Below are 57,671 nucleotides of genomic sequence, written 5' to 3' on the forward strand. Positions count from 1 at the left end.
TTAGGGTGAGGGTTGGTCTTACCCACGCATCCACGTTCTGATCCCATCCAGGAACATCTGGGTGGAAATCATCACCAGCACCAGCCCCATCAGGCGCTCAAGGGCGTTAACCCCTTTCTCACCCAACAGGCGCAGGAACAGGGAAGATTGCAGCAGAATGGCGACGGTACCGCCCCAGGCCAGCATCAGCGCGGCGACTAAATGGCTCATTTGGTTTGGGTACTGGTGAGACAGCAGCATCAGCGTGGCGAGCAGTGAAGGGCCGGCAACCAGCGGGATCGCCAGCGGCACGATAAACGGCTCTTCCCCGGCGGGTAAACCGGAAGAACTACCTTCCTGGCCTGGGAAAATCATCTTAATGGCGATAAGGAACAGAATAATGCCGCCTGAAATCGACACGGTTTCAGCCCGCAAATTCAGGAAACCAAGAATTTTTTCCCCGGCAAACAGGAAGATAAGCATCAGCAGCAGAGCAATAAGCAGTTCGCGGATCATAATGGCCCGGCGACGCTTTGGCTCCGTGTGTTTCAGCACCGACATAAAGATTGGCAAGTTGCCCAGCGGGTCCATAATCAGGATCAGGAGCACCGCGGCGGATATGATTTCAGTCATCTGTTTTCCCCAAAATCTGGCAAGTAGTTTCTATTAATAAGCTTTGTTTCTGACACGGCGGATATCATTGATTAATTTCACTTGCGACTTTGGCTGCATTTTGTAAGGTGGAGTGATGTTCTGGCTCACTGCCAGCGCTTACACACGCAATCATCTCTGCAGGATTAAGTCGCTATGAAAAATGTTGGTTTTATTGGCTGGCGCGGTATGGTCGGCTCTGTGCTCATGCAACGCATGGTGGAAGAGCGCGATTTTGACGCCATTCGTCCGGTTTTCTTCTCCACTTCCCAGCTTGGGCAGGCAGCCCCTACGTTTGCCGGCACCACCGGCGGTACACTGCAGGACGCATTTGATCTGGAAGCGCTGAAGGCGCTGGATATCATAGTGACCTGCCAGGGCGGCGATTATACCAACGAAATCTATCCAAAGCTCCGTGAAAGCGGCTGGCAAGGTTACTGGATTGACGCAGCTTCTTCTCTACGCATGAAAGATGACGCGATTATTATCCTCGACCCGGTCAACCAGCACGTCATTCAGGAAGGCCTGAACAAAGGCGTCAAAACCTTCGTTGGCGGCAACTGCACCGTAAGCTTAATGCTGATGTCCCTCGGCGGCCTGTTTGCCCACGACCTCGTTGACTGGGTTTCCGTGGCGACTTACCAGGCTGCGTCCGGCGGCGGCGCGCGTCATATGCGTGAACTGCTGAACCAAATGGGCCAGCTTTATGGCGAAGTCTCTACCGAGCTGGCGAACCCGGCTTCCGCGATTCTGGATATCGAACGTAAGGTCACCGAGCTTGGCCGCAGCGGTAAGCTGCCGGTGGATAACTTCGGCGTGCCGCTGGCCGGCAGTCTGATTCCGTGGATCGACAAGCAGCTCGACAACGGCCAGAGCCGTGAAGAGTGGAAAGGCCAGGCAGAGACCAACAAAATTCTTGCGACTTCAACCGCTATCCCGGTTGACGGCCTGTGCGTGCGCGTAGGCGCGCTGCGCTGCCACAGCCAGGCGTTTACCATCAAGCTGAAGAAAGACGTTTCTATCCCAACCGTGGAAGAGCTGCTGGCCGCGCACAATCCGTGGGCGAAAGTGGTGCCAAACGATCGTGAGATTACCATGCGTGAGCTGACGCCTGCTGCGGTAACCGGCACGCTGTCAACGCCCGTTGGCCGCCTGCGTAAGCTGAACATGGGGCCGGAGTACCTCTCTGCGTTCACCGTCGGTGACCAGCTGCTGTGGGGCGCCGCCGAGCCGCTGCGCAGAATGCTGCGGTCGCTCGCATAATTACACTTATTTAACTGAGGGGCCTTATGGCCTCTCTTTTTTTGCCTGCAATTTAAGGTACAACGAAAGTCATTAATTTATTTCACGAGGAGCCAGGAAAGCGTTGGCTATGCTTAAGTCATCACGCGTCTGCGTTTTGGCGAGTATTGGGCGAACCGGCTGACAGGAGTTAAGCGCCGTTCGTCAGGTCAATGATAAGTGTCGTACCCGCGCGGCGGCGTAGCGCAGGTTGTTGGTGACACATAAAAAAGGAAAATGCCATGTCTGTTCTGCCGGAAAGAGACGTGATCAATGCGCTAATTGCGGGTCATTTTGCCGATCCGTTTTCCCTGCTGGGGATGCACCAAACGGACGCCGGGCTTGAAGTCCGTGCGCTGCTGCCTGACGCCACTGAAGTCTGGGTTATCGAACCAAAAACCGGGCGAAAAGTTGGCCAGCTCGAGTGCCTCGATTCCCGGGGTTTCTTTTGTGGGCTGATTCCTCGCCGTAAAAATGCCTTTCGCTACCAGCTTGCCGTTGTCTGGCACGGTCAGGAAAACCTGATTGACGATCCCTATCGTTTTGGCCCGCTGATTCAGGAGCTGGACAGCTGGCTGCTTTCCGAAGGCACGCATCTACGCCCCTATGAAACGCTGGGTGCGCATGCTGACACGATGGACGGCGTGACCGGAACGCGCTTCTCTATTTGGGCACCGAACGCCCGAAGAGTCTCCGTCGTGGGTCAGTTTAACTACTGGGACGGCCGCCGCCACCCGATGCGGCTGCGCAAAGAAAGCGGCATTTGGGAGCTGTTTATCCCCGGCGCGCACAACGGACAGCTGTATAAATTCGAGCTGCTGGATGCCGATGGGCACCTGCGTATTAAGGCCGACCCGTACGCTTTTGAAGCGCAGATGCGCCCCGAAACGGCTTCTCTTATCTGCGGCCTGCCGGAGAAAACCACGCTCAGCCCCGAGCGGCAGAAAGCCAACGGCTTTGACCAGCCCATCTCAATCTATGAGGTTCATCTCGGCTCCTGGCGTCGCCATACCGACAATAACTTCTGGCTCAGCTACCGCGAGCTGGCGGAGCAGCTGATCCCCTACGTCAAAGAAATGGGATTCACCCATCTCGAACTGCTGCCGGTCAACGAGCATCCGTTTGACGGCAGCTGGGGCTATCAGCCGCAAGGGCTTTACGCCCCGACGCGCCGTTTTGGCACGCGCGACGACTTCCTCTACTTCCTGCAAACGGCCCACGAAGCCGGGCTTAATGTTTTGCTGGACTGGGTGCCGGGCCATTTCCCGACGGATGACGCGGGGCTGGCTAAGTTCGACGGCACCTCGTTGTATGAACATGGCGACCCGCGTGAGGGCTATCACCAGGACTGGAACACGCTGATTTACAACTATGGCCGCCGTGAAGTCTGTAACTATCTGGTGGGCAACGCGCTCTACTGGATTGAACGTTTTGGCATTGACGGCCTGCGCGTGGATGCCGTCGCCTCGATGATTTACCGCGACTACAGCCGGGAAAAAGGCGAGTGGGTTCCGAACGAGTACGGCGGCCGCGAAAATCTGGAAGCGATTGAATTTCTGCGCAATACCAACCGCATCATCGGGGAGCAAACGCCGGGCGCGGTGACGATGGCGGAAGAGTCCACCGATTTTGCCGGCGTCTCTCGCCCGCCGAGCATGGGAGGGCTGGGGTTCTGGTTTAAGTGGAACCTGGGCTGGATGCACGACACGCTCGACTACATGAAGCTGGACCCGGTTTACCGCCAGTATCACCACGACAAAATGACCTTCGGGATGCTGTACAACGGCACCGAAAACTTTGTCCTGCCGCTTTCGCACGATGAAGTCGTGCACGGCAAAAAATCGATTCTCGACCGCATGCCGGGAGATGCCTGGCAGAGGTTCGCTAACCTGCGCGCTTACTACGGCTGGATGTGGGCATTTCCGGGCAAAAAGCTGCTGTTTATGGGCAACGAGTTTGCCCAGGGGCGCGAATGGAACCACGACAGCAGCCTTGACTGGCATCTCCTGCAGGGCGGGGATAACTGGCACCACGGCGTGCAGCGCCTTGTACGCGATCTGAACCATACCTACCGGCGACACGCGGCGCTGCATCAAATGGATTTTGACGACTACGGCTTTGAATGGCTGGTGGTGGAGGACAAGGCGAATTCGGTCTTTATTTTCGTGCGCCGTGACGCCGAGGGCAACGAGGTCATCGTTGCCAGCAACTTTACGCCGATACCTCGCTACCATTACCGCTTCGGCATCAACCAGCCGGGGCGCTGGCGTGAAGAGCTGAATACCGACTCGATGCATTATCACGGCAGTAACGCCGGCAACAGCGGCACGGTGCGCAGCGAGGCGGTGCCAAGCCACGGTCGCGATCATTCGCTCTCTATCACGTTGCCGCCGCTGTCTACCCTCTGGCTGATCCGGGAGGGCGATGCATGACGCAGCTGACGCAAGGTAGCCCGGCTCCCTTTGGGGCGTATTACGACGGCAAGGGCGTTAACTTCACCCTTTATTCGGTGCATGCCGAAAAGGTCGAGCTGTGCCTGTTTGATGAACACGGACACGAAAAGCGCTACGACATGCCCTCGCGCTCGGGAGACATCTGGCATGGCTATCTGCCGGAAGGTAAACCGGGGCTGCTCTACGGCTACCGGGTTCACGGGCCGTGGGAGCCTGAAAATGGCCATCGCTTTAATCCTGCGAAGCTGCTGCTCGATCCCTGCGCTCGCGTGGTGGTGGGCGGGGCCGAAGATCATCCGCATTTTCACTGCGGCTATGATGAACCCAACCTCGAGGACAGTGCCCCGCACATGGCCAAGTGCGTGGTGGTCAGGGAAAAATTTGACTGGGAAGACGATCGGCCGCTTCGAACGCCGTGGGGCAACACGGTTATCTATGAAGCCCACGTTCGCGGGCTGACGCTGCTTCATCCCGGCATCCCGGAAGAGCAGCGCGGGACTTATGCGGCGCTGGGGCACCCGGTGATGACTGATTACTTCAAACGGCTGGGGATCACGGCGCTTGAGCTGCTGCCCGTGGCGCACTTCGTTACCGAGCCCCGCATTTCGCAGTTGGGGCTGAGTAACTACTGGGGCTACAACCCTCGCGCTTTCTATGCCGTTGAAAGTTACTACGCGATAGACCAGAACCCCCACAACGCGGCCAACGAGCTAAGAGGCGCCATCAAAGCGCTGCACAAGGCCGGGATTGAAGTGATCCTCGACATTGTCCTGAACCACAGCGCGGAGCTGGACAAGGACGGCCCAACCCTGTCGCTGAGCGGAATCGACAACCGTAGCTATTATTGGTTAATGGACAACGGCGATTACCAGAACTGGACCGGCTGCGGAAATACCCTGAACCTCAGCACGCCGGGCGTGGTGGCCCAGATGACGGACTGTCTGCGTTACTGGGTAGACAGCTTCCACGTGGACGGTTTCCGTTTTGATCTGGCCTCGGTGATGGGGCGCACGCCGGAATTTCGGCAGGATGCGCCGCTGTTTGAGGCGATCAAAAACGATCCTCACCTGTCGCAGGTGAAGCTTATCGCCGAGCCCTGGGATATCGGTCAGGGGGGTTACCAGGTCGGCAATTTCCCACCGCTGTTCGCCGAATGGAACGATCATTTCAGGGACGGGATGCGTCGCTTCTGGCTCCAGCAGGATCTCTCTTTGGGCGGGTTCGCCTGCCGCTTTGCCGGCTCGAGCGACGTTTATCGCCATGGCGAAAGGTTACCCTCCACCAGCATTAATTTAATTACCGCTCATGATGGTTTTACGCTGCGGGATTGCGTAAGTTTTAACCAGAAACATAACGAAGCCAACGGCGAAGATAATCGCGACGGCACCAACAGCAACTTTAGTAATAACTATGGTTTTGAAGGGCTTGAAGCCAACCTGATTACCAAGGAACGGCGTCGGGACAGCGTGCATGCGCTGCTGACCACGCTGCTGCTCTCGCAGGGAACGCCGATGCTGCTGGCCGGGGATGAGCACGGGCATAGCCAGCACGGCAACAATAACGCCTACTGCCAGGACAACGTGCTGACCTGGCTTGACTGGGAGCAGGGAAACGACGGGTTAACCACCTTTACGGCGGCGCTCCTTCACCTGCGGCAGGCTATCCCGGCGCTGACCGCCAACCGCTGGTGGGAAGAGGGCGACGACAACGTTCGCTGGCTGAATAAAGAGGCGCAGCCCCTGAGCGCCGATGAGTGGCAAAACGGGGTCCACCGCCTGCAAATCCAGCTGTCCGATCGCTGGCTTATCGCTATTAACGCGACCGAAGAAGTTGCGGACATCGTTCTACCTGAGGGGGAATGGCACGCCGTTCCTCCGTTTGCCGGAGAGGACAACCCGGTCGTGATGGTTGTATGGCATGGTCCCGCGCACGGAGTCTGCGTGTTCCACAAGTCATGAAAAAGGAGTTCGTTATGGTCAGGTTTGAGAAAAACGATCCGCTGATGCTGGCCCGCCAGCTGCCCATCAAATCCGTTGCGTTAATTCTGGCGGGTGGCCGCGGGACTCGACTGAAGGATCTCACGTCGACGCGCGCCAAGCCTGCGGTCCACTTTGGCGGCAAGTTCCGCATTATTGATTTTGCGCTATCCAACTGCATCAACTCCGGCATTCGCCGCATTGGGGTGATTACTCAGTATCAATCACACACCCTGGTGCAGCATATCCAGCGCGGCTGGTCTTTCTTTAGCGAAGAGATGAACGAGTTTGTTGATTTGCTGCCCGCCCAGCAGCGCGTACACGGTGAAAACTGGTATCGCGGAACGGCCGATGCCGTGACCCAGAACCTCGATATTATCCGCCGCTATAACGCCGAGTACGTGGTGATCCTCGCCGGGGACCACATCTACAAGCAGGACTACTCGCGCATGCTTATCGACCACGTTGAGAAAGGCGCGCGCTGTACCGTCGCCTGTATGCCGGTGCCGGTGCATGAAGCTTCGGCGTTTGGCGTTATGGCGGTGGACGTTGACGAAAAAATTATCGCTTTCGTGGAGAAGCCGGAAAACCCGCCAACCATGCCAAACGACAGCAGCAGGTCTCTGGCAAGCATGGGGATCTACATCTTTGACGCCGATTACTTGTTCAGGCTGCTGGAAGAAGACGATCGGGATGAAAACTCCAGCCATGACTTTGGCAAAGATATCATTCCGAAAATCACCCTGGCGGGCGAAGCTTACGCCCACCCGTTCCCGCTCTCCTGCGTGCAGTCCGATCCTAACGCCGAGCCCTACTGGCGCGACGTCGGAACGCTGGAAGCCTACTGGAAAGCGAACCTCGATCTGGCTTCGGTGATGCCCGAGCTGGATATGTATGACCAGGCCTGGCCGATCCGTACCCATATGGAGCCGCTGCCGCCCGCCAAGTTCGTCCAGGATCGCTCCGGCAGCCACGGCATGACGCTGAACTCGCTGGTGTCCGGCGGCTGCATCATCTCTGGCTCGGTGGTCGTGCAGTCGGTGCTGTTTCCGCGCGTGCGCATCAACTCTTTTTGCAATATCGACTCGTCCGTTCTGCTGCCCGACGTCATCGTCGGACGCTCCTGTCGACTGCGTCGCTGCATCATCGACCGCGCTTGCATGATCCCGGAAGGGATGGTGGTAGGCGAAAATGCAGAAGAGGACGCTCGCCGTTTTTACCGCTCTGAAGAGGGCATTGTACTGGTCACGCGCGAGATGCTGGCGAAGCTGCAGGGCTAGCGCGAAGAAGATTGGCCTGCGCACGGCCATGCCGTGCGCGGTTATTTTATCGTTTGGCGCTGCCTGATGATCCAGACCGGCGCCGCGACTTTCCAAATGGGAGCGATAATGCAGGTCTTACATGTCTGTTCCGAGATGTTTCCTCTACTGAAGACAGGCGGCCTTGCGGATGTGCTGGGCGCTTTGCCGGCGGCGCAGATTGCCGGCGGCGTTGATACGCGCGTCCTGCTGCCCGCTTTTCCCGACGTTCGGCGGGGAATCGAAGATATTCAGGTAGTTGCCCATCGACAGACGTTCGCGGGCGACATGCGCCTGCTCTACGGCCACTATAACGGCGTTGGCGTTTACCTGATTGATGCGCCCCATCTCTATGAGCGCCCCGGAAGCCCGTACCACGACACCAATCAGTTTGCTTATCAGGACAACGTGCTGCGCTTTGCGCTGCTTGGCTGGGTCGGCGCGGAAATGGCCTGTGGGCTGGACCCCTTCTGGCACCCCGATATCGTGCATGCCCATGACTGGCATGCCGGGCTGGCACCGGCCTATCTGGCGGCGCGCGGGCGCCCTGCGAAGTCGGTGTTTACCGTGCATAACCTTGCCTATCAGGGCATGTTCTATGCACATCACTTAAGTGAAATCGATCTGCCGTGGTGGTTCTACGACATGAACGGGCTGGAGTTCCACGGCCAGATTTCGTACCTGAAGGCCGGACTTTTTTACGCCGATCATATTACCGCCGTCAGCCCTACCTATGCGCGTGAGATAACCGATCCGCACTTTGCCTACGGCATGGAAGGGCTTCTGCGCCAGCGCCAGCGTGAAGGGAAGCTGTCTGGCATTTTAAACGGCGTCGACGGCAAGATTTGGAATCCGGAAAGCGACCTGCTGCTGGCCTCGCGCTACACCCGCGACTCGCTGGAAGAGAAAGCTGAAAACAAACGTCAGCTGCAGGTGGCGATGGGGCTGAAGGTGAATGACAAAGTCCCGCTGTTCGCCGTGGTCAGCCGGTTAACCAGCCAAAAAGGGCTGGACCTGGTGCTTGAGGCGCTGCCCGGATTACTGGAGCAGGGCGGCCAGCTGGCGCTGCTGGGGGCTGGGGACTCTGTGCTGCAGGAAGGATTCCTGGCGGCGGCCGCCGAGCATCCCGGCCAGGTCGGCGTCCAGATTGGCTATCACGAGGCATTTTCCCACCGCATCATGGGCGGTGCCGATGTGATTTTAGTCCCGAGCCGCTTTGAGCCCTGCGGCTTAACCCAGCTCTACGGCCTGAAGTATGGCACCTTGCCGCTGGTGCGGCGAACCGGTGGCCTGGCCGACACCGTGTCGGATACTTCGCTGGAGAACCTGGCGGACGGTGTGGCAACCGGTTTTGTGTTTGAAGACAGTAATGCCTGGTCGCTGCTCCGCGCGATCCGGCGTGCTTTCGTGCTGTGGTCCCGTCCGTCACTGTGGCGTTTTGTGCAGCGGCAGGCGATGAATATGGATTTTAGCTGGCAGGTAGCGGCGCAGTCATACCGCGACCTTTATCAACGCTTGTTGTAATTACCCATACACCAGGAATCACTGATATGAATGCACCCTTTTCCTATGCATCACCCACGCTAAGCGTCGAGGCGCTGAAACACTCGATTGCCTATAAGCTGATGTTTACGGTGGGGAAAGACCCTGCCATCGCCAATAAACACGAATGGCTTAACGCCACGCTATTTGCCGTGCGAGACAGGCTGGTTGAACGCTGGCTGCGTTCCAACCGTGCCCAGCTCTCGCAGGAAGTTCGCCAGGTTTACTATCTGTCGATGGAGTTTCTTATCGGGCGCACGCTGTCGAACGCGCTGCTTTCTCTCGGTATTTATGAAGATGTGAAAAACGCCCTCGAAGAGATGGGACTTGATCTGGAAGAGTTGATTGACGAGGAGAACGACCCCGGCCTTGGCAACGGCGGTCTTGGCCGTCTCGCCGCCTGTTTCCTCGATTCGCTGGCGACCCTGGGGCTGCCGGGGCGCGGCTACGGCATTCGCTACGATTACGGCATGTTTAAGCAGAACATTGTTGATGGCCGTCAGAAAGAGTCGCCGGACTACTGGCTCGAATACGGTAACCCATGGGAGTTTAAGCGCCATAACACGCGCTATAAGGTGCGTTTTGGCGGACGAATTCAGCAGGAGGGGAAAAAAGCCCGCTGGGTCGAGACCGAAGAGATTCTTGCGGTGGCCTATGACCAGATTATCCCGGGCTATGACACCGACGCGACTAACACACTAAGGCTGTGGAACGCCCAGGCGAGTAGCGAGATCAATCTCGGTAAGTTTAATCAGGGCGATTACTTCGCGGCGGTGGAGGACAAAAACCATTCCGAGAACGTGTCCCGCGTGCTTTATCCAGATGACTCAACCTATTCGGGGCGCGAGCTGCGTCTGCGTCAGGAATACTTCCTGGTTTCATCAACCATGCAGGACATCCTTAGCCGCCACTATCAGCTGCATAAAACCTACGCCAATCTGGCAGAGAAAACGGCGATTCACCTGAACGACACGCACCCGGTGCTGTCGATTCCGGAGCTGATGCGGCTGCTGATTGACGAGCATAAGTTTGAGTGGGAAGAGGCGTTTGAGGTCACCTGCCAGGTGTTCTCATACACCAACCACACGCTGATGAGCGAGGCGCTGGAAACCTGGCCTGTAGACATGCTCGGCAAGATCCTGCCGCGCCATTTGCAGATAATCTTTGAGATTAACGACTACTTCATGAAGACGCTGCAGGAGCAGTACCCGAACGACACCGGGCTGCTGGGCAGAGCGTCTATCATCGATGAGTCCAACGGCAGGCGCGTGCGCATGGCCTGGCTTGCGGTGGTGGTCAGCCATAAGGTGAACGGCGTTTCCGAGCTGCACTCCAATCTGATGGTGCAGTCGCTGTTTGCCGACTTCGCCAGCATCTTCCCGATGCGCTTTAGCAACAAAACGAACGGCGTGACGCCTCGCCGCTGGCTGGCGCTCGCCAACCCTGCGCTGTCCGAAGTGCTGGACGAGAACATCGGCCAGACGTGGCGTACGGACCTGAGCCAGCTGAACGACCTGAAGCAGCACATTGATTACCCGACGGTGCATCAGGCGGTGCGCAAGGCCAAGCTCAGCAACAAAAAACGGCTGGCGACGTATATCGGGCAGCAGCTCAACGTGGTGGTTAGCCCGGATGCGCTGTTCGACGTGCAGATCAAACGTATTCACGAGTACAAGCGCCAGCTAATGAACGTGCTGCACGTAATAACCCGCTATAACCGCATCAAGGCCAATCCGGAGGCTGAATGGGTGCCGCGCGTGAACATTTTTGCGGGCAAAGCGGCGTCTGCCTACTACATGGCGAAGCACATCATTCATCTTATCAACGACGTCGCGGAGGTCATTAACAACGATCCGCAGGTGAAAGATAAGCTGAAAGTGGTGTTTATCCCCAACTACAGCGTCAGCCTTGCCCAGCTGATTATTCCAGCGGCGGATCTCTCTGAGCAAATCTCGCTGGCGGGTACCGAGGCCTCCGGCACCAGCAACATGAAGTTTGCTCTGAACGGGGCGCTGACTATCGGCACGCTGGACGGTGCGAACGTTGAAATGCTCGATCACGTCGGTAAGGACAATATCTTCATCTTCGGTAATACGGCGGAAGAGGTCGAGGACCTGCGCCGCAAGGGCTATAACCCTCGAGAGTATTACGAGAAGGATGAAGAGCTGCGTCAGGTGCTGACCCAAATCGCAACCGGCGCGTTCAGTGCCGGAGAGCCGGGGCGTTATCGGGATTTAGTGGATTCTCTGATTAACTTTGGTGACCACTATCAGGTGCTGGCGGATTATCGTAGCTATGTGGATTGCCAGGATCGGGTTGATGAGCTTTATCAGCAGCCGGAGGAGTGGACGATTCACGCCATGCACAATATTGCCAATATGGGGTATTTCTCGTCCGACAGGACGATTCAGGAGTACGCCGATGAGATTTGGCATATTAAGCCGGTGAGATTGTAGGTTTCCCCCTCACCCTAACCCTCTCCCCGCGTGGGAGAGGGGATAAACAATGTTTCCCATAGCTTTTTTTCTCCCTCGCCCCTTTGGGGAGAGGGCCGGGGTGAGGGGAAGATTTGAACGTAAAGCTTCCTCACTGAGCGTACAAACCTCAGCACAGCTCCAGCTGCACGTTATTCTCTTTAATCACCTGCATCACCCCCGCAGGAGGCATCACGTCCGTATATACGGTATCCACCAGGCTAATACTGCCCAGATTCACCATCGCATTACGGCCAAACTTCGAGTGATCTACTACTAACAGCACGCTGCGGGAGTTTTCGATAATCGCGCGCTTGGTGCGAACCTCGTGGTAGTCAAACTCCAGCAGTGAGCCGTCGCTGTCGATGCCGCTGATGCCGAGAATGCCGAAGTCGAGGCGGAACTGGGAAATAAAGTCCAGCGTGGCCTCGCCGATGATACCGCCATCGCGGCTGCGCAGTTCGCCCCCGGCCAGAATAATACGGAAGTCTTCTTTCACCATCAGCGTGTTAGCCACGTTGAGGTTGTTGGTCACGATGCGCAGATTGCTGTGGTTAAGCAGCGCATGCGCCACCGCTTCCGGCGTGGTGCCGATGTCGATAAACAGCGTGGCGCCGTTCGGGATCTGGCTGGCCACCTTCTGCGCAATGCGCTCTTTCTCGGCGGTCTGTGTTGCCTTTCGGTCGTGCCACGGAGTGTTGACCGAGCTGGACGGCAGAGCGGCGCCACCGTGATGACGCAGAATCATATTCTGGTCGGCCAGGTCGTTTAAATCACGGCGGATGGTTTGCGGGCTGACGGCAAACTGTTCCACCAACTCTTCGGTACTGACGTATCCCTGCTGCTTAACCAGCTCAATAATCGCGTCATGACGTTGTGTCTGCTTCACTAGCTACTCCAGCATTTTTATGTTCGTTTTCGCGCATTCAGGGTATCTACCAGCGCCATCGCCAGCCCGACCAGCATGCCGGTCAGGTGGGCTGGAATAACGGCTGACTGAGTAAAGACCTCAATAACCAGCCAGATGACAGCAAAGGCCAGCAGGCCACGCTGCATCTGTAGCCCGCTGTCGGGATCCCGCTCTCCGCGCAGCCAGACATAGCCCATCAGCGCAAACACCGTTCCCGACAGGCCGCCAAAAAGCGGGCCGGTAAATTTCGCCTGCATAAAGCCGCTCAGCAGGGTGGAGATAAGCGTCAGCGTCAGCAGCTTGCCGGTGCCGAGGCGTTTTTCCAGCGCACCGCCTAAATACCACCACCATAGTAGGTTAAAGAGGATATGCATCAAGGAGAAATGCAGTAGTCCATGCGTGAAATAGCGCCAGAACTCAAAGCGCTGCTCGGGCACGAGCGGCCAGCCAAGTACGGAAATCACCGGGCCGAAGCCTACGATATTCAGCAGCACAAAAAGCGCGATACACAGGCCGATAACGAGGAGGGTTAGCGGCCCGGCACGCTCTTTGATGGTGGCGAAGAACGGATAGCGTTTATAGCTGAAGCTTACGCCGCTGTGGCCGGTGCTCCAGCTGGCGGCCTGATAGCGCGGGTCGCCAGGATTTGCGACAAACCTTTCCAGCTCTGCGCGCACAATCTGCACCTGGCTTTCATCCGCCAGCCAGACATCGCTTTGAGTATGCTGCTGAATAGTAAGAATAACGCCCTGAGTTGCCATGTAATCGACAAAAGCCTGCGCAACGCGCGGGTTGGCGAAAGAGGTAATCATGATCATGAAAGTTTAACCAACTTCGTCTATTTACCCGTCATACTTCGAGCCGTAGGGGCACCGTCTTCACTCAGCTATTCGGCTCATCCATGAGCCTCACCCTTTCAGGGCCGCTGCTGGCAGCGTTCAAATCTGCTCCCGGCAGATTTGTCACCTCAGTCACTTACTTTATGTAAGCTCCTGAGCGTGAGCTCACTTGCCGCCTTCCTACGACTCAAATTATCCAGGGTAAAGCTTTTATTAGGACAAGCAGTATACCCGCAGGGAGCGAAAACGGCTGAACTTTACGCGCCGTGAGCGACTTCGGCCGGGAAGTGACGGTGCCAGGCGTCAAAGCCACCGTCGATGCTATAGACCTGGTCATAGCCCTGCTGCAGCAGATATTGAGCGGCGCCTTTGCTGCTGTTGCCGTGGTAGCACATCACCATCACCGGCGTGTCGAAGTCGGTTTGCTGCATAAAATTCACCAGCGTGTCGTTGGTGAGGTGGTAAGCCCCCGGCGTGTGTCCCATGGCAAAGCTCTGCGGATCGCGGATGTCCACTAATACCGCCTGCTGCTGCTGGAGTTTCTGGTGTGCTTCTTCCACACCAATACATTCAAATTGATCCATGGTTTTACTCGTCGAGAAAGAAAGGAAACAAGGGGCATGTTAAGGCATAGCGCCCCGCTGGCGCTGATATTAACGCCAATATGTTATCCATATCACGTAGAAATGTTTTTATTTCGTTACCAAAGCGGACGAACACTTGCTATTATGAGCGATATCGAACATTTTTGAGCTTTAACGAAAGTGCGTGAGGGCAACATGGAAACCAAAGATCTGATTGTTATTGGCGGTGGAATCAACGGCGCCGGTATTGCGGCGGATGCCGCTGGCCGCGGGTTATCCGTGTTAATGCTGGAGGGACAGGATCTGGCCTGTGCCACTTCCTCCGCCAGCTCCAAGCTGATTCACGGCGGCCTGCGCTATCTGGAACATTACGAGTTTCGACTGGTTAGTGAAGCCCTGGCCGAGCGTGAAGTGCTGCTGAAAATGGCACCGCATATTGCCTTCCCGATGCGCTTTCGTTTGCCGCACCGCCCGCATCTTCGCCCGGCGTGGATGATCCGTACCGGCCTGTTTATGTACGACCATCTGGGCAAACGCACCAGCCTCCCGGCTTCTGCCAGCCTGCGTTTTGGCGCAGACTCCGTGCTGAAGCCTGAAATCGTGCGCGGTTTCGAATATTCCGACTGCTGGGTGGATGACGCTCGCCTGGTGCTGGCCAATGCCCAGATGGTGACCCGCAAAGGCGGTGAGGTGAAAACCCGTACCCGCGCTATTAAAGCGACTCGTGAAAACGGCATGTGGGTGGTTGAAGCGCAGGACATTGATACCGGCGAAACCTTCACCTGGCGTGCGAAAGGCCTGGTAAACGCTACCGGTCCGTGGGTGAAAACCTTCTTTGACGAAGGCCTGCAGTTGCCGTCGCCTTACGGTATCCGCCTGATCAAAGGCAGCCACATTGTGGTGCCACGCGTGCATACCCAGAAGCAGGCCTACATCCTGCAAAACGAAGACAAACGAATCGTGTTTGTAATCCCGTGGATGGATGAGTTCTCCATCATCGGCACCACGGACGTGGAGTACCACGGCGACCCGAAAGCGGTGCAAATTGACGATAAAGAAGTGAGCTATCTGCTGAACGTTTACAACGCTCACTTCAAAAAGACGCTAACCAAAGACGATATCGTCTGGACCTATTCTGGCGTGCGCCCGCTGTGTGACGACGAGTCGGATTCTCCGCAGGCCGTAACCCGCGATTACACCCTGGATATCCATGACGAAAACGGCCAGGCTCCGCTGCTGTCGGTCTTCGGCGGCAAGCTGACCACCTACCGTAAGCTGGCCGAGCACGCGCTGGATAAGCTTGAGCGTTACTACCCGAATATCGGCCCGGCCTGGACTAAAGAGAGCCGTCTGCCCGGCGGTGATATCGGCGGCGATCGCGATGACTACGCGGCAAAACTACGCCGTCGTTACGGTTTCCTGACCGAAAGCCTTGCCCGCCGCCTGGCGCGTACCTACGGCAGCAACAGCGATCTGGTGCTGGGCGATGCCAAAAGCCTGAGTGATTTGGGCGAAGAGTTTGGCCATGAGTTTTACGAAGCCGAGCTGCGCTACCTGGTCGAGCACGAGTGGGTAAAATGCGCGGAAGACGCGCTCTGGCGCCGTACCAAGCTGGGTATGTGGCTGAATGAAGAGCAGCAGACTCGGGTGTCGCAGTGGCTGGTAAAGCAGGCGGCTAAAGCGGGATTGTCGCTGGCGTCTTAAATAGCTTTGAACCGGTAATATTGTTTTGGGCTTTCCCCTCACCCGAATCCTCTCCCTAAAAGTGAGAGGGCGGGGTGAGGGTTAGAACCCGTCTCCAGAATCTTTCCAGCTAAACCCCATACCCCATCATCTTCAGCAATTTCTGCGCATGCTGTACCGCGTCCTGACGATGCGCCACGCCGAGCTTCTGATACAGATTTCGGATATGCGTTTTAATGGTCGTTGCCGCGACGTCCAGCTCCCCGGCGATCTGCTCGTTGCTGTAGCCTGAGTAAATCAGCCCCAGTACCTGCCACTCTCGCTGCGTCAGCGGGCTGGTGCGGATAAGCTCCGGTACTTCCGGGTGGTTAAGCAAGCGGTTCACAAAGCTTTCGTCAAAGTGAGCAAACTTGTGGCGATGATGCTGGTTTATCTCGCGCAGGATGCGCTGAGCGCGATGCTGGTCCAGCTCCGGCAGCGTGTTGAGCTGAATGAGCTGGCGCAGCTGCTGCGCCATGGCTTCCCCTTCAATCACGAAGTGGCTGATGAACCCCGTGCGGTTTGCCAGCGACAGCGCTTCCAGCAGCACACGCTGAGCGTCACTTTTACGCCCTGACTGCCAGTAAAGCTGGTTTAGCAGCAGCAGGTTGCGGTTGAGGTCGCTCATCAGGCGCAGGCTGCGGGCGTTTTCGTTTAGCTCTTCCAGCACCATTTCTGCCGGCTCGTACTCGCCCAGCAGGATTTGCACACGGGCGATGTTACGCCACTGGCTTTGCAGGAAGTGGTTATTGGCAAATTCAGGCTTTGGCGTCAGGCGCAGCCAGTTGGCCGCCGACTTCTTATCCCCGGTCATTTGCCAGTAAATCACCCGCACCTTATCGGCGTTAGAGACCCAGTCGCTGTGCCAGGGACCGTTCCCAAGCAAATTTTCAAGGCGGTTAAGGTGATTCCGGGCATTATCCAGGTCACCACGTGCCAGAGAACACTGCACCAGCAGCGCTAGGCACTGCAGCTGTTGCTGTGGCTGGAAGCTGGAAAGCACCTCCATTCCGCTGCGTGCTGCCGCTTCGGCTTCATCCAGCCGTGCCCATGCCCAGAGCAGTTGAGCGCGGATGCGCTGCAGGAACTCATGCAGCGGTAGCTGTTCGAGGTGCTGTTCGCGGATCAGCACAAAAGCTTTTTCCTGCGTTTCCCAGGCGGCCTGCAGGAACCCCTGAGCCAGCAGAATCTCGCTTTGCTGAATCAGGCTCCATAAAGCGTAATGCCAGACATCGTGGCGGCGTGCCATCTGCTCTGTTTGCTGCATAACGGAGAGCGATTTAGTGAGATCGCCCTTGCAGTGCAGCACCTCGCCGTGAACCGAGGTGGCGACTATGCGGCTGTAAAAATTGGCCAGCGGCAGCATTTCCAGCGCCACCATTGCCAGACGTTCGGCTTCTGCCGGGTCACCCGCGTTGATGGCGACCTGGGCCCGCAGGGCGTTGAATTCGCCGTGCAGCGTGTCGTCGATAACCAAATTCATTTCCTGCTCGGCTCTCGCCAGCAGGGTGTTTACTTCGCTGTAGCGGTGCTGACTTTGCATCAGCCAGGCCTGCAGCAGCACAAGTTTGGGGTTTTCCAGCAGGCTTTCCCACGGCAGCGCCTTGAGCGACTCTTCCAGCAGCGTCAGTTCGCTATGGTTAAACAGCGCCCATGCGTGGCCCAGCAGAATATCGCGCAGCATATTGGCATCGCCCGCCGCCAGCGCGTGGTGAATCGCCTCGCTGGGGAATCCTTGTTCCATCCAGCTTTTGGCCGCGGCGCGGTGAATATCCGGCAGCTCTGCGGCCAGCTCCCACTGGCAGCGCTGGCGCAGGAAGCTGCCAAACAGCGGGTGGAAACAGAACCATTCGCCGGAGTCGTCCATGCGCTGCAGGAACAGGCCCTGGCGCTCGGTCTCTTCGAGGCGCATCTGACCATTTTCTTCGCCGGTCACCTGGACTATCAGCGCGTCATTCATCGAGCGCAGAATAGAGCTTTTTAACAGGAAGTTGCGGGTGTCGGCATCAACGTTATTCAGCACCTCATCCACCAGATAGTCTGAAAGATGGCTGGCGTTAATCCCCGACAGCCGGCGTGCGGAATGCTGGGCCGGCGTATTGCTCTGGCGAGCGGACAGGGCAATCAGCTGCAGGGCGGTGACCCAGCCGGCAACGTCATCACAAAGGCGGCTGCTGTCCGCTTGCTCGATAGGCGTAGCCAGGCGGTTATCAAAGAATTGTTTGGTTTCCTGATGCGTGAAGGCGAGCTGCTGGCTGCCGATTTCCAGCAGTTGGTCGCGAACGCGGAGGTTGGCGATACCAAGCTGCGGCAGGTTGCGCGACAGGATCACCAGCGTCAGGTTTTCCGGCTGGTGGCGAATGAAAAAGCGCATCGCTTCATGAATCACCGGGTTGGCAATCAGGTGGTAATCATCAATCACCAGATACAGCGGTTTATCCCATCCCGCCAGCTCGATGAAAAGTTGGGAAAAAAGCGAGGACAGGCTGGCATATTGCCGTTTTTGCGCCATGATTTCGCTACTTATACAGTGCCCGCCGGTAGCGTGCTGCACGGCGGCAATCAGGTAGCTGGCAAAGCGCTCCTGCTGGTTATCGCCTTCGTCGAGCGAGTACCAGCCCAGCTCTTTTCGCCCGGCCGCCCACTGTGAGACCAGCGTCGTTTTACCATAACCGGCAGGGCTGGCGATCAGCGCTAAGCGGTAGTTGGCGGCGGTCGAAAGCTTCACCAACAGGCGATCGCGAACCACAGTGTTTTCCAGCCGAACAGGGCGACTTAATTTGGATGGGATTAACATAGTTGATCACTTCACTGTGTATAAATTTCCCCGGCATCATCCGCGCCGCAGGGCGGAATTACCGCGTTGCAGAAGGAATCATGGAGGGAAAAGTTCAAGGATGCGATTTTTTTTACGCTTCGTAATTAATGCTTACGGATAAGGTCGGCCAGAATGTCGCTTATTGCAAGGTTGTTGAACTTTCCGTGCTCGGTAAGTTGCACCCTGTCACAGTTCCATTTTTTTCATGAAGACGATTGCTCACTCCTTGCGCCGGCAAGACTGAAACCTGTTACATCGCCGCACAGAGTGGCAGAGATCACATTTTTCGCTCATCCTCGCAACTCCTCCCCGCCTAATCCGCGCCGGGATGAGGAAGTCACCCAGGCTGCCCGGCACACTAACGGGTAATGATTTTCGAACATTACAGGACCGATTTCCTATGTCACAGCCGATCTTCAGTAAAGAACAGTTCCAGTCCGCTCTGACGCGCCAGTGGCAGCGTTACGGCCTTAATGATGCCAGTGAAATGACCCAGCATCAGTGGTGGCACGCGGTTAGCGGCGCGCTGGCAGAGCTATTAGCGGCTCAGCCGGTAGCAAAACCTGAGAATAAACAGCGTCATGTTAACTACATCTCGATGGAGTTTCTGATTGGCCGCCTGACCGGGAATAACCTGCTTAACCTCGGCTGGTTCTCCGAGGTGAGCGACGTGCTGAAGGGTTACCAGATTAACCTCACGGATTTGCTGGAAGAAGAGACGGATCCGGCTTTAGGAAACGGCGGGTTAGGGCGCCTGGCGGCCTGCTTCCTGGACTCGATGGCTACGGTCGGGCAGTCGGCTATTGGCTATGGCCTGAATTATCAGTACGGCCTGTTCCGCCAGTCCTTTAAGGACGGCAAGCAGATGGAAGCCCCGGATGACTGGCAGCGCGGCAGCTACCCCTGGTTCCGCCACAACGGCGCGCTGGACGTGCAGGTTGGGGTCGGCGGTAAAGTGGTTAAAAGCGGGAAAAATCAGCGCTGGGAACCGGCCTTTATTTTCCAGGGCGAAGCGTGGGATTTACCGGTGCTGGGCTACCGCAACGGCGTGGCGCAGCCGCTGCGCCTGTGGCAGGCAAAACATGCTCATCCGTTCGATCTGACGAAATTTAACGACGGTGAATTCCTTAAGGCCGAACAGCAGGGCATTGACGCCGAGAAGCTGACCAAGGTGCTTTACCCGAACGACAACCACCTGAACGGCAAAAAGCTACGCCTGATGCAGCAATATTTCCAGTGTGCCTGCTCGGTGGCGGACATACTGCGCCGTCATCATCTGGCGGGCCGCAAGCTCGCCGAGCTGCCGGATTACGAAGTTATCCAGCTCAACGATACTCACCCAACTATCGCAATCCCGGAGCTGCTTCGCGTGCTGATTGACGAGCATCAGCTTAGCTGGGATGACGCCTGGGCGATAACCAGCCACACCTTCGCCTACACCAACCACACCCTGATGCCGGAAGCCTTAGAGTGCTGGGACGAGAAGCTGGTTAAGGCGCTCTTGCCGCGTCATATGCAAATCATCAATGAAATCAACAAGCGCTTTAAGGTGCTGGTCGACAAAACGTGGCCGGGTGATGAAGCCGTTTGGGCGAAGCTCGCCGTGGTGCATAACAAACAGGTGCGTATGGCAAACCTGTGCGTGGTGGGGGGCTTTGCGGTTAACGGCGTTGCCGCACTGCACTCTGAGCTGGTGGTCAAAGATCTGTTCCCGGAATACCACCAGCTGTGGCCGAACAAATTCCACAACGTCACGAACGGCATTACGCCACGCCGCTGGATCAAGCAGTGCAACCCGGCGCTTGCCGGGCTGTTCGACAAGACGCTGAAGAAAGAGTGGGCGAACAATCTCGACGTGCTGGAAGGGTTGGAGAAGCACGCCGATAACGCCAAATTCCGCCAGACCTGGCGCGAAATCAAATACCAGAACAAGGTGAAGCTGGCGGCCTTTGTGAAGGCTCGTACCGGGATTGTGATTAGCCCGGATGCGTTGTTCGATGTGCAAATCAAGCGTTTGCATGAGTACAAGCGCCAGCATCTCAACCTGCTGCATATCCTGGCGCAGTACAAAGAGATCCGCGAAAACCCGAAAGCAGACCGCGTGCCGCGCGTTTACCTGTTTGGCGCGAAGGCAGCTCCGGGATATTACCTGGCAAAAAATATTATCTTTGCGATCAACAAGGTGGCCGAGGCGATCAATAACGATCCGCTGGTGGGCGACAAGCTGAAGGTCGTTTTCCTGCCGGACTACTGCGTGTCTGCGGCGGAAATCATGATCCCGGCGGCCGATATCTCCGAGCAGATTTCGACCGCGGGCAAAGAAGCTTCCGGCACGGGCAACATGAAGCTGGCGCTGAACGGTGCGCTGACGGTGGGCACGCTGGACGGCGCCAACGTTGAAATCGCTGAGAAAGTGGGTGAAGAGAATATCTTTATTTTTGGCCACACCGTCGAGCAGGTTAAAGCCCTGAAAGCCAAAGGCTATGACCCGGTGAAATGGCGCAAAAAAGATAAAGTGCTGGATGCGATCCTCAAAGAGCTGGAGCAGGGGAAATACAGCGAGGGCGACAAACACGCCTTTGACCAGATGCTGCACAGCATCGGCAAAGAGGGCGGCGACCCTTATCTGTTGATGGCGGACTTTACCGCCTACGCCGAAGCGCAGAAGCTCGCCGACAAGATTTATCTCGACCAGGAGGCGTGGACGCGCGCGGCCATTCTGAACAGCGCCCGCTGCGGCATGTTCAGCTCCGACCGCTCAATTCGCGATTACCAGCAACGTATCTGGCAGGCAAAACGCTAAGGGAGTGCCATGGAACGCAAACGTCTTGATAGCGCCGCGCTGGCGGCCGGTATCAGCCCGAACTACATCAATGCCCATGGCAAACCGCAGGATATTCCTGCCGAGACAAAGCTGCGCCTGCTCGAGGCCATGAACCGCACCGTTGTGCCGAAGCAGGTACCCACGCCGGTGCCCGTTGTGCAGGTTTTCACCGCGGGACAGCGGATGCAGCTGGCGCTGGAAGGCGAAGGGGAGTTTAGCTGGCAGCTGACTACCGAAGAAGGATATGTCCATCACGGGCATGCCTCCGGCGGTAAGAAATTATCGCTGCCGACGAAGCTGCCGGAGGGATATCACTCTCTGGTGGTGACCCAGCAAAAGCAAAGCTGGGCTAGCCGCATTATCGTCGCGCCGCCGCGCTGCTATGAGCCCGCTGCCTTGCTGCAGGGCAAAAAACTGTGGGGCGCGTGCGTGCAGCTGTATACGCTGCGTTCTGAGGCGAACTGGGGCATCGGCGACTTTGGTGACCTGAAGCAGATGCTGGCGGATGTGGCAAAGCGTGGCGGGGCATTTATCGGCCTCAACCCGATTCATTCGCTTTATCCTGCGAACCCGGAAAGCGCCAGCCCGTACAGCCCCTCGTCTCGCCGCTGGCTGAATATCATCTACATCGACGTTAATGCGTTAGAGGATTTTCAGAGCAGTAAAGCGGCGCAGGCGTGGTGGAAAAAATCCGCCGTCCAGCAACGGCTAAAAGCCGCGAGAGATGCCGAATGGGTGGATTACTCCGCCGTCACGGCCCTTAAAATTGCGGCACTGCGTCTGGCGTGGCAGCAATTCTCGCTGCGTAAAAGCAATGATGAGCAGGTTATCGAGTTTGACCGCTTCATCGCTGAAGGCGGTGAAGGACTTTTCTACCAGGCCGCCTATGATGCGCTACATGCCAGTCAGGTTAGCGAAGATGTTGGCCGCTGGGGCTGGCCGGTGTGGCCTGAGGGCTATCGTGATGCCCACAGCCCGGAGGTCAAAAAGTTCTGCGAGGTGCATCGCGATGAGGTTAACTTCTGGCTTTGGTTGCAGTATCTCGCCTGGCGTCAGTTTAAGGCGTGCTGGGATGCCAGCCAGCATGACGAGATGCCGATTGGCCTCTATCGCGATCTCGCGGTGGGCGTGGCGGAAGGCGGATCTGAAACCTGGTGCGACCGTGAACTTTACTGCCTGAAGGCTTCTGTCGGTGCCCCGCCGGATATTCTTGGCCCGCTGGGGCAAAACTGGGGCCTGCCGCCAATGGACCCCCATGTCATGGTCGCTCGAGCCTATCAGCCTTTTATCGAGCTGCTTCGCGCCAATATGACCCACTGCGGCGCGCTGCGTATCGACCACGTGATGTCGATGCTGCGGCTGTGGTGGATCCCTTACGGCGAAACGGCGGATAAGGGCGCTTACGTCCAGTATCCGGTCGACGATTTGCTGTCTATTCTTGCGCTTGAGAGCCAGCGTCACCGCTGCATGGTGATAGGTGAAGACCTTGGCACGGTGCCGGTTGAAATCGTCGGCAAGCTTCGCGACAGCGGCGTTTACTCTTACAAAGTGCTGTACTTCGAGCACGACGGGGAGAAGCAGTTTAAGGCGCCGGCTTCATGGCCGAGGCAGTCGATGGCGGTCGCCACGACGCACGACCTGCCAACGCTTCGCGGTTACTGGAACAGCGGAGATTTAACGCTGGGTAAAACGCTGGGTCTCTATCCGGATGAAGAGGTGCTGGCGGGGCTGTATGAAGACCGTGAGCGAGCTAAACAGGGCTTGCTGGAGGGGTTGCATAAGTACGGCTGCTTGCCGCAGCGGGCAGGGCATAAAGCAGCATTAATGACGATGACCGACACCCTCAACCGTGGCATGCAGCGTTACATCGCCGACAGCCATAGCGCGTTACTGGGGCTGCAGCCGGAGGACTGGCTTGATATGGCCGAGCCGGTGAATATTCCAGGGACCAGCGATCAGTATAAAAACTGGCGTCGGAAGCTAACCCGCTCGCTGGAGGCGATGTTTGCCGATGAACGAGTGAACAGGCTGCTGAAGGATTTGGATAAGCGGCGTAAGAAAGCGTAATTTGACGACCCTCACCCTAACCCTCTCCCTGGAAAGGAGAGGGAACAGCATGGTGAAACCTACGAGATCTCTTTCCTCCCTCTCCCCTTTGGGGAGAGGGCCGGGGTGAGGGGTTTATCTAATTAGTAATAAGAGTGCTCACCGCGCTGGTGTTCGGTCAGATCACGAACGCCTTTCAGCTCAGGGAACTCAGCCAGAAGCTGTTTCTCGATCCCTTCTTTCAGCGTTACGTCGACCATAGAACAGCCGTTACAGCCGCCGCCAAACTGCAGGATGGCATAGCCTTCGTCGGTAATTTCCATCAGCGTGACGCGGCCACCGTGGCCAGCCAGCTGTGGGTTAACGGTGGCCTGCAGCATGTACTCAACGCGCTCCATCAGCGGTGCATCGTCAGACACTTTACGCATTTTCGCGTTAGGCGCTTTCAGCGTCAGCTGAGAACCGAGCTGATCGGTAACGAAGTCGATTTCGGCGTCTTCGAGGTAAGGGGCGCTCAGCTCATCGACATAGGCGGTTAACTGCTCAAACGGCAGCGCCGTGTCGGTCGCTTCAACCGCATCCGGCGGACAATAAGACACACCACACTCCGCATTCGGGGTGCCAGGATTGATTACGAATACGCGGATTTGCGTCCCTTCTTCCTGATTTGCCAGCAGTTTGGCAAAGTGGGATTGTGCAGCATCGGAAATACGGATCATAACGATTGCTCAATAGTTGACTATTTTAGTCGGTTATAATACGCCCATCGTCGAGGGTCTACAAGGTTCGACACAGGCACCATACCTGGACAGTCGCCGCGCCCTGCTTTTTCAGCAATCGCGCTATCTCCGCAACAGTACTACCCGTCGTCACGACATCATCCACAATAGCCATATGGCGACCCGACACCGGGATTTCAACCCTAAAGATGCCTTTCAAATTCCTCTTTCGCTCTTTGGCCGTTAGCGTGTGCTGCGCCGGTGAAGAACGTATGCGTTTGATGGCAAAAGGGAAATAATTGCAACCCAGCCAGCGAGCCAGTGGGGTAGCAATAAGTGCGCTTTGGTTGTAGCCCCGCCGCCACGCTCTGGCGTGATGTAAAGGCACGCTCAGCACGCTATCGGGCAGTTGAATACGTCCCTTTCGCCTGGATGCTAAAATGCGCAGCAGCAGCAGGCGTGCCAAAGCCGGGGCGAGCGAGGGCGTACCGGTAAATTTCAGGTGATGAATCACTGTGCTTAGCGGCGGCAGATAGTCGGTCACGTAGGTTATTGCGTCCCACTCGGGCATTCGCTGCAGGCAGCGACCGCAGGGCAAACTCCCGCTCAGGGCCGGCAAACCGCACTGTGGGCAGCAGGCCTGTGGCTGAACGAGCGAAGCGGTGCAGCATGAGCAAACTCCCCAGCCTGGGCAGGCAAGCGGTAACTGGCATAGCCAACAGCGGCCAGGGATTGTTAGCATAGCGCTCTCCTTGCTGATGAAAATGAGAACGGTAACCGATGAGCGACCTGTGGTGGCAAACAAAAGGTGAAGGGAATAACGATCTTGTGCTGCTGCACGGATGGGGGCTGAATGCCGGGGTATGGCACAACATAGAAGCCGAACTTGGCTCGCATTTTCGGCTGCACCTGGTCGACCTGCCGGGATACGGCCGGAGCAAAGGTTTTGCTTCACTGACGTTAGAGCAAATGGCTGACATTGTGCTGGCTCAGGCTCCTGAGCGGGCCATCTGGTTAGGCTGGAGTCTTGGCGGGCTGGTGGCTAGCCAGATAGCGCTTGCCAGGCCCGATCGCGTAAAGGCGCTGGTGACGGTAGCCTCCTCGCCGTGTTTTACCGCCGCAGAAGGATGGCCGGGCATTAAACCGGACGTGCTGGCCGGGTTCCAGCGGCAGCTAAGCGAAGACTTTCAGCGCACCGTTGAGCGCTTTTTGGCGCTGCAAACCCTGGGCACGGAAACGGCGCGTCAGGATGCTCGCCTGCTTAAATCTATTGTTCTGGAGCAGCCAATGCCGGATGTGGATGTGCTCAACGGCGGTCTTGAGATCCTGAGAACCGCCGACCTGCGTGCGGGTCTTGCAGAATCAGTTGTACCTCATTTGCGGCTGTATGGCCGGCTCGACGGGCTGGTTCCACGCAAAGTGGTTCCCCTGCTTGATGTCCTGTGGCCGCACTCCAGTTCACTTATTTTCGACAAGGCCGCACACGCGCCCTTTATCTCGCATCCGGCGGAGTTTTGCCAGGCGGTGCTGGAGTGGGAACAGCGTCTTACATAAAAGACGGGCGATAAAAAAGGCGGGGATGGCCCGCCTTCTCTCCTACCTCAGAGCCCAAAGTTCCCGGGCGCACTTTTTCCCCTCAGGGCAGCTTTTACAGCTCCCCGTCAGGCAACTGCTCGGGTCTTCGCTGATGCGCATTGCTTTACCCATGGCTTCCAGGCGATCGAGCATCGCGGCCACCAGCGGCAGGGGCGTAGCAAGCTGCTGGCTTATCTGTTTCGCTTCCAGGCGGCCCTGAAGCGCCAGGGCGTTACGGATATCAATCAGGCTTGCCATAATCGCTCCTTAGTGACAGTCGCCGGCGCTGCTTTGACAGCAGGATGACGGCGTTTTTCTGGTAGCCAGCAGTGAGACATCAACGCGGCTGCGGGCCCGGCGCAGGCCTCCCAGCAGCAGGACGTTGAACAACACGACCGCTAAAATACAGATCAGGCTGAACCTTGGATGTTCGCTGAAGGTGACGCTTTGGTAATACAGCGTAGAGAGCGAGTAGGCGATGTTCAGCCCCCAAAGTACCGAGAATGTCATCCAGCCCCGGCTTGATTCGCGGGCAATCGCGCCCATTACCGAGATGCACGGAATATAGAGCAGGACGAAAATGAGATAGCTGTAGGCGGCGGCTTCGCTACCAAACTTGCTGCTCATGACGCCCATCGGCCCGGAGGACATTTCGCCGTCGCCTTTACTGGCCTCAATCGGGTTCGCCAGCACGCTCAGACTAAAGGTGTTTTTCAGCCCCTGCCAGGTTTCATCGGCGGCGGCACCCAGCTCATCAAGCAGGTTAAAGCTGGCGGCATCAAACTCCTCGTTGTGGATATCTTCGGCGGTATAAAGGGTATTCAGCGTACCGACGACCACTTCTTTTGCCATCGCGCCGGTAAACAGCCCAACGGTGGCCTGCCAGTTGTCGTCGTGGACGCCAATCGGCTTAAGCAGGGGGGTCAACACCCGGCTGACGGAGGCAAGGGCGGAGTCATTTATGTTATCCACCGGCTTGCCGCTAAAGGAGAAGCTGTTCAGTGCGCCGATGAAAATACTCACAATCACGATGACTTTACCGGCGCGAAGCACGAAGCCTTTCAGGCGCTGCCAGGTCTGTAACAGCAGGCTTTTGAGGTGAGGGACGTGGTAAACCGGCAGCTCCATCACGAACGGTGAAGCTTCGCCGCGCATAATTGTGTGCTTCAGCATCAGGCCGGTAAGAATGGCCATTACGATGCCGAGGATGTAGAGCGAGAACACCACCAGCGCGCCTTGCTGACCAAAAAATGCGGCGGCAAATACCGCGAAAATTGCCAGGCGTGCGCCGCAGGACATAAACGGCGCCATCATGATGGTCATCAGCCTTTCGCGCGGAGCGTCAAGGGTACGGGCGCCCATCACCGAAGGTACGTTGCAGCCGAAGCCAACGATCAGCGGCACAAACGATTTACCCGGCAGCCCCAGCGACTGCATCAGGCGGTCCATCACGAAAGCCGCCCGAGCCATGTAGCCGGAGTCTTCGAGGAACGACAAGAACAGGTACATCATGCCGATTTGTGGCACCAGAGGCAGCACGGTGTTGATCCCGCCGCCGATGCCCTGGGCCAGGAATATGGTCAGCCAGTCCGGGAAATGCAGCGTATAGCCAAGCCATTGAATGCCGTGAATAAATATCGCCACCGAGCCGGCGTCAAAAATAGGCTGCAGCGCCCCGCCGATGTTAATCGCCAGCAGGAACATCAGGTACATCACCAGCATAAAGATCGGCAGGCCGAGGTAGCGGTTGAGAATGATTTTATCCATCGCCACCGTCAGGTGGTTCGGCTCGGCGGTCATGCTGTTGCTGACCGCGTCGCAGACTGAAGCGATGCTCTGGTAACGCGCATCGGCAATCAGCAGGGCAGGATCGTCAACGGTTTCTGCGAGGCGCGCGCGGGCAGCGTCAAGTTTGTCTGTGGCATTGCCCGCATAAGCGAGGCTGTAGATATCACCTTCCAGCATCTGCAGCGCCAGCCAGCGGCGTTGTTCAACCGGCATTTCCTGCGGCATGTCCGCGGCCAGGCTTTCCGCCTCTTGCAGTAAAACCTGCGGATAGTGGACCAGTTCGCTTTTTTGGTTGGGCTGTTTGCGGTCAATGGCGAGCTTCAGGCTTTCAATGCCGCGCCCGCGGGTGGACACCAGCGGCACGACCGGGCAGCCAAGACGGGCGGCGAGCGCGTCGATGTCGATGCGAATGGCCTGCTTCTCGGCGATATCCAGCATATTAAGCGCGACCACGCACGGAATGCCCAGTTCGAGCAGCTGCAGCGTCAGGTAGAGGTTGCGCTCAAGGTTTGAAGCATCCACCACGTTAATGAGCAGGTCGGCGTCGCCGCTGAGGATGTAATGACAGGCAATTTGCTCATCGAGCGAAGTCTGCGACGAAATGGTTGTGAGCGAATAGGTGCCGGGCAAATCAACCAGCGTTACCTGGTGCTCAAGCGTGGAAAACTGACCTTCTTTGCGTTCTACGGTGACGCCAGCCCAGTTTCCCACGCGCTGGCGGGCACCCGTCAGCTGATTAAAAAGCGTGGTTTTGCCCGAGTTGGGGTTGCCGATTAAACCTATGGTTAAGTTTTTCATTTTGTTCGTGGACTTCGTTGAGTTTGCAAAAAGCGCGTACGCTCACCCGTCGTTAAACGACAGCTTCGATATTCACCAGCGCGAGATCTTTTTTGCGCAGCACCAGGCTTACGCGGCGAGTTTCGATATGAATAGGATCGCCCAGAGGCGCCACGCGAACTACGTTAAATGAAGATCCCGGCAGCATGCCGAGCGACAATAATTTCTGGCGATAAGCCGGGCTGATTTCATTGGCGAAACCGGTAATTTTCCACGCGCTATTCGGTATGAATTGCATAGGACCTACTTAGAGCTGGGCTCTGCATTGACGCTGACTGAATGAAGGCTTTATCCGCGAGCTATGCGCACGATAAAAGCTGATTACGGCATCGGAAGAAAGAGAAGAAATATCGTTCAACACAATGATAATGAGAATGGTTAACGTCGACAATATTTATTTTTCTTTCAAAATTTTACTGAAATTCTTATTTAAGGGGCATTTAGGGCGCGTGGATTATTTATGGGGTTGCGAGATGTTTTGATTAATTGACTGAAAATTATAGTGATACTTTAATCGTGAAGAAGCGAGAGTGTTATTTTACTATTAACGATGTTACAGGAGTGATAATTACTGGTTTCTTAGTAGGATAAATATTGAAAATTGATTTAAATCAAAATTAAGTTATTTTTCTGCTTCTGGCAGGGCGGTGAAAAATAAATCCTCTCCCCGAAGGGAGAGGAAAGACAATTAACGCTTTTTGCCCATTGCCGCAGCCAGGGCATCCATCATGGCGCTATTTCCACCGCTGGCGTTGTCACGCCCGCGTGGTTTTTGCTGCGCTGCCGGTCTGCCTTTTTGCTCGCGAGGGGCGTTACCGCCGTTACCGCGACGGCTGCCGCTCTCGCCCGGCTGTTCGTCGAGGCGCATGGTTAAGGCGATGCGTTTGCGCTGCAGGTCAACCTCAAGCACTTTGACCTTCACGATATCGCCCGCTTTCACCACTTTGTGCGGATCGTCGATGAACTTGTCGGACAGCGACGAGATGTGAACCAGCCCGTCCTGATGCACGCCAATATCCACAAACGCACCGAAGTTGGTGACGTTGGTCACTGCGCCTTCCAGCACCATGCCCGGCGTCAGGTCGTTCATGGTTTCCACGCCTTCGGCAAACTGTGCGGTTTTAAACTCAGGGCGCGGGTCGCGGCCCGGCTTTTCCAGCTCTTTAATAATGTCCGTCACGGTAGGAACCCCGAAACGCTCATCGGTGAACTGGCTGGCTTTGAGGTCGCGCAGCTCGCTGCTGTTGCCCATTAGATTCTGCAGCGCCTGCTGGGTTGCGGCCAGGATGCGTTCGACTACCGGATAGGCTTCCGGGTGAACGGTAGAGGCATCCAGAGGGTTATCGCCGTGGTTAATACGCAGGAAGCCCGCGCACTGCTCGAAGGCTTTTGGCCCCAGGCGGCTAACTTTCAGCAGCTGCTGGCGGTTCTGGAAGCGGCCGTTTTCGTCGCGCCAGGTGACGATATTCTGCGCCATCATGCGGGTCAGGCCGGCAACGCGGGTTAGCAGCGGCACGGAAGCCGTGTTCAGATCCACGCCAACGGCGTTTACGCAGTCTTCGACTACGGCGTCCAGCTTCCTGGCCAGCTGAGTCTGGCTGACGTCGTGCTGATACTGGCCCACGCCGATAGATTTCGGGTCGATTTTCACCAGCTCGGCCAGCGGATCCTGCAGGCGGCGGGCGATGGAGACGGCCCCGCGGATAGAAACGTCCAGGTCAGGGAACTCCAGCGCTGCCAGTTCGGAAGCAGAGTAGACGGACGCGCCCGCCTCGCTGACGATAACTTTCTGTGCGGTGACTTTCGGGAACTGTTTTTGCACATCCAGGAAGAAGCGCTCGGTTTCGCGGGATGCGGTACCGTTACCGATAGCGACCAGCTCGACGTTGTGCTTCTCGCAAAGTGCAGCCACGGCGACGGCAGCTTTTGCCGCCTGGCCGGTATGCGGATAAATGGTATCGGTGGCAACCAGCTTGCCGGTGGCGTCAACCACCGCGACCTTCACGCCGGTACGCAGGCCTGGATCGAGTCCCATCGTGGCGCGCAGGCCAGCCGGTGCCGCCATCAGCAGGTCATGAAGGTTACGGGCGAAGACGTTAATCGCTTCGTCTTCCGCGCGTTCGCGCACGGTGCCCATCAGCTCGGTTTCAAGATGCATCAGCACCTTGATGCGCCAGGTCCAGCTCACCACGGCCTTGCGCCAGCTATCGGCTGGGGCGTTGTTCAGGCGCAGATTGAGATGGTTGATAATCAGCTGTTCGCAATAGCTCTCGCGCGGTGGCTCATCGAACTGCGGGTCGGCATTCAGCGACAGCTGTAATATGCCTTCATTGCGCCCGCGGAACATCGCCAGCGCGCGGTGGGAAGGAATGGTGGCAATCGCTTCGTGGTGGGCAAAATAGTCGCGAAATTTCGCGCCTTCTTCCTCTTTGCCGCTGACAACGGCCGAGACCAGATGCGCATTTTTCCACAGGTAATCGCGGACTTTGGCCAGCAGCGCGGCGTCTTCAGCGAAACGCTCCATCAGGATGTAGCGTGCGCCGTCCAGCGCGGCTTTGATGTCGGCCACGCCTTTGTCGGCGTCCACGAAGCGGGCAGCTTCCTGCTCCGGGTCGTGTGAAGGTTCGTTCCACAACAAATCAGCCAGCGGCTCAAGGCCTGCTTCGATAGCGATTTGCCCGCGGGTACGGCGCTTGGGTTTATACGGCAGGTAAAGGTCTTCGAGCTCGGTTTTGCTCAGCGTGCCGTTGATGGCACCGGCAAGCTCGTCGCTCAGTTTGCCCTGGTCTGCAATGGATTTGAGAATGGTCTGGCGGCGTTCTTCCAGCTCGCGCAGGTAGCTAAGACGAGTCTCCAGTTGACGCAGTTGCGTGTCATCCAGACCGCCGGTGACTTCCTTACGATAACGTGCGATAAACGGCACGGTATTCCCTTCATCCAGCAGGCGAACGGCAGCTTCTACCTGTTCGTTTCTGGCCTGAAGCTCACCCGCAATAATGCGGCAAAGCGAATCATTCATCATGGCTTTTCATCTGTGTAGTACGGAAAATTCAGCAAACAGTTATACGGATCGGGGCACGAAAATGCCAGCCACCGACCCCCGGATATTGGGTTTCAGACAGTTCTGTGCGAATTATTCAGGTTTAGGATACTCAATTTCATTGACGTACCACTGTGCTTCTCCCGCTGGAGTTTGCACCACGGCTAAATCGCCCACCTCTTTTTTTAGCAGCGCTCGCGCCATCGGCGAGTCGATAGAAATGTAGTCCTTGCGGCCAAAGATCTCGTCGTAGCCGACGATGCGAAAACGCAGCAGGTCGCCGTCGTCGTTTTCTATTTCGACCCACGCGCCAAAGAAGACTTTGCCTTCCTGCTGCGGCGAGTAATCGACAATTTTCAGCCGTTCCAGCGATTTAGTGATGTAGCGAACCCGGCGGTCAATTTCACGCAGGCGTTTTTTGTTGTACTGGTAGTCGGCGTTTTCGCTACGATCGCCAAGGCTGGCGGCCCAGGTCACTTTTTTGGTCACCTCAGGGCGTTCTTCACGCCACAGGTAATCCAGCTCTTTTTTGAGCTTTTCGTAGCCTTCACGGGTGATTAACGGCGTTTTCATCTTTTTGCCCTGCAGCCTGTAAAACCAGAGTGTGATTTAAACCGATGCTCAATGAAGAATGCAACCGGTGCATTTTGGGAAGCAAGTCACCAAATTTTGATTTAAAACGTTGATAACCGACTGTTTAATATGCTTTGTAACAATTTCGACTAGAATGTATACCAGAATTGACTGGTTGTATTAGCGCAGTTTTTTAAGAATACACACTCAACTGTTCGAGCCTTTGGGAGTACAAACGATGCAAGAGAACTATAAAATTCTGGTGGTCGATGACGACATGCGCCTGCGCGCGCTGTTAGAGCGTTATCTCACCGAGCAGGGCTTCCAGGTTCGCAGCGTCGCCAACGCCGAACAAATGGATCGTCTCCTGACCCGTGAATCCTTCCACCTGATGGTGCTGGACCTTATGCTGCCGGGCGAGGATGGTCTCTCTATTTGCCGTCGTCTGCGCAGCCAGAGCAACCCAATGCCGATCATCATGGTGACCGCGAAGGGTGAAGAAGTTGACCGTATTGTCGGTCTGGAAATCGGCGCGGATGACTATATTCCTAAGCCGTTTAACCCGCGTGAGCTGCTGGCCCGTATTCGTGCCGTACTGCGTCGCCAGGCCAACGAACTGCCGGGTGCGCCTTCTCAGGAAGAAGCGGTTATCGCGTTCGGCAAGTTCAAGCTGAACCTCGGCACCCGCGAAATGTTCCGCGAAGACGAGCCAATGCCGTTAACCAGCGGCGAGTTTGCGGTACTGAAAGCGTTGGTAAGCCACCCGCGCGAGCCGCTTTCCCGCGATAAGCTGATGAACCTGGCCCGTGGCCGTGAATACTCCGCGATGGAGCGTTCCATCGACGTACAGATCTCCCGCCTGCGCCGCATGGTGGAAGAGGACCCGGCGCATCCGCGTTATATCCAGACCGTTTGGGGCCTGGGCTACGTCTTTGTCCCGGACGGTTCTAAGGCATGAGGCGAGTTCGCTTCTCACCAAGAAGCTCGTTTGCCCGTACGCTGTTGCTGATCGTCACCTTGCTGTTCGTCAGCCTGGTGACGACCTATCTTGTCGTTCTGAACTTCGCGATTTTGCCGAGCCTGCAGCAGTTTAATAAGGTGCTGGCGTACGAAGTCAGAATGCTGATGACCGACAAACTGCAGCTCGAAGACGGCACCCAACTTGTGGTGCCGCCGGCGTTTCGTCGCGAAATTTACCGCGAGCTGGGTATTTCGCTTTACTCCAACGAGGCGGCGGAAGACGCGGGTCTGCGCTGGGCACAGCACTACGAGTTTCTGAGCCAGCAAATGGCGCAGCAGCTCGGCGGTCCGACCGAAGTGCGCGTTGAGGTGAATAAAAGCTCGCCGGTAGTGTGGCTGAAGACCTGGCTGTCGCCGAACATCTGGGTGCGCGTGCCGCTGACCGAAATTCATCAGGGCGATTTCTCCCCGCTGTTCCGCTACACGCTGGCAATAATGCTGCTGGCGATAGGCGGCGCGTGGCTCTTTATTCGAATACAAAACCGACCGCTGGTCGACCTGGAGCACGCCGCGCTACAGGTCGGTAAAGGAATTATTCCCCCTCCGCTGCGCGAATATGGTGCTTCGGAAGTGAGGTCGGTGACGCGGGCGTTTAACCACATGGCCGCGGGCGTAAAACAGCTGGCCGACGACCGCACGCTGCTGATGGCGGGCGTCAGTCATGACCTGCGTACGCCGCTGACGCGTATTCGTCTGGCAACCGAAATGATGGGGCAGGAAGACGGCTATCTGGCCGAGTCGATCAACAAAGATATCGAAGAGTGTAATGCGATTATCGAGCAGTTTATCGACTATCTGCGCACCGGGCAGGAGATGCCGCTGGAAATGGCAGATCTTAACAGCGTGCTCGGCGAAGTGATTGCTGCCGAAAGCGGCTACGAGCGTGAAATCGACACTGACCTGCAGGACGGCGAGATCCGCCTCAATATTCACCCGCTTTCTATCAAGCGTGCGGTGGCGAATATGGTGGTGAACGCGGCGCGCTACGGTAATGGCTGGATCAAAGTCAGCAGCGGCAGTGAACTAAACCGCGCCTGGTTCCAGGTGGAGGACGATGGCCCGGGCATTGAGCCCGATCAGCTCCAGCATCTGTTCCAGCCGTTTGTGCGTGGCGACAGCGCCCGCAGTACCAGCGGCACCGGGCTGGGCTTAGCTATCGTGCAGCGAATCATCGACAATCATAACGGGATGCTCGATCTCGGGAAAAGCGAGCGCGGCGGGCTGCGTATCCGAGCCTGGTTACCGTTGCCGATAGCCCGGGTTGTGGCCCACAGAGAAAGCTGAGTTGTCGTCAGCCCAATAAAAAACGAACCCCGAGAGGTTCGTTTTTTTTCGCCTTAGTTTTCTGGATTACAGCTTAGGACCGGCTGCTACCAGTGCCGCACCTGCTGGGGTGTCGGTGTACTTCTCGAAGTTTTCCATAAACAGCTTCGCCAGCTGTTCAGCTTTTTCCTGCCACTGCTCCGGAGAGGCGTAGGTGTTACGCGGATCCAGAATCTGGGGATCAACGCCCGCGAGCGAAGTTGGGATCGCGAGGTTAAACATCGGCAGGGTAAAGGTTTCTGCGTCGTCCAGCGAGCCGTCGAGAATAGCGTCGATGATCGCGCGAGTATCTTTAATCGAGATGCGTTTCCCGGTGCCGTTCCAGCCGGTATTCACCAGGTAAGCCTGCGCCCCGGAAGCCTGCATACGCTTCACCAGCACTTCTGCATACTGCGTTGGGTGCAGCGACAGGAACGCCGCGCCAAAGCAGGCGGAGAAGGTTGGCGTTGGCTCGGTCACGCCGCGCTCGGTGCCCGCAAGTTTAGCGGTAAAGCCAGACAGGAAGTGATACTGCGTCTGGTTTGCGGTGAGGCGTGAAACCGGCGGCAGCACGCCGAAAGCGTCGGCGGTCAGGAAGATAACTTTGGTGGCGTGTCCCGCCTTCGACACCGGCTTAACGATGTTGTCGATATGGTAAATCGGGTAGGAAACGCGGGTGTTTTCCGTTTTGGACGCATCATCAAAGTCGATAGTGCCGTCGGCACGGACGGTGACGTTTTCCAGCAGCGCATCGCGGCGGATGGCGTGATAAATATCCGGCTCTGCTTCTTCCGACAGGCGAATGGTTTTGGCATAGCAGCCGCCTTCGAAGTTGAACACGCCGTCATCGTCCCAGCCGTGCTCATCGTCGCCAATCAGGCGGCGTTTTGGGTCGGTGGAAAGCGTTGTTTTACCGGTGCCGGACAGGCCGAAGAACACCGCCACATCACCTTTTTCACCGACGTTTGCCGAGCAGTGCATGGAAGCGATGCCTTTCAGCGGCAGCAGGTAGTTCATGATGGAGAACATGCCTTTTTTCATCTCGCCGCCGTACCAGGTGCCGCCGATAAGCTGCATGCGTTCGGTCAGGTTAAACGCCACAAAGTTTTCGGAGTTCAGGCCCTGTTCTTTCCAGTTCGGGTTGGTACATTTAGCGCCGTTCATCACCACAAAATCAGGCTCAAAGGTTTCCAGCTCTTCGTCCGTGGGGCGAATAAACATGTTCTTAACGAAGTGAGCCTGCCAGGCAACTTCGGTAATAAAGCGTACAGAAAGGCGAGTATCGGCGTTGGCGCCGCAGAAGGCGTCGATGATAAACAGGCGCTTGCCGGAAAGCTGCTGCGTGACCAGGCCTTTCAGATCGTGCCAGGTTTCTTCAGAAAGCGGTTTATTGTCGTTTTTGCCTTTTCCGTTGTCTGACCACCACAGCGTGTCGCGGGTGGTGTCATCGCGAACGATGTATTTATCTTTTGGAGAGCGGCCGGTGAAGATGCCGGTATCAACGGAAACGGCACCTAAGGTGGTGACCACGCCGCGCTCAAAACCTTCCAGTTTTGGGTCGAGCTCTTCGCGGTAGAGGGTATCGTAATCGGGGTTATAGACGACTTCGCTGACGTCATGAATGCCATAAGCCTTGAGATCTTGCGGGGTTATGCCTTTAACTCGCATTTCACTGCTCCTTAGCCAATTTATACTGCCTGATATTGTAGGGTTGTTTAGGGGGGGTTAACCGCGACCACTATCATAAATTTACTCGCCTGCTTAAATTTAACAGGGGAAATGCTTAGGGGATGCCGCAGCGGGGGCAGAGTATGGCAGGAATTCACGGGCTCTCGGGGAAAATATGGCGAATATGTTAACAATTAGGATAAAAACGGAGAACTTTGTGAATGAACGCGCTCTCATACGCAACGCGATGAAACAAGACCGTCATTTGCAGGTCGCAGCCCGCCGTTACACTCAGTCAAAAATCAGCTAATAAGGGATGACTACCATGTTCGTGTCCGAACCGTTACCAAAGGCAACCCGCTGGGGCATTTTGCTGGTGGGGTTTCTTTTAGGCGTGGTGCTGTACCTCACCGAGGGAAATCGAGGCAGCGGCATCTGGCTGCAGGGAGATAGCCAGGCCCTGTACCTTCGTTCTCTTTCCGTGGTGTTCGCAACGACGCTGGCGCTTATCGCTGTACGTTTTAATGGCCTACGGTTCTGGGGGCTGGCGCTTATCCCGCTGCCGGTGGTGGCGCTGATGAGCGGCTGGGTTAACTGGACGACTCAGGGATTGGAGAGCTGGGATCGCCACGATATTGTGCTGGGGTACCAGTGCTCGCTGGCTGCGATGCTCTTTTTAGCCTTGCCGTGGCTGCAGGGACGTCTGCGTTCGAGCGGCGGCTGGGGAGGCTGGCAGGCATTTTACGGCCAGCTCTGGCGTAACGGCATTACGCTGCTGCTGACCGGGCTGCTGGTGCTCTTTTTCTGGGGCGTGCTGGCGCTGTGGGCCGGGTTATTCAAGCTGGTGGATATCACCTTCTTCGACACTCTGTTCTTTAGTTCTTCGGCCTTTGCCTGGATTGCGACCTGTACGGCGGCGGCGCTCGCCGTGACGCTTTGTCGCGACCAGACGCGGGCGATTAACGCGGTAAAACACTTCTTCAGCGTCTTTGCGACCGGCCTTTTGCCGCTGCTGTCGCTGATCTCGCTGATGTTTTTGGCGACGCTGCCGGTGGTTGGCCTCGGGTCTATTTCACAGCATGTGTCCTGCAATGCGTTGCTCAACACCCTCACGCTGATGGTGATGATCGCCGCCGCGGTGGCCTGGCATCCGGAAAGAGAGACTCGGCCTTATCCAGCCTTGCTGGACGGGGCGATTAAGCTGACGTTGCTGCTGTCTCCTGTTTACGCCCTGCTGGCGAGCTATGCGCTGTGGCTACGTGTTTCGTCGTACGGTTGGACGCCATCGCGTGTTTATGCCGCGCTTATCACTCTGACGGTGCTGGTCTGGGCCTTCGGCTACGCGGTAACGTTAATTCGTCAGCGTCGGGAGGCCGTTTTACAGCCGGGATGTATCAATCGTGCGGTGCTTTTACTGGCTCTGTTCCTGCTAGTTGCCGTCAATTCACCACTTTTAGACCCTTACCGCATCAGCGTGAATAACCAGATGGCGCGCTATCATAGCGGTGTTATGAAGCCAGAAAAGATGAGTCTGACGATGCTGCAGTCGTCCGGTAGACGTGGCTATGACGCGATGCGAGAACTGCAAAAAGATCCGGCATTTGTTGCCAGCCCGGAACGTAAAAAGCAGCTCGCAATGCTGCTTAGCGACAGAAAATCGGGCGGGGCTGCGACGATGAAGCTTACCGTTGAGTCGCTGCGTCAGCGCATCGTGCTGGCGGATAAAAATCGCGTGCCGGAAAACTCGTGGTGGCAGGCGATGGTAAAAGACGAAAGCTATCAGGCTCGGGAGTGCCTGGACGATGAGGATAAATGCCTGCTGGTCGGGATGGATCTGAACGGCGATGGTCAGGATGAATGGCTGCTGTGCCAGCCGGAAATGAACTACTGCAAGGTTTACGGAAAAATGGGCGACAGCTGGAAGGATATCGGGCAAGCCCGGGATCTGGATAAAAACCAGATGATGGCCGCGTTAAAGCAGGCGGCTTCCGAAGGCAAGCTCACGGCCGCACCGAAGGTATGGCAGGACGTGATGGTTCAGGGACAGCGGATCAAAGTCGATTATTATCGCTAAAAAAAACGCCTCCGATTAGGAGGCGTTTCAGCTAATTAGTGAACCTGTGGATCTGCCGGAGAGGCATTGTTGCGGATTGCCGCTATGTCCATTGAATCAAATACATAGTGGCTGCCGCAGTAATCACAGTTCATGTCGATTTCGTTGTCTTCCGCCAGAATGCTGTCGATTTCTTCATCCGGCAGCGTGCGCAGCGCATCGGCACAGCGTTCGCGGGAGCAGGTGCACTTGAACTCTACGTCCTGCGGATCGTACAGGGTGACTTCTTCTTCGTGGTAAAGGCGCCATAACACATCGTTCGCCGGCAGCGTCAGCAGCTCTTCTGCCTTGATAGTTTCGGTCAGCGTGGCCAGATGGTTGAAGTCGTCGGTCTCGGCGTTTTGCGCCGGGAGAACCTGCAGCAGCATGCCGCCTGCCGCCGCTTTACCTTCCACTTCACCGGTACGAATAAACAGGCGAGTTGGCAACTGCTCGGAACGCATGAAGTAATCTTCCAGGCAGGCGGCCAGGGTATCCCCCTCCAGCCCGACCACGCCCTGATAGCGCTCGCCTTCGCTTGGGCTGATGGTGATAACCAGATAGCCGTTGCCGACCAGGTCTTTTAACGCCGCATCAGCCGGAATCTCACCCTGGACGCGAGCTACGCCGCGCATTTGCTGTTTGTTGTTCCCGTTGATCACGGCCAACGTCATCGGGCCATCGCCCTGAAGCTGAACGGTGATGTCGCCGTCAAACTTCAGCGTGGCGGTCAGCAGGCTGGTGGCAACCAGCAGCTCGCCGAGGATATTTTTGACCGGCTGCGGGTAGTCATGATTTTCCATGATCTGCTGCCAGGTTTCAGAAACCGTCACCAGCTCGCCGCGAACGGCGTAGTTTTCAAACAGATAGCGGTGTAGTTGGTCGTGTTGAGTCATCGTCATCTCTCTTGCTGGTAGGCGGATTTACGCTTCGCCACCGTGTTTAAATTTCATCAAATCTCGCCGCTCTTTTTTATCCGGGCGGCGATCGGGGTGGGGCATGGTTAGCGCGTTCATTTTGCGTGCCAGCGCCACTTTTTCCCGCTTGGCGATACTTTCCGCCGTTTCTTCATAAAGCTGAGTGGCTTCCGTGGCCGGCCTGCGCTGCCCGGTAATCGCGAGTACGTTAACGGTGCGTTCGTCATTGCCCTGACGCAGCGTGAGAACCGCGTTCAGCTCAACCAGCTTACTGGGTTTGCTACGCTGGCCGTTGTAGTGCACTTTTCCGCCTTCAATCATTTCCCGCGCCACGGCCCGGGTTTTGTAAAAGCGTGCGGCCCACAGCCATTTATCCAGGCGTACGCCTTCGGCTGCTTTTTCTTTCATTACGCCTCCTTAAACGGAAAGCGACGGGATCAGGCGGCGGTAATCGCTAAGGCCAGGGTGGCGCTCAAACGTTTTTTCCGCTTCGCCTGAATCCGGGTTGAGGACGCCGAAGCAGTAGCGAATGCCAAACTTCGCTGCGGCATCAAGAATCGCTTCGCTGTCGTCGATAAATACCGTTCTGGCCGCGTTTAACCCGGTATGTCCGGCTACCGCCTGCCATAAACGCTGATCTTCTTTCGGATAACCAAATGTGTGGGTAGAAAGCAATAAATCAAGGTGCTTACCCAAACCCGTATGTTCAAGCTTCACCGCCAGATTGTGCGGGTGCGCGTTGGTGAGCAGAATACGGCGCTTGCCGCTGGCTTTTGCTGCCTCAAGAAACGGCACAGTATCTTCACGTAGCGCGGCTTTTGGCCCCTGCTCGGTGGTCATCGCACAGATATCCAGCCCGAGGCGCTCGCTCCAGTAATCGAGACAGTACCAGTTTAGCGTATGCTGCACGGCGTGGTATTCGCGAGAAATCAGTTGATGTGCTTCCTGTAGCGGAATGCCGCGCTGGAGGCTAATGGTTTCCGGTACCAGCTTTTTCCAGAAATGGTTATCAAAGGCCAGGTCCAACAGGGTCCCGTCCATATCCAGCAGCAGGGTGTCAACGTCCTGCCAGGCGATAGCACCAGACATAGCTTTAGTCTCGATTGAGGGAAAAATAGCGTACCAGGGTAGCACAACCCGGTACGCAAAGTTTACCCGTAACGGCTACCTCAGTGGTGAAGGCGGGGTCAGCGTGGGATTGAGGCAGCTGTCGTAGTAACGCTGAATTTCGGCCAGCCTCGTGCTGGCACGACGATAGCGGATGACGGCCAGAACGCCGTTTATCGCAGCACAGACCAGCATCGCAATGAGCATCAGAGAAATGCTGATGTAGCTCCACAGGCTATGCGTATCGGAGATTCGGTGCAGCGTGACGTGCTGGGTTCCGTTGGCGTCGGTATAAATACCGGTAATGATCCCTTCGGCGTGGAACGGCGTTTGCAGCAGCATTTCTGCCAGCCGCTGGAATTCGGTCCACTGCTCCTGAGCCGGGAAGTCATACAGCGACATTGGCGGCAGCGGCTGATCCACGAGATCGCCGCCTTCATCATTGATAATGACATAGCCGCCGGGGGCTGGGCTGTTCAGCGACTGTGCAGCGCGCGCGGTTTCACGAATAAAGAAAGGTGCGGTTGAGGTGGCCACGAGGTTATCCAGCGACTCGGCGCTAACCGGCCGTAGCAGGACATTTACCCCGGTCAGTTTTCCTGAATCGGCACGTTTGATGAGCGAATCCCAGTCTTTGGTATTGCCCAGGTTCACCAGGGCATTTTTAAGGCGAACGCACTCTTCTTCTGCGGTACACAGCGCCTGAGTTTTTTTCACAATCCCGGCAAAATCATCCAGCAAAACCATGCCTGATTTCTGGATGGCATCGGCCAGCTGCGGGTTCACTTTACTGTCGCCCTCACCCCCCTGAGGATGCAGCTGCCCGCTGACTGCCCTGGTCAGGGCTACCGCTTTGTCCATGATTTCAGACTCCGGCAGCGGCAGAGGGCGAGCGGTATTCCAGATTATTTGTGAGCAGTCGAACGGCGTGAACGGGAAGCTTTGGCGAGCGTTATAGCTGCCGGGGGTGTGAATATTACACATCCCTGTACCCTTCACTCTTAGGGTATCGCCCACCTGCAGCTTGTACTTTGCGAGGTCCTGTACGCTGCTCGCTTCGATGGACTGAGCCCCTTTTAGCCACGAGGCGCTAAGTTTGATGGGCATTTCCAGCGGAACCCAAATAGTCATCATCAGCAGGACAAGCAGCGCACCGGCGGAAATTAACAGGTTACGCACCCAGTGCTGAAGCGGGAAGTTACGCACTTCGTCATGCAGCGAAAGGAAACGACCCTGGCGCACCACATGGCGGTCGAGATAGATATCAATGTCGGTTTTCTGTCCCAGGTCCTGGGTCACAAACGGCTGCCAGTGCGGCGGATAAATCAGGTCGATAATGCCGAGCGAGATATTGTTCATCTGCTCCTGGTTTGATTCGCCGAACAGCCCCCAGCGCTTAGGCGTGCCGCGCAGGCAGTGGATTTCGCGCAATGCCGTTTTTGCCGGCGGCGCAAAAAGCCCCCACAGCCCGGCGGCAATCAGCAGAACGGCACCGCCAAGCAGCCATGGCAGAAACACCGGAGGCGTAACCAGGCTCAGGAAGAGCATGATAAACGCGATGCAGATAAGCGCCGCTTCGCGCACGCCGTCCGGGCGGCTCAGGGAATATTCTTCCTGCGTTTCCTGGCGGATATTCAGCAGCTCTATCTGTTCACTTTCTTCACCACGGATCGACGCCTGGGTGCCGGAATAACCCTCGATGGCGTACTGCTGCGTGTCCAGCGTATCGTTTTGTAGGGTATTACCGTTGAGCGAAATCACCAGCGGGATGCTGCTCGTGCGGATAAGCTCCACGTCGTTATCGTTGGTGATGAACTGTTCCCAGAAAGGCGGCAGATGAACTTCAACAGAATCGAGGTAATAGCGCCATTTATTGGCGTCATCGGCAGAGAGGCCGTAGCGGGTTATCGACCGGGTCAGAGAAATAACCGTATTGCTTTGCGCCGTCAGCGTCAGCTTGGGCAGCGGATTGCTTGCGCCAGAAGGGCCGATCAGCTCCTGAGAGCGTGAATAGCGCTCGAGATAATTTTCGACGGCTACGCGTTCTTCCGGAGTCAGCTTGCGCGTTGTTGAACCGGAGAATGAACGATCGTGCGAAACCCGGGCTCGCAGCCGCAGGCTTCGCCAAATTAGCCATCCGGCAATCAGCGTGCAGGCCAGCATAGCAGCTAACAGAAATAATAAGGTGCTCATGCTTTCCCCATCAAACAATCGTCTTTTTCATCAAGCTCGGCAAAAGGTCGGCCTTTCAAAAATTTTAGAGATCAGAAGTCATTATCGGCAGGTAAAGGCACAAACTTGAGCTTTTTTTAGGGCGACCAACCTGCAGTAACACAATGTTAGCAAAGCGACTTCGACTGAAATACAAGTAAATTCCTATTCAATACTACCCGTCTTGACAGGGGGGCGCATTACGTGTTTTGGAAAAACATACGTTACAAAAATGTAAATAATAGCCAATGCTCGTTGCACGATATGTGCGGCATGCCGCACAATAAGTTACCTCTTTCACTGTTGATCCCGGCCACATGAGCAAATCACTAAAAAAACCAACGATTTTACATGTCGAAACCGTGGCGCGTTCGCGGTTGTTTAATGTCGAAACGGTGGACCTGGAGTTCAGCAATGGCGTTCGTCGCGTCTATGAACGGATGAAACCTTCTTCCCGCGAGGCGGTGATGATTGTCCCTATTGTTGATAACCACCTGATCCTAATCCGTGAATACGCCGTCGGCACAGAATCCTATGAACTGGGCTTCTCCAAAGGGCTGATTGACCCCGGTGAAACCGTGTTCGAGGCCGCCAACCGCGAGCTGAAGGAAGAGGTTGGCTTTGGGGCAAACCAGCTCACGTTTTTGAAAAAACTGACGATGGCCCCGTCCTATTTTTCCAGCAAAATGAACATCGTGATTGCAGAGGATCTGTATCCCGAGTCGCTGGAAGGGGACGAGCCGGAAGAGCTGCCGCAGGAGCGATGGTCGCTGGACAAGATGATGGATTTGCTGAATGAAGATGATTTCAGCGAGGCGCGCAACGTCAGTGCGCTCTTCCTTGTTCGGGAATGGTTAAGACAGCAGGGCAGGCTGTAAGCCAAACTGCAAAAGAATTAAAAAGAGCCGCTTTATGCGGCCCTTTACTATTTTGCACAGGATTAGAACAGCTCGTGCGTTTCCCCGTTATCGATAATCGTGGTGCCGACCTCATGTACAGCCTGCTGTGTAGGCTGCGTGCCTTCAATGAAGTACTCTTCACGACTGTTGCCGCCGTTGGCCAGCTGGCCTGTACTGCGGTCGATATTCACGGTGACGATGCCCGGTGGCGGCGTCAATGTTTCTTCCGGTACCCCTGCCAGCGCAATTTTCATGAAATCATCCCAGGCTGGCTGAGCGCTCTTCGCGCCGCCTTCGTAGCCGGAGATCTGGTCTTTGATTGCGCCAGATGCGGTGGTGCGGCCAAGGTCACGACGGTGATCGTCAAAGCCAATCCAGACTGACGTTACGACGCCGGGGCCATAGCCGGAGAACCATGCGTCTTTAGAACTGTTGGTGGTCCCGGTTTTGCCGCCGATATCACGACGTTTCAAATCCCGACCCGCACGCCAGCCGGTTCCCTGCCAGCCCGGTTCACCGTAAATGTTGCTGTTCAGCGCGCTTTTGATCAGGAACGACAGCGGCGTGTTGATCACGTGCGGGGCGTATTCCTCAGCCTGCGCCTTAGCAACCAGAGAGCTGTTAGCCTGTTCAAGCTGCGGCATTGGAACGCTGCTGTTTTGTGGCGCCTGCGAGACCGCCACGTCTTCTACGTCCTGATTTTCCAGCACCGTTGATTTCGCCGTGTCGCCGTAGATAACCGGAATATCGCAGCTTGCGCAGGCGACTTTAGGTTTCACTTCGAACACTGTGTTGCCGGTGTCGTCAACGATTTTGGTGATGTAGTAAGGGTCGACCAGGAAGCCGCCGTTAGCCATAACCGAGTAGCCGCGCGCCACCTGCATTGGCGTAAATGACGCGGAGCCCAAAGCCAGTGATTCGGTATGAACGATGTTCGCGGCCGGGAAACCAAAGCGCTGCAGATACTCAGCGGCGTAATCCACGCCCATCGCTCGCATCGCTCGTACCATCACAACGTTCTTGGACTCACCAAGGCCCTGGCGCAGGCGAATTGGCCCGGCATATTGTGCCGGCGAGTTTTTCGGCCGCCAGTCGGATCCTGCCCCGGCATCCCAACGCGAAATAGGCACGTCGTTAAGGATGCTTGCCAGCGTCAGGCCTTTATCCATTGCCGCGGTGTACAGGAAAGGTTTGATGTTTGAACCTACCTGACGCAGCGCCTGGGTGGCACGGTTAAATTTGCTTTGGTTAAAGTCGAAGCCACCAACCAAGGCCAGGACGGCACCGTCGTGTGGATTGAGCGAGACCAGCGCGGAGTTCACGTCAGGCACCTGGCCAAGCCACCATGCATCATCCACTTTTCGAACCCAAATCTGCTGGCCTGCCTGAACCACGTCGGTCACCTTGCGTGGCGTAGCGCCTTGGGCGGTATCTGAGCGATATGGGCGAGCCCAACGCATGCCGGGCATGCCAAGCGAAACGGAGCTGCCGTCTGCCAGCATCGCCGTCGCCTCTTCAGACGCTGCGCGAGTGATCACTGCCGGGAGCAGCGGGCCATAAACCGGCAGGTTTTTCAGCGAGTCGACGATTTTTTTCTCGTTCCAGGCACTTTCGCCCACTTTCCACAGCACGTTTGACGGGCCGCGGTAGCCGTGGCGCATATCGTAGGCCATGACGTTATTGCGAACGGCGTCTTGCGCACCCTGCTGAATCTTGCGGCTGAGGGTGGTGTAGACCTTGTAGCCGTCTTCGTAGGCTTTGTCGCCGTAGCGGCTGACCATGTCCTGGCGCACCAGCTCTGACAGATAAGGCGCGGAGAAGGCGATTTCAGGCGTGTGGTAGCTGGCGTCGATAGGCTGACTGCGCGCTTCGTCATACTGGCTCTGGCTGATATAGCCTTCGCTCAGCATACGCGACAGCACCACGTTGCGGCGTGAGGTTGAACGGTCCATGGAATAGAGCGGGTTAAAGGTTGACGGGGCTTTAGGCAGCCCGGCAATCACCGCAATCTCGCTCAGGGTCAGCTGATCGACCGTTTTACCAAAATAGACCTGGGCGGCAGCGCCGACGCCATAGGCGCGGTAGCCGAGGTAGATTTTGTTCAGGTAAAGCTCAAGGATTTCATCTTTGCTCAGCATCTGCTCGATGCGTACGGCAAGGAAAGCCTCCTTGATTTTACGCATCAGGGTGCGTTCCGGGCTTAGGAAGAAGTTACGTGCCAGCTGCTGTGTAATGGTGCTTGCACCCTGAGAAGCATGGCCAGAGAACAGCGCCACGCTTGCTGCACGGAAGATACCCACTGGGTCAACGCCGTGGTGCTCGTAAAATCGGCTGTCTTCGGTCGCGATAAACGCTTTTACCATCACCGGCGGAATTTGGTTCAGGGTCAGCGGAATACGGCGTTTCTCGCCGTACTGAGCAATGAGCTCGCCGTCAGCGCTGTAAACCTGCATTGGAATCTGCAGCCGCACGTCTCTTAGGGTCGCAACGTCCGGAAGCTGGGGCTCAATATATTTGTATAAGCCGTAAATCGAGCCGGCTCCCAGCAGAACGCAACAGACTGCAAGGATTAATAAGTACTTTACGAACTTCACCTTAAATTTCCCATTAGGTTTCAATTGGGCAGTTTCTAAACAACCGCGCGGTAGTATAAAGGCAAGCCAGAAGCTTTGATATACCCGTTACTGTTTCGGGATCAGGGCTGTTCATCATCCGGATAAGGAGATCGAAACCATGATGTTTCCTGGTTGGAGGATTGGCCTGGATATCCAGGCGGAGGGCGTACGCGCCGCTGCGGTGCAGTGGCACCGGCAAGGGTGGCAATTGCGGCATTGGTGGTTTTTACCCTTCCCGAAGCAGGGACTTGCGGGCGGCATGTTACCCGAACCCGCCACGCTGCGCGAGGCGCTTGCTGCGTGGCGTAAAGAAATCCCCGTGCGTCATCACCTGCGGGTTGGCTTTCCGGCTCAGCGCACTTTGCAGCGCCACATCCCCCGGCCAGCCCGCCGGCTACAGGAGTCAGCCCAGGAAAAGTATATCGCTGGGGCAGCGGCCCGCCAGCTGCAGATGCCCGCGGAACAGCTTTGCTATGACTACCTGGACGAGGGGGAGTCGCTTTACGTGACGGCGGCAAAACAGGAAGACATCGGCGCGCTGCTGGCAAACCTTGCCAGCGTCAAACTCTTTCCCCGGACGATAACGCCGACGGACAAAATTCTTGGCGCTTTGCCCCAGAGTTGTTACTCCGCTGATTGTCGCTTTTTAGTTCATGAAGAACAGGGTTACTGGCTTTGGGCTGCCGTGAACAATCGCGAGCGCTCCGGCTGGCTGGCTAAGTCGCAGGTGGCCGACTTTCCCGCGCTTTGCCTGCAGCTGGGGGCGAGTGCCGGTGAAATCGCGTTTAGCCACGCGGATGGAGATAGTGCCGTGCCCGCTGGGGCTGAACGGCTTAATGCCTGGCAGCCCATCGTTCGCCATCAGCCGCCGCTGCCGCGGCATGGGGGCCTTTACACCCTCGCATTGGGGCTGGCTCTGGGACCCGACCGCTAATGACACCGCTGATAAATCTCCTGCCATGGCGAGCCTCCAGGCGCCACTATCGGCTAAAACTCTGGGCCGGCATCGTGCTGTTCGGCATGCTGTTAGTTGCTGCCCTGGCGCAGCTTTGGGCCACGCCGCTGGCCATGAAAACTCGGCTACAGCAGGCCCAGGCTATCACGCTCGAGGCACAGCAGCCCGTCCTGAAGGCACTGTTATTGCGTAAGCAAACTGAGCTGAAAGACAACCAGCAGCGGCTGGCGGTTCTACGGGCTGAAGTGGCGCGTAAGACCAGTATTTCACGTTGGGAAAGCGTGCTGAATGAGCTTGCCTTTCAGCTGCCCGAAAACAGCTGGCTGCAAAGCGTTAGCTGGCAGAACGAAAACGCTAGCGTATCTGGCGTTGCGGGAGATGCTCGCGAGCTGGGGAAGCTCGAAGCCGCGTTGGGTGCTTTACCCGGAGCCTTTAAGGTCAAGCCCGGCGAGCTGCGTGATGAAAAACATAAGGGGCTTGTCTTTACCTTCACCTTAATACCCAAAGGCGGTGAGCGTGCTGAATAACATTGAGCGCCTTATGAGCGTGCATGTCGGGTTCCGTATTCTGTGCGCAACGGTTTTCCTGCTTGTCATGGCATGGTCGTGCTGGTGGCTGCTGATTCAGCCTCGCCAGCAGCAGCTACTCGAACTAGAACGGCAAAATCAGCAGCACTGGCAGCAAGTGCTCTCGCTGCAGCAGAAGATTGCTGCCGTGCCGAAGGTTGAGCCGCTGCCTGATGTTACTCCCTCGACGATTTTTTCCGCGATGGCGGCGGTAAAACTTGGTGGCGGAAGGCTTGTGAAATGGCAGCCTGACCCGCGCCGTGCCGTGCTGGAAATGCTGTTGCCGTGGCCCAAAGTGCCATTGTTCTTTCGGCAACTGGCGGACTACTCGGGCCTGAAGATACCGACCTTTGTTTTGAGCAGTGCCGGGGAGCAAGTTCGGGTGCTACTGACGCTGGAGTTTACCGATGAAAACCGCTAGCTGGATACTGCTGGCTGTACTCAGCCTGCCGCTGCAGGCGGGGCCGCGTAATCCCTTCCTGTTACCGCCATCGCCCTGCGAATCGTTGCTGAAGCGCCTGGATGGCTGGCAGCTGCGCGGTATGTTTTATCGGCCAGGACCAGAAAACAGCATTGCGCTGATGAAACTCTCCGGTAAGCAATGGCAAAGAGTAAAGGAAGGGCAATGGATTGCGCCGGATGTACAAGTAGCGGCCCTGCTTGAGCAACATATGCGGGTTTCTCTTCGGGGGGACTGTGAAGGGAGCTATTACCACTGGAAGATACAGGGAGGATCCGATGATAAGACATATCGTGGCAGGCGCACTGATGCTCGTACCGCTGACGAGCTGGCCGAAAAACAACGTCACTCTGACGCTGGATGAAACGCCGGTCGTGCAGGTTCTGCAAACGCTGGCCGAGCTGCAAAGTTTTAACGTAATGATCGCCCCTGAGGTGACGGGAAATCTCTCTCTGCGTTTGGTTAATGTCCCGTGGGAGCTGGCTTTTCAGCAGGTGCTCAGGTTGTCGAGCCTGACTTCATCAACGACGGGAAACATTCTTCAAATTCGGCAGAAGCAGGATCCGGCGAAGCTACGCGCTCAGCGGGAGGCCGCGCGTAAGCAAAGCGTGCTTGAGCAACCTTTGATTCAGGCGGTCTATACGCCACGCTATGCTGAGGTAGCCGATCTCGCCGCAGGGATAAAAGCGAATGAAGAGAAGCTGCTCGGGCCCAGGGGCAGTATCACCGTGGATAAGCGCACAAATCGCCTGGTAGTACGCGATAACAAGCAAGCGCAAAAGCGCATTGCGTCATGGGTTGCAGATATGGATGTCTCTATGGGGCAGGTTGAGCTGTCTGCCCATATTGTCACTATCAACCAGGAGAAGCTGCGAGAGCTTGGCGTGAAGTGGAGCGCTCCGGCGGGAGAGGCAGAAGCGAGGTTGCATCAGGCAACAACGGTTTCAAGCCAGCTCGCGGTAAATGCCGCGAACACAACGTTGGGGTTTAATATCGGCCGCATCAATGGCCGCATGCTTGAACTGGAGCTTAGTGCGCTTGAGCAGCAACAGCAACTGGACATTATCGCCAGCCCACGCCTGCTGGTGGCGCATCAGCAGGCTGCCAGTATCAAGCAGGGGACTGAAATTCCGTATCAGGTGTCCAACGGCAAAAATGAAGCGACCTCGGTGGAGTTTAAAGAAGCCGTGCTAGGCATGGAGGTGACGCCCACAATCAGCCACCACGGCACGATTCGCCTACAGCTGCGCATTAGCCAGAACATGCCGGGGCGCAGCATCCAACATGCGGATGGCGAGGCATTAGCCATTGATAAGCAGGAGATTGAAACGCAGGTAGAAGTGAAAGACGGCGAGACGCTGGCGTTAGGCGGGATCTTTCAGCAGCAGAACAACCGAACCCTGGATAGCGTCCCTGTGCTGGGAAATATTCCACTTATCGGCCAATTGTTCCGGTACGACGGGAAAAAACGCCAACGTCGGGAATTAGTTGTGTTTATCACCCCAAGGCTGATCGCATTGCCCTAGCCGGTTTCCACTTCTGCCTGCGGATTTTTCTGCCAAACAGTGCCCAGGTGTTTGACGGCAGAGAGGAATTAGCATACAAGGTGTACCGTTTCGGGAGGCAGGGTATTGAGAACCTGTGGCCGGGAAAGCTGGAACAGGCTTTTCGTCCCGAGCCAGGCGCCAGGTGATTTATTCGGTTGCCAAACCCCCTTGAGTATTGAGATAATTTTTAGTCTGATTCTCGAACTCACGCTTATGAGGTTTCAGTTCATGTCCCGCCGCAGCAGGTTGTTATCGGGCGGGTTTACTATCAACGAATTGTCTTAGTAGTACCGAAAAAATGGCAGAGAAACGCAATATCTTTCTGGTTGGGCCTATGGGTGCCGGCAAAAGCACTATTGGGCGTCAGTTAGCTCAGCAACTCAATATGGAATTTTTCGATTCTGATCAAGAGATTGAGAAACGTACCGGAGCTGATGTGGGCTGGGTATTCGACGTTGAAGGCGAAGAAGGCTTCCGCGATCGCGAAGAAAAAATTATCAACGAACTCACTGAAAAACAGGGCATCGTGCTGGCTACCGGCGGCGGCTCTGTGAAGTCTCGTGAAACCCGCAATCGTCTTTCCGCCCGTGGCGTAGTGGTTTATCTTGAGACCACCATTGAGAAACAGCTTGCACGTACTCAGCGCGATAAAAAACGTCCGCTGCTGCAGGTTGAGACTCCACCTCGTGAAGTTCTGGAAGCGCTGGCGCACGAACGCAATCCGCTGTACGAAGAGATTGCTGATGTAACGATTCGCACCGACGATCAAAGCGCCAAAGTGGTTGCAAACCAGATTATTCATATGCTGGAAAGCAACTGATTCTGGCTTAATCAAGAAACGCCTGCGGGCAAAGCAACATAAGGTGGGCTCCGCGTAATGGAGAGGCTGAAAGTCACTCTTGGGGAACGTAGTTACCCTATTACCATTGCCGCCGGGTTATTCAATGACCCGGCTTCCTTTTGGCCGCTGAAAGCTGGCGACCAGACTATGCTGGTCACCAATGAAACCCTTGCGCCTCTCTATCTGGACAGGGTTCGTGGTCTTCTGGAACAGGCAGGCGTTAAGGTCGATACCGTCATTCTTCCGGATGGCGAACAGTTTAAAAGCCTCGCGGTGCTCGATACCGTCTTTACGGCGCTGCTGGAAAAACCTCACGGTCGTGATACTACGCTGATTGCTTTAGGCGGCGGTGTTGTGGGCGATTTGACCGGTTTTGCCGCAGCGAGCTATCAGCGCGGGGTTCGTTTTATCCAGGTTCCCACCACGCTGCTTTCGCAGGTGGACTCCTCCGTAGGCGGCAAAACGGCCGTCAACCATCCCCTCGGCAAAAACATGATTGGCGCGTTCTATCAGCCCGCTTCGGTGGTGGTTGATCTTGATTGCCTGTCAACTTTGCCTGCGCGGGAGCTGGCTTCGGGCCTGGCAGAAGTCATTAAATACGGCATTATTCTCGACGGTGAGTTTTTTGACTGGCTTGAAGAGAATATCGACGCATTGCTGAAGCTGGACGGTCAGGCAATGGCGTACTGTATCCGCCGTTGTTGTGAGTTGAAAGCCGAAGTTGTTGCTGCGGACGAGCGAGAAAGTGGCTTACGTGCTTTACTGAATCTGGGTCATACGTTTGGCCATGCTATTGAAGCCGAAATGGGCTATGGCAACTGGTTGCACGGTGAGGCCGTGGCTGCCGGGATGGTGATGGCGGCGCGAACCGCTCAGCGCCTGGGTCAATTCAGTGAGGCAGAAGTTCAGCGTGTGATCGCGCTGCTGGCACGAGCCGGATTACCGGTTAACGGGCCACAGGAAATGTCCCCTGACGCGTATATGCCCCACATGATGCGTGACAAAAAAGTATTAGCCGGCGAGCTGCGTTTGATTCTGCCGCTGGCAATAGGGAAGAGTGAAGTGCGCGGTGGAGTACCGCACGATGTCGTTCTATCAGCCATTGCTGATTGCCAGCAGGCTTAACAACTAGAATTTTTACAGTATTTAACTTCGGGCGTAATGCGGACATGAGCATGCGCCTTTGAGTGGGGTGTTAAATGGATGAGTTTAAACCAGAAGACGAGCTGAAACCCGATCCAAGCGATCGTCGTCCTGGGCGTTCCCGCAAACCTGACGAGTTCGACAAAGAACCGCAGATCAACGTCGATGACGTCGATCTTGATGCGGACGAACGTCGTCCTTCTCGTTCACGCCGCGAGCGTGAAGAAGAAGTCGAGGAAGAGTACGAAGGTGATGACGGCATGGCCGCAGATCCTCGTCCGGCGCGTGGACGTAAAAAGGCAGCAAAACAGAAAGCGCCTGCTTCTCGTCAGCACATCATGATGGGCGTAGGGATTCTGGTCCTGCTGCTGCTTATCATCGGCATCGGTTCAGCGCTGAAAGCACCTTCATCCACTCCAGATACTGCTGAGCAAAAACCGGGCGCGGAGAAGAACATCGATCTCTCCGGCTCGAATACTGCGACGCCTGCCGATCAGGCAAACGGCGCTCAGCCGCAGCCGGGGAATACCCCAGCTACTGGCCAGCAGAACCCGCAGGATGTTTCTCTGCCGCCTATTTCTTCTACGCCAACCCAGGCACAGACTCAGCCGCAGCCTGAAGGGCAGCAGCGCGTTGAGGTTCCTGGGAACCTGAATAACGCACTGACTCAGCCTCAGCAGCAGGGCCAGATTGACAACGTGGTTAGTAATTCCACGCTGCCGACCGAACCAGCCACTGTAGCACCTATTGCCGGTAGCAAAACCGAGCCGCGCAAGCTGGCAGGTACTCAGGAACCAACCCGTACCGTTGAGTCTCGCCCTGAACGTAAAAAAGCGGTGATTGAGCCTGTACGTAAAGCGGAATCGAAACCGCAGGTAAAAGCGGAAAGCAAGCCGGTTGCAACGGCAAAACACAGCGAACCTGCTCCGGTTGTCTCCACGCCAGTGAAAGCGCCATCAACCAGCGTTGCAACATCCACTCCGGCGCCAAAGGCTACGGCATCCACCACGCCTAAAGCACAACCGCAGGCGGCCGCAAGCACTGGCGGCACGGTTAGCGGTGATGCAAGCGCCATTAAAAGCGCGCCAGGCAGCCACTACACGCTGCAGCTGAGCTCTTCTTCAAACTCAGCAAACCTGAATGCGTGGGCGAAAAAAGAGAACCTGCAACACTATATGGTTTACCAGACCCAGCGTAACGGCCAGCCATGGTACGTGCTGGTGACCGGTGTTTATGCGACGAAAGATGACGCAAAACGCGCGGTTTCAAACCTGCCGGCAGACGTTCAGGCTAAGAACCCGTGGGCAAAACCTATTCATCAGGTGCAGTCTGACCTTAAGTGAAAATAAGCGCAGTCGCTGTCGGAGCCTTTCCACAGCTGGATAAGGTGTAAATAGTAAGGCAGCATGAAAAAAAATCGCGCTTTTCTGAAATGGGCAGGGGGAAAGTTCCCCCTGCTGGACGACATAAAAAAGTATCTGCCGGAAGGCGACTGTCTGATTGAGCCCTTCGTTGGCGCCGGGTCGGTATTTCTCAATACCGATTATCAGCGCTATATCCTCGCGGACATCAACAGCGATCTGATTAACCTCTACGATATCGTCAAAAACCGCGCGGATGAGTACGTGCGGGAATCTCGCTTGCTCTTCACCAAAGAGAAAAACGAAGAGGCGACCTATTACGCCTTCCGCGTCGAATTTAATCAGTGCACCGACAAATTCCGGCGTGCGGTGCTGTTTCTGTATCTTAACCGCCATTGTTACAACGGCCTGTGCCGTTATAATCTGCGCGGTGCATTTAACGTGCCGTTTGGCCGCTACAGCAAGCCTTACTTCCCGGAAGAAGAGCTGTACAACTTTGCCGAACGAGCCAAAAATGCCACTTTTGTCTGCCAGTCATATGACGTCAGCATGGTAAACGTTGCCGCAGGTTCCGTTGTGTATTGCGATCCGCCTTACGCGCCGCTTTCCGCCACCGCCAACTTTACCGCTTATCACACGGACAGTTTCAGCATGGTGCAACAGAAGCATCTGGCGGAGCTGGCTGAAAAACTGCGTGAGCAGAGCATCCCGGTCGTGATTTCCAATCACGATACCGAGCTCACTCGCGAGTGGTACAAGAATGCTACCGATTTCCGTAAGCTGCAGGTAAGACGCAGCATCAGCCGAAACGGTGGAGAACGTAACAAGGTGGACGAACTTCTGGCGCTTTATAACGTAAAGTTTGCCTGAGCCGTTTCGCCCGCCGCTGAAGATGAATGACTCCTGGAGAAGCGGATGAAACAGTATTTGATTGCCCCCTCAATCCTCTCTGCCGACTTCGCCCGACTGGGCGAGGATACGGCTAAAGCGCTGGCCGCAGGTGGTGACGTCGTCCATTTTGACGTCATGGATAACCACTATGTCCCTAACCTGACGATGGGGCCAATGGTGCTTAAGGCACTGCGCGATTACGGCATCACCGCGCCTATTGATGTCCATCTGATGGTGAAGCCGGTTGACCGTATCATTCCTGACTTCGCCGCTGCGGGCGCCAGCATCATTACTTTCCACCCGGAAGCTTCTGAACATGTCGATCGCTCCCTGCAGCTTATCAAAGAGCACGGCTGCAAAGCGGGTCTGGTGCTGAACCCGGCGACCTCCCTTTCCTGGCTGGATCACGTTATGGATAAGCTGGATGTGATTTTGCTGATGTCCGTCAACCCAGGGTTTGGCGGCCAGTCGTTCATTCCCCACACGCTTGAAAAGCTGCGCCAGGTTCGTGAGCGTATTGATGCATCCGGCTATGATATCCGCCTTGAAGTGGACGGCGGCGTTAAAGCCGACAATATTGCGGAAATCGCCGCTGCGGGCGCAGATATGTTCGTCGCAGGTTCCGCCATTTTCGGCCAGCCTGATTATAAAGCGGTGGTTGACCGCATGCGTTCTGAACTGGCTAAGGTAAGTCATGGATAAGTTTCAAAAAATTCGAGGTGTTGCCTTCGATCTTGACGGCACGCTCATCGACACGGCGCTTGGCCTGAGCCAGGCTGTCGATCTCGCCCTGTACGCGCTTGAACTGCCTGTGGCGGGTGAAGAACGCGTAGTGACCTGGATTGGTAACGGCGCGGATATCATGATGCAGCGGGCGCTTAAGTGGTCGCTGAAAGATAAAGAGCCCGATCTCGCTCAGCTGAATATGGCGCGCAAACTGTTCGATCGCTACTACGCGGAAACGGTTGAAGAAGGGAGCTTTCTGTTCCCGGGCGTGGCCGCAACGCTTGCTGCTCTGAAAGAGAAAGGCCTGCCGCTCGCCGTGGTCACCAACAAACCCACGCCTTTTGTCACGCCGCTGCTGGAAGATCTGGGCATTGCCCAATATTTCCAGACCATCATCGGCGGTGACGATGTGAAAGAGAAAAAGCCGCACCCGGAAGCACTGTACAAAGTTATGGAAACCCTGGGCCTGGCGGCGGACGAGCTGCTTTTTGTTGGCGACTCCCGCAATGATATTCAGGCCGCACAGGCGGCCGGCTGCCCAAGCGTCGGCCTGACCTGGGGTTATAACTATGGCGAAGCGATCGGGCTGAGCAACCCGGACGTTGTGTTCGATCGTTTCGAAGACTTATTGCCCGCTTTCGGGCTACCACCTTTAGCAAATCAGGAAGCAGAAAATGAGTAAGCCCATCGTATTTAGCGGCGCGCAGCCGTCAGGCGAATTAACCATTGGCAACTACATGGGTGCGCTGCGTCAGTGGGTAAACATGCAGGATGATTATCACTGTATTTACTGCATCGTTGATCAGCATGCGATTACCGTTCGTCAGGACCCGACCGCGCTGCGTAAAGCGACGCTGGACACCCTGGCGCTGTATCTGGCCTGCGGCATTGACCCGAAAAAGAGCACCATTTTCGTTCAGTCCCACGTGCCTGAGCACGCGCAGCTGAGCTGGGTGCTGAACTGCTACACCTATTTCGGCGAGCTGAGCCGTATGACTCAGTTCAAGGACAAGTCCGCCCGCTACGAAGAAAACATCAACGCCGGTTTGTTCGACTATCCGGTGCTGATGGCGGCAGACATTCTGCTGTATCAGACCAATCAGGTCCCGGTGGGTGAAGACCAGAAGCAGCACCTGGAGCTGAGCCGCGACATTGCAGGCCGCTTTAACGCGCTGTACGGCGACATCTTCAAAGTGCCTGAGCCGTTTATTCCTAAGTCCGGCGCCCGCGTGATGTCCCTGCTTGAGCCGACGAAAAAGATGTCTAAGTCTGACGATAACCGCAATAACGTTATCGGCCTGCTGGAAGACCCGAAATCCGTAGTGAAGAAAATCAAACGCGCGGTGACCGACTCCGAAGAGCCGCCTGTCGTGCGTTACGATGTGAAAGAGAAGGCCGGGGTATCTAACCTGCTGGATATTCTTTCCGGCGTTACAGGCAAAGCGATTCCTGAGCTTGAAGCCAGCTTTGAAGGCAAAATGTATGGTCACCTGAAAGGCGAAGTGGCGGAAGCCGTGTCCGGTATGCTGACCGAGCTTCAGGAGCGCTATCACCGTTACCGCAACGATGAAGCTTTCCTGCAGCAGGTGATGAAAGAGGGCTCAGAAAAAGCGCGAGCTCGCGCCGGTGAGACGCTGAAAAAGGTGTATGAAGCGATCGGTTTTGTCGCTCACCCATAATTTTTCCCTATGAATAACCCGCCGCCTGGCGGGTTATTTCTTTTTTGTGACCCCATTCTCCTTTTGTCATTTTCCCCTTTGCCATCTATATTCAATTTTATGAAGATATATTCATTCAATAAATTGAAGATAACAGATGAGCCGCAGCTTTATTAAAAAAGAGGGCGTAGCCCAATCCAGTCTGGCCCGTTATTTACTGGGTGAGAAATGTGGTAACAGACTGAAAACCATCGATGAGTTAGCCGGTGAGTGCGGTTTTTCCGTAGGCCTGACGCAGGCGGCCTTGAAGACGCTGGAGAAGGCTGGCGCCGTGAGCGTTGAGCGCCGCGGCCGCAACGGCAGCTACCTGTTGAGCATGGATAACAAAGCCCTATTGGCGTTCGCGGATATCGGCAATGTAGTGTGTGCTATGCCGCTGCCGTACACCCGGCTTTATGAAGGGCTTGCCAGCGGCTTAAAGGCGCAGTTTGACGGGATTCCGTTTTACTACGCCCACATGCGAGGGTCTGATGCTCGCGTGGAATGTTTGCTGAATGGGGTTTATGACCTTGCCGTGGTCTCCAGGCTGGCGGCGGACAGCTACCTCAGCAATCCGGGCATTTTTACCGCCCTGGCGCTGGGACCGCATACCTACGTCGGCGAGCATAAGCTGATTTGCCGCGCCGGGCAGCAGGAGAGTATCCGCCGTATCGGCATTGACCCACGTTCTGCGGATCAGCGCATCATGACGGATGTCTACTTTGCCGGCCAGGATGTGGAAATACTCGACGTGTCGTACCACGAGTGCCTGAACCGCATTGCGAAAGGCAATATTGATGCGGTGATTTGGAACGTCAGCAACGAGGCCGATCTGACGGCGCTGGGGCTGACGGCGCTGCCGCTCAGCGGCGATAAATGTTTCCTGGCGGCGTCGGAAGCAGTGGTGCTGACGCGAAGCGAAGATATCCCTATCCAGCAGCTGTTGAGAACGGTGGTGGATAAAAATGAACTGCTGGCGCATCAGCAAAGCGTGCTGAGCGGCGAACAGGAACCAAGCTATTGACAGAGGTAATCAGTATGGAAGACCGGCTCAACCTGCTGTGTGAGGCAGGCGTCATCGACCGGGATATTTGCGATGGCATGAAGGCTGTGGTGACGCAGCTGGAAACCCGCTGGGCTATCCCGCTGCAGAACGACCAGGGCGCGATGGCTATTACCCACATGGCTAATGCGCTGATGCGCAGTCGGCGAGGTGAGGAAGTCGGCCCGCTGGATGACGAGCTGCTGGCGGAGATTAAAACCGACAGCGTGTTTGGCGAAGTGGAGCAGGCGCATTATTCGCTGCTGGCTCCGTTCAACGTCAAGCTGCATCCGAACGAAGAAGGTTATCTGCTCGCTAACCTGTTCGGCCTGTGGCTGATTCATAAGAGCTAACGGATTTACTGACAGCGGTTTTTCTCAATCTAAATATTCAAAAAAATGATTATTTAGGCTGGTTTATTTATCAGGTCGCGAGGCAAGGCATGTTTATTGAGGCACTCAAGGCACAGAATCCGGCGTTGATTGATGCGGCCAGAACCCTCTGGCGGCAGGGCGCGGTGCTGCCCGATACCTGGATTATCGATGTCGATCAGGTTCTGGAAAACGGCCGGAAACTGCTCGCGGCCGCGCAGAAACACGGCATCACGCTCTACTTTATGACCAAGCAGCTGGGGCGCAATCCGTGGCTTGCCAACAAACTGGTTGAGCTGGGCTTTAAAGGG

Annotated in this window: 47 protein-coding genes (1 of these 47 running past the window's edge); 29 read left to right on the top strand and 18 right to left on the bottom strand. The window is 56.2% G+C overall.

Translation table 11 applies throughout. The annotated features are described in order from the left end of the window. Positions 1 to 18: 18 nt before the first annotated feature. Positions 19 to 612, bottom strand: a complete 594-nt coding sequence (locus ACE38U_RS20090) for a YhgN family NAAT transporter (RefSeq protein WP_176981985.1) — start codon at positions 610 to 612, stop codon at positions 19 to 21. 174 nt (positions 613 to 786) lie between these two features. Here ACE38U_RS20090 and asd point away from each other — a divergent pair, with 174 nt between their 5' ends. The 6 genes from asd (at position 787) to glgP (ending at position 11,636) form a co-directional block, all read left to right on the top strand. Further along, positions 787 to 1,893: an aspartate-semialdehyde dehydrogenase gene (gene asd, locus ACE38U_RS20095; protein WP_038477982.1), complete on the top strand. Its 1,107-nt coding sequence runs from the start codon at positions 787 to 789 to the stop codon at positions 1,891 to 1,893. Between the two features lie 260 nt (positions 1,894 to 2,153). Further along, a complete protein-coding gene (gene glgB / locus ACE38U_RS20100) occupies positions 2,154 to 4,343 on the top strand; it encodes a 1,4-alpha-glucan branching enzyme (RefSeq protein WP_038477985.1) in 2,190 nt (729 codons plus the stop codon). After that, positions 4,340 to 6,322: a glycogen debranching protein GlgX gene (gene glgX / locus ACE38U_RS20105; protein WP_375530419.1), complete on the top strand. Its 1,983-nt coding sequence runs from the start codon at positions 4,340 to 4,342 to the stop codon at positions 6,320 to 6,322. Before glgB ends, glgX begins: the two co-directional genes overlap by 4 nt. Before the next feature lie 14 nt (positions 6,323 to 6,336). Further along, on the top strand, positions 6,337 to 7,620 hold the full coding sequence (glgC, locus tag ACE38U_RS20110) for a glucose-1-phosphate adenylyltransferase (protein ID WP_038477988.1): 1,284 nt from the start codon (positions 6,337 to 6,339) through the stop codon (positions 7,618 to 7,620). Positions 7,621 to 7,728: 108 nt separating this feature from the next. Next, positions 7,729 to 9,162, top strand: a complete 1,434-nt coding sequence (gene glgA / locus ACE38U_RS20115; RefSeq protein WP_038477991.1) for a glycogen synthase GlgA — start codon at positions 7,729 to 7,731, stop codon at positions 9,160 to 9,162. A gap of 26 nt (positions 9,163 to 9,188) precedes the next feature. Beyond that, complete coding sequence (gene glgP / locus ACE38U_RS20120) at positions 9,189 to 11,636, top strand: glycogen phosphorylase (protein ID WP_375530420.1); 2,448 nt, start codon at positions 9,189 to 9,191, stop codon at positions 11,634 to 11,636. A 148-nt stretch (positions 11,637 to 11,784) separates the two neighbouring features. On the opposite strand, the gene ACE38U_RS20125 is transcribed toward glgP, so the two are convergent. The 3 genes from ACE38U_RS20125 to glpE all read right to left on the bottom strand — a co-directional run bounded on the left by ACE38U_RS20125 (position 11,785) and on the right by glpE (position 13,987). After that, positions 11,785 to 12,543, bottom strand: a complete 759-nt coding sequence (locus ACE38U_RS20125) for a DeoR/GlpR family transcriptional regulator (RefSeq protein ID WP_038477997.1) — start codon at positions 12,541 to 12,543, stop codon at positions 11,785 to 11,787. Between the two features lie 17 nt (positions 12,544 to 12,560). Then, a complete protein-coding gene (glpG, locus tag ACE38U_RS20130) occupies positions 12,561 to 13,382 on the bottom strand; it encodes a rhomboid family intramembrane serine protease GlpG (protein ID WP_375530421.1) in 822 nt (273 codons plus the stop codon). A gap of 278 nt (positions 13,383 to 13,660) precedes the next feature. After that, the gene (gene glpE, locus ACE38U_RS20135) at positions 13,661 to 13,987 is read right to left on the bottom strand and encodes a thiosulfate sulfurtransferase GlpE (protein WP_008457894.1); all 327 of its coding nucleotides are present in this window, start codon (positions 13,985 to 13,987) and stop codon (positions 13,661 to 13,663) included. A gap of 195 nt (positions 13,988 to 14,182) precedes the next feature. Here glpE and glpD point away from each other — a divergent pair, with 195 nt between their 5' ends. Continuing rightward, positions 14,183 to 15,691, top strand: coding sequence for a glycerol-3-phosphate dehydrogenase (gene glpD / locus ACE38U_RS20140; protein WP_375530422.1), 1,509 nt, complete (start codon positions 14,183 to 14,185; stop codon positions 15,689 to 15,691). A 109-nt stretch (positions 15,692 to 15,800) separates the two neighbouring features. Here the strand turns inward: glpD and malT are convergent, their stop codons facing one another. Then, positions 15,801 to 18,506 carry an HTH-type transcriptional regulator MalT gene (gene malT, locus ACE38U_RS20145; protein ID WP_375530423.1) on the bottom strand — a complete coding sequence of 902 codons (2,706 nt, stop codon included), beginning with the start codon at positions 18,504 to 18,506 and terminating at the stop codon, positions 15,801 to 15,803. Between the two features lie 421 nt (positions 18,507 to 18,927). On the opposite strand from malT, the gene malP reads away from it, so the two are divergent. Both malP and malQ read left to right on the top strand, forming a co-directional pair. Continuing rightward, on the top strand, positions 18,928 to 21,330 hold the full coding sequence (gene malP / locus ACE38U_RS20150; protein WP_375530424.1) for a maltodextrin phosphorylase: 2,403 nt from the start codon (positions 18,928 to 18,930) through the stop codon (positions 21,328 to 21,330). Between the two features lie 9 nt (positions 21,331 to 21,339). After that, entirely contained in the window at positions 21,340 to 23,418 is a 2,079-nt protein-coding gene (malQ, locus tag ACE38U_RS20155; protein ID WP_375530425.1) for a 4-alpha-glucanotransferase, read from the top strand. Positions 23,419 to 23,540: 122 nt separating this feature from the next. Here the strand turns inward: malQ and nfuA are convergent, their stop codons facing one another. Together nfuA and gntX are read right to left on the bottom strand one after the other, a co-directional pair. Further along, positions 23,541 to 24,116 carry a Fe-S biogenesis protein NfuA gene (gene nfuA / locus ACE38U_RS20160; RefSeq protein ID WP_008457887.1) on the bottom strand — a complete coding sequence of 192 codons (576 nt, stop codon included), beginning with the start codon at positions 24,114 to 24,116 and terminating at the stop codon, positions 23,541 to 23,543. Between the two features lie 58 nt (positions 24,117 to 24,174). Then, on the bottom strand, positions 24,175 to 24,858 hold the full coding sequence (gntX, locus tag ACE38U_RS20165; RefSeq protein ID WP_375530426.1) for a DNA utilization protein GntX: 684 nt from the start codon (positions 24,856 to 24,858) through the stop codon (positions 24,175 to 24,177). 38 nt (positions 24,859 to 24,896) lie between these two features. On the opposite strand from gntX, the gene bioH reads away from it, so the two are divergent. Next, entirely contained in the window at positions 24,897 to 25,670 is a 774-nt protein-coding gene (gene bioH / locus ACE38U_RS20170) for a pimeloyl-ACP methyl ester esterase BioH (protein WP_375530427.1), read from the top strand. Between the two features lie 42 nt (positions 25,671 to 25,712). Here the strand turns inward: bioH and feoC are convergent, their stop codons facing one another. The 5 genes from feoC to greB all read right to left on the bottom strand — a co-directional run bounded on the left by feoC (position 25,713) and on the right by greB (position 31,929). Further along, positions 25,713 to 25,949: a [Fe-S]-dependent transcriptional repressor FeoC gene (gene feoC / locus ACE38U_RS20175; RefSeq protein ID WP_038478024.1), complete on the bottom strand. Its 237-nt coding sequence runs from the start codon at positions 25,947 to 25,949 to the stop codon at positions 25,713 to 25,715. Positions 25,950 to 25,958: 9 nt separating this feature from the next. Beyond that, positions 25,959 to 28,277, bottom strand: a complete 2,319-nt coding sequence (gene feoB / locus ACE38U_RS20180) for a Fe(2+) transporter permease subunit FeoB (protein ID WP_375530428.1) — start codon at positions 28,275 to 28,277, stop codon at positions 25,959 to 25,961. Between the two features lie 52 nt (positions 28,278 to 28,329). After that, the gene (feoA, locus tag ACE38U_RS20185; protein ID WP_038478030.1) at positions 28,330 to 28,554 is read right to left on the bottom strand and encodes a ferrous iron transporter A; all 225 of its coding nucleotides are present in this window, start codon (positions 28,552 to 28,554) and stop codon (positions 28,330 to 28,332) included. Between the two features lie 450 nt (positions 28,555 to 29,004). Further along, complete coding sequence (locus tag ACE38U_RS20190; RefSeq protein ID WP_375530429.1) at positions 29,005 to 31,338, bottom strand: Tex family protein; 2,334 nt, start codon at positions 31,336 to 31,338, stop codon at positions 29,005 to 29,007. Between the two features lie 111 nt (positions 31,339 to 31,449). Next, a complete protein-coding gene (greB, locus tag ACE38U_RS20195; RefSeq protein ID WP_038478036.1) occupies positions 31,450 to 31,929 on the bottom strand; it encodes a transcription elongation factor GreB in 480 nt (159 codons plus the stop codon). Positions 31,930 to 32,167: 238 nt separating this feature from the next. On the opposite strand from greB, the gene ompR reads away from it, so the two are divergent. Both ompR and envZ read left to right on the top strand, forming a co-directional pair. Beyond that, positions 32,168 to 32,887, top strand: a complete 720-nt coding sequence (gene ompR / locus ACE38U_RS20200) for an osmolarity response regulator transcription factor OmpR (RefSeq protein WP_001157751.1) — start codon at positions 32,168 to 32,170, stop codon at positions 32,885 to 32,887. Next, positions 32,884 to 34,233: a two-component system sensor histidine kinase EnvZ gene (envZ, locus tag ACE38U_RS20205; protein ID WP_176981994.1), complete on the top strand. Its 1,350-nt coding sequence runs from the start codon at positions 32,884 to 32,886 to the stop codon at positions 34,231 to 34,233. The genes ompR and envZ overlap by 4 nt, the downstream gene beginning before the upstream one ends. A 66-nt stretch (positions 34,234 to 34,299) precedes the next feature. Here envZ and pckA read toward each other — a convergent pair whose 3' ends face one another. Continuing rightward, a complete protein-coding gene (pckA, locus tag ACE38U_RS20210) occupies positions 34,300 to 35,919 on the bottom strand; it encodes a phosphoenolpyruvate carboxykinase (ATP) (RefSeq protein WP_038478047.1) in 1,620 nt (539 codons plus the stop codon). 325 nt (positions 35,920 to 36,244) lie between these two features. On the opposite strand from pckA, the gene ACE38U_RS20215 reads away from it, so the two are divergent. Further along, positions 36,245 to 37,993 (top strand): DUF4153 domain-containing protein, encoded by a 1,749-nt coding sequence (locus ACE38U_RS20215; protein ID WP_375530430.1) that lies wholly within the window; start codon positions 36,245 to 36,247, stop codon positions 37,991 to 37,993. 35 nt (positions 37,994 to 38,028) lie between these two features. On the opposite strand, the gene hslO is transcribed toward ACE38U_RS20215, so the two are convergent. The 4 genes from hslO to ACE38U_RS20235 form a co-directional block, all read right to left on the bottom strand. Then, entirely contained in the window at positions 38,029 to 38,907 is an 879-nt protein-coding gene (gene hslO, locus ACE38U_RS20220) for an Hsp33 family molecular chaperone HslO (RefSeq protein WP_081948229.1), read from the bottom strand. 27 nt (positions 38,908 to 38,934) lie between these two features. After that, positions 38,935 to 39,336, bottom strand: a complete 402-nt coding sequence (hslR, locus tag ACE38U_RS20225) for a ribosome-associated heat shock protein Hsp15 (protein ID WP_061277362.1) — start codon at positions 39,334 to 39,336, stop codon at positions 38,935 to 38,937. A 9-nt stretch (positions 39,337 to 39,345) separates the two neighbouring features. Continuing rightward, positions 39,346 to 40,017 (bottom strand): GMP/IMP nucleotidase, encoded by a 672-nt coding sequence (gene yrfG / locus ACE38U_RS20230; RefSeq protein WP_375530431.1) that lies wholly within the window; start codon positions 40,015 to 40,017, stop codon positions 39,346 to 39,348. A gap of 75 nt (positions 40,018 to 40,092) precedes the next feature. After that, positions 40,093 to 42,228, bottom strand: coding sequence for an intracellular growth attenuator family protein (locus tag ACE38U_RS20235; RefSeq protein WP_038478065.1), 2,136 nt, complete (start codon positions 42,226 to 42,228; stop codon positions 40,093 to 40,095). A 335-nt stretch (positions 42,229 to 42,563) separates the two neighbouring features. Here ACE38U_RS20235 and nudE point away from each other — a divergent pair, with 335 nt between their 5' ends. Continuing rightward, positions 42,564 to 43,124, top strand: a complete 561-nt coding sequence (gene nudE, locus ACE38U_RS20240) for an ADP compounds hydrolase NudE (protein WP_038478068.1) — start codon at positions 42,564 to 42,566, stop codon at positions 43,122 to 43,124. 62 nt (positions 43,125 to 43,186) lie between these two features. Here nudE and mrcA read toward each other — a convergent pair whose 3' ends face one another. Next, a complete protein-coding gene (gene mrcA / locus ACE38U_RS20245) occupies positions 43,187 to 45,739 on the bottom strand; it encodes a peptidoglycan glycosyltransferase/peptidoglycan DD-transpeptidase MrcA (protein ID WP_038478070.1) in 2,553 nt (850 codons plus the stop codon). 139 nt (positions 45,740 to 45,878) lie between these two features. On the opposite strand from mrcA, the gene ACE38U_RS20250 reads away from it, so the two are divergent. The 15 genes from ACE38U_RS20250 to ACE38U_RS20320 all read left to right on the top strand — a co-directional run. Then, a complete protein-coding gene (locus tag ACE38U_RS20250) occupies positions 45,879 to 46,694 on the top strand; it encodes a pilus assembly protein (RefSeq protein ID WP_375530432.1) in 816 nt (271 codons plus the stop codon). Continuing rightward, positions 46,694 to 47,242 carry a PilN domain-containing protein gene (locus tag ACE38U_RS20255; RefSeq protein WP_176981998.1) on the top strand — a complete coding sequence of 183 codons (549 nt, stop codon included), beginning with the start codon at positions 46,694 to 46,696 and terminating at the stop codon, positions 47,240 to 47,242. The genes ACE38U_RS20250 and ACE38U_RS20255 overlap by 1 nt, the downstream gene beginning before the upstream one ends. Then, positions 47,232 to 47,702 (top strand): HofO family protein, encoded by a 471-nt coding sequence (locus ACE38U_RS20260; protein ID WP_038478080.1) that lies wholly within the window; start codon positions 47,232 to 47,234, stop codon positions 47,700 to 47,702. The genes ACE38U_RS20255 and ACE38U_RS20260 overlap by 11 nt, the downstream gene beginning before the upstream one ends. Continuing rightward, the gene (locus tag ACE38U_RS20265) at positions 47,689 to 48,105 is read left to right on the top strand and encodes a HofP DNA utilization family protein (RefSeq protein WP_038478083.1); all 417 of its coding nucleotides are present in this window, start codon (positions 47,689 to 47,691) and stop codon (positions 48,103 to 48,105) included. The genes ACE38U_RS20260 and ACE38U_RS20265 overlap by 14 nt, the downstream gene beginning before the upstream one ends. Beyond that, positions 48,020 to 49,267: a type IV pilus secretin PilQ gene (pilQ, locus tag ACE38U_RS20270; RefSeq protein ID WP_375530433.1), complete on the top strand. Its 1,248-nt coding sequence runs from the start codon at positions 48,020 to 48,022 to the stop codon at positions 49,265 to 49,267. Before ACE38U_RS20265 ends, pilQ begins: the two co-directional genes overlap by 86 nt. A gap of 319 nt (positions 49,268 to 49,586) precedes the next feature. Beyond that, positions 49,587 to 50,108 carry a shikimate kinase AroK gene (aroK, locus tag ACE38U_RS20275; RefSeq protein ID WP_016538517.1) on the top strand — a complete coding sequence of 174 codons (522 nt, stop codon included), beginning with the start codon at positions 49,587 to 49,589 and terminating at the stop codon, positions 50,106 to 50,108. A gap of 57 nt (positions 50,109 to 50,165) precedes the next feature. Beyond that, the gene (gene aroB / locus ACE38U_RS20280) at positions 50,166 to 51,254 is read left to right on the top strand and encodes a 3-dehydroquinate synthase (protein WP_038478086.1); all 1,089 of its coding nucleotides are present in this window, start codon (positions 50,166 to 50,168) and stop codon (positions 51,252 to 51,254) included. A gap of 74 nt (positions 51,255 to 51,328) precedes the next feature. Further along, complete coding sequence (damX, locus tag ACE38U_RS20285; protein WP_176982002.1) at positions 51,329 to 52,615, top strand: cell division protein DamX; 1,287 nt, start codon at positions 51,329 to 51,331, stop codon at positions 52,613 to 52,615. Between the two features lie 63 nt (positions 52,616 to 52,678). Beyond that, entirely contained in the window at positions 52,679 to 53,503 is an 825-nt protein-coding gene (gene dam, locus ACE38U_RS20290; RefSeq protein WP_038478091.1) for an adenine-specific DNA-methyltransferase, read from the top strand. Positions 53,504 to 53,548: 45 nt separating this feature from the next. Beyond that, on the top strand, positions 53,549 to 54,226 hold the full coding sequence (gene rpe, locus ACE38U_RS20295) for a ribulose-phosphate 3-epimerase (RefSeq protein WP_039288419.1): 678 nt from the start codon (positions 53,549 to 53,551) through the stop codon (positions 54,224 to 54,226). Next, the gene (locus tag ACE38U_RS20300; RefSeq protein ID WP_038478097.1) at positions 54,219 to 54,932 is read left to right on the top strand and encodes a phosphoglycolate phosphatase; all 714 of its coding nucleotides are present in this window, start codon (positions 54,219 to 54,221) and stop codon (positions 54,930 to 54,932) included. The genes rpe and ACE38U_RS20300 overlap by 8 nt, the downstream gene beginning before the upstream one ends. Beyond that, complete coding sequence (gene trpS / locus ACE38U_RS20305) at positions 54,925 to 55,929, top strand: tryptophan--tRNA ligase (protein ID WP_038478100.1); 1,005 nt, start codon at positions 54,925 to 54,927, stop codon at positions 55,927 to 55,929. The genes ACE38U_RS20300 and trpS overlap by 8 nt, the downstream gene beginning before the upstream one ends. A gap of 136 nt (positions 55,930 to 56,065) precedes the next feature. Then, complete coding sequence (gene yhfZ / locus ACE38U_RS20310; RefSeq protein WP_038478103.1) at positions 56,066 to 56,971, top strand: GntR family transcriptional regulator YhfZ; 906 nt, start codon at positions 56,066 to 56,068, stop codon at positions 56,969 to 56,971. 14 nt (positions 56,972 to 56,985) lie between these two features. After that, on the top strand, positions 56,986 to 57,342 hold the full coding sequence (locus ACE38U_RS20315; protein WP_038478105.1) for a hypothetical protein: 357 nt from the start codon (positions 56,986 to 56,988) through the stop codon (positions 57,340 to 57,342). 89 nt (positions 57,343 to 57,431) lie between these two features. Continuing rightward, positions 57,432 to 57,671, top strand: partial view of a YhfX family PLP-dependent enzyme gene (locus ACE38U_RS20320; RefSeq protein ID WP_375530434.1) — the 5' portion only. 933 nt of this gene lie beyond the right edge of the window; 240 of the gene's 1,173 nt are visible here — the first part of the coding sequence; the start codon lies at positions 57,432 to 57,434; the stop codon falls past the right edge of the window.

Origin of the sequence: Cedecea selenatireducens (assembly GCF_042138895.1) — a bacterium.
Lineage (GTDB): Bacteria > Pseudomonadota > Gammaproteobacteria > Enterobacterales > Enterobacteriaceae > Cedecea > Cedecea selenatireducens.

Excerpts from the sequence above, each read along its gene's own strand:
- ACE38U_RS20090 (WP_176981985.1), bottom strand. The coding sequence starts at position 612 with ATGACTGAAATCATATCCGCCGCGGTGCTCCTGATCCTGATTATGGAC.
- asd (WP_038477982.1), top strand. The coding sequence starts at position 787 with ATGAAAAATGTTGGTTTTATTGGCTGGCGCGGTATGGTCGGCTCTGTG.
- glgB (WP_038477985.1), top strand. The coding sequence starts at position 2,154 with ATGTCTGTTCTGCCGGAAAGAGACGTGATCAATGCGCTAATTGCGGGT.
- glgX (WP_375530419.1), top strand. The coding sequence starts at position 4,340 with ATGACGCAGCTGACGCAAGGTAGCCCGGCTCCCTTTGGGGCGTATTAC.
- glgC (WP_038477988.1), top strand. The coding sequence starts at position 6,337 with ATGGTCAGGTTTGAGAAAAACGATCCGCTGATGCTGGCCCGCCAGCTG.
- glgA (WP_038477991.1), top strand. The coding sequence starts at position 7,729 with ATGCAGGTCTTACATGTCTGTTCCGAGATGTTTCCTCTACTGAAGACA.
- glgP (WP_375530420.1), top strand. The coding sequence starts at position 9,189 with ATGAATGCACCCTTTTCCTATGCATCACCCACGCTAAGCGTCGAGGCG.
- glpG (WP_375530421.1), bottom strand. The coding sequence starts at position 13,382 with ATGATCATGATTACCTCTTTCGCCAACCCGCGCGTTGCGCAGGCTTTT.
- glpE (WP_008457894.1), bottom strand. The coding sequence starts at position 13,987 with ATGGATCAATTTGAATGTATTGGTGTGGAAGAAGCACACCAGAAACTC.
- glpD (WP_375530422.1), top strand. The coding sequence starts at position 14,183 with ATGGAAACCAAAGATCTGATTGTTATTGGCGGTGGAATCAACGGCGCC.
- malT (WP_375530423.1), bottom strand. The coding sequence starts at position 18,506 with ATGTTAATCCCATCCAAATTAAGTCGCCCTGTTCGGCTGGAAAACACT.
- malP (WP_375530424.1), top strand. The coding sequence starts at position 18,928 with ATGTCACAGCCGATCTTCAGTAAAGAACAGTTCCAGTCCGCTCTGACG.
- malQ (WP_375530425.1), top strand. The coding sequence starts at position 21,340 with ATGGAACGCAAACGTCTTGATAGCGCCGCGCTGGCGGCCGGTATCAGC.
- nfuA (WP_008457887.1), bottom strand. The coding sequence starts at position 24,116 with ATGATCCGTATTTCCGATGCTGCACAATCCCACTTTGCCAAACTGCTG.
- gntX (WP_375530426.1), bottom strand. The coding sequence starts at position 24,858 with ATGCTAACAATCCCTGGCCGCTGTTGGCTATGCCAGTTACCGCTTGCC.
- bioH (WP_375530427.1), top strand. The coding sequence starts at position 24,897 with ATGAGCGACCTGTGGTGGCAAACAAAAGGTGAAGGGAATAACGATCTT.
- feoC (WP_038478024.1), bottom strand. The coding sequence starts at position 25,949 with ATGGCAAGCCTGATTGATATCCGTAACGCCCTGGCGCTTCAGGGCCGC.
- feoB (WP_375530428.1), bottom strand. The coding sequence starts at position 28,277 with ATGAAAAACTTAACCATAGGTTTAATCGGCAACCCCAACTCGGGCAAA.
- feoA (WP_038478030.1), bottom strand. The coding sequence starts at position 28,554 with ATGCAATTCATACCGAATAGCGCGTGGAAAATTACCGGTTTCGCCAAT.
- ACE38U_RS20190 (WP_375530429.1), bottom strand. The coding sequence starts at position 31,338 with ATGATGAATGATTCGCTTTGCCGCATTATTGCGGGTGAGCTTCAGGCC.
- greB (WP_038478036.1), bottom strand. The coding sequence starts at position 31,929 with ATGAAAACGCCGTTAATCACCCGTGAAGGCTACGAAAAGCTCAAAAAA.
- ompR (WP_001157751.1), top strand. The coding sequence starts at position 32,168 with ATGCAAGAGAACTATAAAATTCTGGTGGTCGATGACGACATGCGCCTG.
- envZ (WP_176981994.1), top strand. The coding sequence starts at position 32,884 with ATGAGGCGAGTTCGCTTCTCACCAAGAAGCTCGTTTGCCCGTACGCTG.
- pckA (WP_038478047.1), bottom strand. The coding sequence starts at position 35,919 with ATGCGAGTTAAAGGCATAACCCCGCAAGATCTCAAGGCTTATGGCATT.
- ACE38U_RS20215 (WP_375530430.1), top strand. The coding sequence starts at position 36,245 with ATGTTCGTGTCCGAACCGTTACCAAAGGCAACCCGCTGGGGCATTTTG.
- hslO (WP_081948229.1), bottom strand. The coding sequence starts at position 38,907 with ATGACTCAACACGACCAACTACACCGCTATCTGTTTGAAAACTACGCC.
- hslR (WP_061277362.1), bottom strand. The coding sequence starts at position 39,336 with ATGAAAGAAAAAGCAGCCGAAGGCGTACGCCTGGATAAATGGCTGTGG.
- yrfG (WP_375530431.1), bottom strand. The coding sequence starts at position 40,017 with ATGTCTGGTGCTATCGCCTGGCAGGACGTTGACACCCTGCTGCTGGAT.
- ACE38U_RS20235 (WP_038478065.1), bottom strand. The coding sequence starts at position 42,228 with ATGAGCACCTTATTATTTCTGTTAGCTGCTATGCTGGCCTGCACGCTG.
- nudE (WP_038478068.1), top strand. The coding sequence starts at position 42,564 with ATGAGCAAATCACTAAAAAAACCAACGATTTTACATGTCGAAACCGTG.
- ACE38U_RS20250 (WP_375530432.1), top strand. The coding sequence starts at position 45,879 with ATGATGTTTCCTGGTTGGAGGATTGGCCTGGATATCCAGGCGGAGGGC.
- ACE38U_RS20255 (WP_176981998.1), top strand. The coding sequence starts at position 46,694 with ATGACACCGCTGATAAATCTCCTGCCATGGCGAGCCTCCAGGCGCCAC.
- ACE38U_RS20265 (WP_038478083.1), top strand. The coding sequence starts at position 47,689 with ATGAAAACCGCTAGCTGGATACTGCTGGCTGTACTCAGCCTGCCGCTG.
- pilQ (WP_375530433.1), top strand. The coding sequence starts at position 48,020 with ATGATAAGACATATCGTGGCAGGCGCACTGATGCTCGTACCGCTGACG.
- aroK (WP_016538517.1), top strand. The coding sequence starts at position 49,587 with ATGGCAGAGAAACGCAATATCTTTCTGGTTGGGCCTATGGGTGCCGGC.
- aroB (WP_038478086.1), top strand. The coding sequence starts at position 50,166 with ATGGAGAGGCTGAAAGTCACTCTTGGGGAACGTAGTTACCCTATTACC.
- damX (WP_176982002.1), top strand. The coding sequence starts at position 51,329 with ATGGATGAGTTTAAACCAGAAGACGAGCTGAAACCCGATCCAAGCGAT.
- dam (WP_038478091.1), top strand. The coding sequence starts at position 52,679 with ATGAAAAAAAATCGCGCTTTTCTGAAATGGGCAGGGGGAAAGTTCCCC.
- rpe (WP_039288419.1), top strand. The coding sequence starts at position 53,549 with ATGAAACAGTATTTGATTGCCCCCTCAATCCTCTCTGCCGACTTCGCC.
- ACE38U_RS20300 (WP_038478097.1), top strand. The coding sequence starts at position 54,219 with ATGGATAAGTTTCAAAAAATTCGAGGTGTTGCCTTCGATCTTGACGGC.
- trpS (WP_038478100.1), top strand. The coding sequence starts at position 54,925 with ATGAGTAAGCCCATCGTATTTAGCGGCGCGCAGCCGTCAGGCGAATTA.
- yhfZ (WP_038478103.1), top strand. The coding sequence starts at position 56,066 with ATGAGCCGCAGCTTTATTAAAAAAGAGGGCGTAGCCCAATCCAGTCTG.
- ACE38U_RS20315 (WP_038478105.1), top strand. The coding sequence starts at position 56,986 with ATGGAAGACCGGCTCAACCTGCTGTGTGAGGCAGGCGTCATCGACCGG.